Below are 56,701 nucleotides of genomic sequence, written 5' to 3' on the forward strand. Positions count from 1 at the left end.
CTCGAGCTCGATGATATCGACTGGGACGCAGGTCAACTGAGCGTACGCACCAAGGGTGGACAACGCATCGAGCTACCCTTACCTGCGGACGTCGGCAAAGCCCTCGCCGCCTACTTGCAACACGGTCGGCCGAAGAGCGCCAGTCGCCGCGTATTTTTACGTGCACGCGCGCACATCACCGGCTTGCGTGGGCCAAGTAGCCTCGGCTCCGTCGTTCGGCGTGCACTGCAGCGTGCCGGCATCGACGCGCCGACAACGGGTGCCCATCAGTTCCGCCACGGACTGGCTACCCAGATGCTGAACCATGGAGCTTCGCTCAGCGAGATTAGCGAGGTGTTGGGTCATCGTCACCCACAGACCACGATGATCTACACGCGGGTCGACATCAAGGCATTACGCGCACTCGCGTTGCCCTGGCCCGGAGGCGCGCGATGAACACGCTTCGGCAGGCTGTTCAGGATTACCTCGACCTGAGGCACAGCCTGGGATTCAAATTGAGGGAGGAGAGCACGGCGCTACCAGATTTCGTCGCGTTCATGGAACAGCATCGTGCGTCTTACGTTACGCAGGCGTTGGCGCTCGCTTGGGCCCGGCAACCCGCAAATGTTCAGCCCGACCGATGGGCGCAACGACTGCGCTGGTTGCGCGGGTTCACGCGATATCGCATTGCTACCGATCCCCGCACGGAGATACCAGCACCGGGTTTATTGTCATTTCAACCGAAGCGGGCTCGACCGTACCTATATTCGGCCGACGAGATCCGGTGTCTGCTACAGGCGGCGCTGCAGATGCCATACCACTATGAACGGGGTGCACTGCTGCCATGGACCTATCATTGCCTGTTCGGGCTGTTGAGCGTGACGGGTATGCGCTTGGGTGAAGCGCGCAATCTCGAACTTCAGGACGTGGATCTGACGGAGGCGATATTGACGATCCGCGGCGCGAAGCTCGGAAAGACCAGACTTATTCCTTTGGATGCCTCGACATGCAAGGTGCTCGCAGACTACATCACGCGGCGGAAGCATCACTGGGCGGGTCGACCGGTATCTTCCTATCTCTTTGTTTCCAGCCGCGGTAACAGGATGGATGCCGGCGCGATTCATCGCACTTTCTATTCGTTGTCGCGACAGATTGGCTTGCGCGGGGCATCCGACAGTCGCGGGCCGCGTCTGCACGACATGAGGCACGTTTTCGCGACGAACACACTTGTTCGCTGGTACAAGTCCGGAGATGACCCGGAGCGCTGTCTGCCAATCCTGTCAGCCTACCTCGGCCATGCTCACGTCGAGGATACGCAGTGGTATCTGAACGGCTCGCCTGAATTGATGCGCGAGGCGATGCGCCGGCTCGAACAACTCTGGGAGAACCGGTCATGAATAATGCCACCACCGTTGCTCCGTTACTGGAGCGTTTCTTCACGCAGCGCCTGATGCAGCAGCGCCATGCGAGTCCACACACGATCAGTTCCTATCGCGATACCTTTCGTCAATTTCTTAAGTTCGTGCAGCAGCGCCTGCATAAGCCACCGTCGCGACTGAACTTCGAAGACATCGATGCTCCTCTGATCGTCGCGTTCCTGGACGAGCTTGAGAAGAACCAGGGCGTTAGCGTTCGCACCCGAAATCTGCGCCTCGCGGCGATACATTCCTTCTTTCGCTACGCCGCTTACGAAGCACCGGCCCATTCCGCACAGATCCAACGGGTGCTTTCCATCCCCTGCAAGCGCTTTACCCGTACGCTGATCCACTTCCTGACGCCTCCAGAAGTCGACGCCTTGCTTGCCGCGCCTGATCAAGGCACGTGGTCTGGCCGGCGCGATCACGCCTTTCTGTTGGTTGCAGTACAGACCGGCCTTCGCCTGTCCGAGATGACCGGGCTCAATCGTGAGGACCTGATCCTTGGCGCCGGCGCTCACGTGCGCGTGATCGGGAAAGGTCGAAAAGAGTGCTGTACACCTATCGCCAGATCCACACGCGCCGTACTGAAAGCGTGGTTGCGAGAACCACAACGCGGCGATGGCACGGTCCTGTTTCCCAGCGAGCGGGGTGAACGCCTCAGCGTCCACGGTGTGCAATACCTGCTAAACAAGCACCGCAAGACCGCGTGTGAAGTTTGTCCGTCATTGAAGCAGAAGCGGGTCACTGTCCACTGTTTAAGACACACCATGGCCATGGACCTTCTTCAATCAGGCGTTCGCCGCTCGGTCATCGCGTTGTGGCTCGGGCATGAATCGGTGGAAACCACGGAGATCTATGTCGAAGCGACCCTTGCGATAAAGGAACAGGCCCTTGAGAAGGCAACTCCGCGACGCGGCAAGCCAGGACGCTTCAAGCCGACAGACGAGCTACTCGACTTCCTGAACAGTCTTTAGACCCTCCAAATTATGTCGGGTGATCGCTTCAGTTCATCTGCTTTACGACCCGTAATCAGCAGCCGATCGTCGGAGCTCGATCGTGTCACCCGACATAATCGGGAAGGGTAGATAGTGTCGCTTATATCGCTGGGTAGATAAGCGGCATAGTTTTGCGTCCCACCTGCTCGAACAGAAGGTGGACATCCGCGCGATCCAGGTGCTGCTCGGCCATGCGAAGCTCGAGAACACCGCGCTCTACGTGCAGGTGGCCACCGACCTGCTGCACGAAGTCACCAGCCCGCTGGACCGACTGCCTCCCGAGTAAGCCCACGCGCTGAAGCACCTCATCCTGGAGGTTGCGGACATCTTCCGGAGCCACGGGCCAGCGTGGCGAGCCACGACACACCTGAGCCTGGGGCAGTTGAAGGTCATGTCGGCCATCGAACAGTGCCGCACGGCGGCGCTGGGCGGGCATGTGCTGCGCTGCTCAGGTTGCGAGCGTATCGAGGTCGCCTTCAACTCCTGCCGCAACCGCCATTGCACGAAGTGCCAGACCAGTGCCGCCCACCGTTGGCTCGCGGCACGCCAGGCCGACCTGCTGCCAGTCGAGTACTACCACGTTGTGTTCACGCTGCCTGCACCAGTCGGCGCAATCGCCTGGTACAACAAGACGGTGATCTACGGGCTGCTGTTCGACATCGCCGCCGAAACACTCCGTACCATCGCCGCGGATCCAAGGCACTTGGGTGCCCGGATTGGCGCCACGCTCGTGCTGCACACCTGGGGCTCGGCGCTTACGCATCATCCGCACGTGCACGGCATCATCCCAGGCGGGGGCCTGTCGCCCGATGGTGAGCGGTGGATCGCATGCCGGACCGGCTTCTTCCTGCCTGTGCGCGTCCTGTCGCGTCTGTTCCGGCGCCGCTTCCTCGAAGCGCTCGAAGCCGCTCACCAGCGTTGCCAGTTGCAGTTCTTCGGCGAATACACGGAGCTTGCCAATGCGGCGACCTTTGCACGGTGGCTTGCGCCGCTGCGCTCCTGCGAGTGGGTCGTCTACGCCAAGCGTCCCTTTGCTGGACCAGACACCGTACTCGAATACCTCTCACGCTACACGCACCGGGTGGCGATCTCCAACCAGCGCCTGGTCGCCTTCGATGAGCGCGGTGTCACCTTCCGCTGGAAGGACTACCGCGCAAAGGGACGGACCCGCCAGAAGATCATGACGCTCGAAGCCGGCGAGTTCATACGTCGCTTCCTGCTCCATGTGCTGCCTGCCGGCTTCCATCGCATCCGTCACTACGGCCTGCTCGCCAACCCGGTACGCCGCGCCAATCTCGCGAAGGCCCGTGAACTGCTAGACGTCATGCCTGAGGCCGAGACCCCGCCCGACGATCCCGGGCTTGCTATCCGTGCGGTCTTCGTCTGCCGGCACTGCGGTGCGCCGATGCTCGTCATCGAGATCCTGGAACGCACTGCGCCCATTCGCGCACCACCCAAGCGGCGAGGCCAGATATGAGCACCACGCTTTCTGGACGCGCAACTCCACCGCCGGCTTTGCGGCAACGCGGCCTACGAGCGGACGTTTGCGCTTGCCGCTTCGCGCAGCCCCTCGCACGTCCGCTTCATCCTCGCGATTGCGCAACCGGACCGCCTCATCACCGCACCAGCCTCTACCCAGCAACCCGTTTAACCGCGCAACCTCCAACCCTGTTGGGCATCGCGGGCTATCAATCCCCATAGCCTCCAACACTCCAACCGCTTCGGAGCACTCCGCGGTTTCCTCCATCGAGGCTTGTTCGACGCCTGCCAGCAGCGCGCGGCGGCACACTCACGTTCCTGCGGGTGACGGCAGGCATCGAACAACCCTAAACGGCCTCTGCCGGTGGCGGGTCCGCGGCAGCGGCATGTTTAGCGTAGCGCGGCTCGACTCGGCGCCAGCGAGTGGCACATTTATCTCGCATACTTCCTACCCTTGTCCAGCAAGGCTCTGCGGTAGTCGGTTAGCTGCGGGGCCGTAAGTTGAAAAATTCAGTGAGTGTTGCAACGGCGACAGATTTACTGCATCTATGTTCCGTCTAAATGCAAAACATCTCCAATTTCATCAAACGCCAGATAGTCTGATCCGACGATCGTAATTCATCTGGGTCAGCACCTTTCGCATGGCCTTGACCTCTCGCTCGTCGACCTTTCGAAGATCCAACTCATAGCTCCGCAGGCTGGTAATCAAGCGCACTACGGCCGATTTTCTGTCAAGGTGGACTTCCTCAAGCAATTCCTCGTCGTCTTCTTCCACGTATCGGTCAAAGGAAACGCTCACTCCCCGCTCCCATTCTCCCAGAAGGTGTTCGTATTTCGGCGTGCGCATAAGGATGAGACTGTTGATCTCAGTCGGATCCGCTGGCTCGATGACGGCAAAGGACACTATCAAGTCGTCCCCATTCTCAGTCGAGATAAACGCGACGGCATCCATGTTATTCGGTCTAGGATTCTATGATTTCCGCAGCCACAAAGCACAATGATCGCGCCGCGACGTTCCCTGCCGGACGAGGAGGAGGCCAGGCACGAGCACGATCTCGGTCGATCCTCCTGCCCTTAGTTTCCACCGATTGTCCAATGCCCACCGGGCCATGTCCAGCCGTTGGCCCGTGAATCGACAGCGTGATTCGTCGTCAACTCCGCCGAGACAAGGGGCAGTCGCTCACCGATCACGTCAGTCGGGTCGACGGCCTTCTGCAAAGTTTTTCATCGGTCAACCTACGGCCAATCGAGCACGGTCGGCGATTGGCGCGAGTTCGGTGCCTTTCCCGTCATTCGAACCACCCCACGGTTTGGCACGTTTGAGTGACCGGTCTGGGAAAAATCGAATGCGTGCTATCGACCCCAAGGCGTCATTCGAATTCGCGAGTTCCCAAGTCAGCTTCCGAAGTACAGCGGTCACTCGTCATATGCGATAACTAGCGAGTTCCATCGGCCTCAGCGGCCTGTTACCCTGTCCATCCTGGACGTCTGCCCAGGGCCATACCGGCCATTTCTCTGTTACCGGGACCGAATCTGCGCTTTTTGTCTGTGGCAACGCGGAATCTTGACCTTCATGGGATATTCGCGATTTCGGAAAGCGACCATGCGAGCCGGTCGAACGATAATGCAATCAGGACGCGGCTTATTATTTCCTGCTGCATGCCGCGGATTGCGATTGCCGGTAGCGCCCCGGACTTTGTCCAACGATCCGTTTGAACGCGGAAGATGGCGCCCCGCCGGTCGAGTTGAGGGCGGGCGATTTCTATCTGTTGACTCAAGGGCGGGCGTATTTCACCGGAAGCGACCCTTCACTTACTCCTGTCGATGGCCGTGAAGTGCTTGCCACGAGCCTTTGCGCAGACGGGATCGTGCGTTATGGCCGCAGCGGGGAGAAGGTCAGTGCAGCCGGAGGCCGCTTCGTCTTCGACGCCGATACCAGCGAACTCTTCCTGAAGTCCTTGCCGCCGCTTATCCATATTCCGGCTGCTTCTGGAACGGCTCCGGCGCTGCGGGCCGTGCTCGATCTGCTGCGACTTGAAACGGAGACGCCCCGCCCGGGCGCGTCGGTTGCCGCAGCGAGCCTCGCGAACATGGTACTTGTGCAAGTCCTGCGCGAATATTTGGCGTCGGGAGCGCATACGCCGGGTTGGCTTGGCGCGCTGGCCGATCCAAAGATCGGGACCGCCCTTGCCCAGCTCTTCGCATCGCGCCGAACATGGCGGTCTACGCCGCGACCAAGAGTGCGGTGCGCGCGATCTCGGAGGGGCTAAGGCAAGAGGCGGGAGACAAACTGCGTGTAACGGTCATTTTACCCGGCTTCACGCGGACGAACTTTGCAGAATCGGTGACCAACTCGGAAGCCAAGGCGCAAATCTCCGCCTCGATGGATAAATTCGCCATGCCGCCGGACGCCATTGCCCGGGCGATGGCGTTTGCAATCGAGCAACCGGCCGATGTTGACGTGGGCGAGATTATCGGAAATGTCAGCTACCAGTCAGAAGCGATAATGCCGGCTGCGGCGGCAGCAATCTATCCCTGCGCCGTGGGGCGGACGTTTCCGGCCGTTCGCAGGCCGCCGACGCCCGTCGCATCGGCCACGAACGACCCGAGCAACTTGTTGCTGAACGGAGCCGACACCTGAATGTCAGGTCCACGACACTAGCGGACGGCTCTTCATGGCCGAGAGCTGCCTGTGGTCCTTCGGGGTCCCGTGAGCCTGGATGGGGTAGGGCGGTGCCGGTCGTCGGGCGCAGGCCCCGGGCTGTCGTGATATTCCCCACCTTATTGCAATGGCGATATCAGCAAGCATGTGCGGGCGAACCGCGACGTCTTCGCGGAATTCGGGGTAGGGCGTCTGGGCTAGGCTAAACACGAAAACAGTGAAAACCGATCTTGCCGAGCAGTTCAACCTCGCCCTCGCCGAGCGCATAGGCGACCGTGATCGATTCCTTGTGAACGTCGAGCCCTACATAAAGCGTGCTATCGTGGTCCATGCTGGCCTCCGTGCCGGAGATCGCCGGGTGCGGCCCTGTCCGCACCGTGCGGCTCTGGCAGCAATGCTAACCCGCGTTTGATTCCTCGCGGCAGGCCAGCCTCTGCCTCACGGAAGTCATACTGTCTATGGAAGGGCTGGACAGGTAAGCCCCCTGGAGTAAAACGAGGATTCGCAGTCTCGTTTCTCCAAAGGAGCACGTAAATGAACACGCCTGACACAGCCCTTCAAAGGCAGAATACGACGATCACCGGCTGGCTGTACATGGCCTTCGAACTGGGCGGGAAGGGATGGAAGCTGTCGCTAGGCGACGGCGTGCGTGGCCCGAGCCGACATACGCTGGCGGCTGGTGACAATGATGGGGTCTTGCGAGTGATCGCCAAGGCCAAAGCACGCTGCGGCCTGGCGCCGCAAGCCCCGGTGCGCAGTTGCTATGAAGCCGGCCGCGATGGCTTTTGGCTGCACCGATGGCTCATCGAGCAAGGTATCCAAAACCTGGTGGTCGACTCGTCCAGTATTGAAGTCGACCGCCGCGCGCGACGCGCCAAGACCGATCGGCTCGACGGCGACAAGCTGCTCTCGATGTCGATGCGTTACCACGCCGGCGAGCGGCGCGTGTGGGCAGTCGCGCGGGTGCCAACACCAGAGCAGGAAGATGAGCGGCGTTTGCACCGAGAGCTCCGGCGACTCAGGCTCGAACGCACGGCTCACAGCAACCGGATTCGCTCGCTCTTGGTATTGCACAACCTGCGGGTCGCCCACATTGGGGACCGATCCTGGAAGCGCTCGTGGAACGATTATGGCTCGCAACCCCGTCCCGGCGTGCGTGCCGAGATCGAGCGTGAAGTCACGCGACTGGCGCTGGTGGTAATGCAGATCAAGACGATCGAAACCCAGCAGCGCGAGGCGCTGCAAGCCGGCACGCAACCAGCCATCGCACTGCTCGCGCGGCTCAGCGGGATCGGCGCGGGCAGTGCTTGGCTCTTGATCAAGGAACTGTTTGGCTGGCGGCGCTTTCACAACCGGCGCGAAGTCGCAGGTTGCCTGGGACTGGCACCGACGCCCTACAGCAGTGGCGAAAGTCAGGTCGAGCAAGGCATCAGCAAGGCGGGCAACAAACGATCCCGCTGGCTGATGATCGAACTGGCCTGGAGCTGGCTACGCTACCAGCCAACGAGTCAGCTCACGCAATGGTTCAATGAGCGCTTCGCGCCAGGTAGCAGGCGCATGCGGCGCGTCGGCATTGTCGCACTTGCCCGCCGATTGGCAATTGCCCTGTGGCGCTATCTCGAGTACGGCGAGATTCCCCCCGGGGCAAGCCTCAAACCAGTAGTGACGTGTTCAAACCAGTAGTGACGTGATGCCGATCTAAGCGTGGAGAGCGACGCGGTAACGATAGCAGGTCAGCGTGCCCGTAACAGAGCCGGGCTACCTCCGCGGGTAGCCGTTCTTCTAGATGGGCCGCGCAGGTAACAGGGGAAGTCCCAGCGCTTTGCGCATGTGGTATGTGGTGCCCGGCCCTGCGCCGGCACGGATAGAAGATAGTCCGGGCCAATAGCCCGAAATTGAGTACCCCGACCTCGATTTCGCGCCGCGTCAGTCCGCGAACGAAGTAACTCGCTTGCAAGGAGAAAATATCGCGCCAGACATACTTATGCTGAAATCCAATACTGAAGGGGGTTGACACCCTCGCCCTCATAGAAGGCTGTGTTCACAATTGCACCAATGATCCAAAGGCACAGGCAAGCAACGCGAAGACGAGATAGCTGTCGGCCGGGCTGGGCCGAGGCCAAGGTGTTGATCAGAAGTAAGGCCGCGATCGTCAATGGAAGGTTGGCCACAGCAATGCCGCTCCGCATTTCGGCCTTCCTTAGGGTAAAGACGACTCCGCGGAAAATGCCGGATGTGCGGCCGCCGGGAGGCGGCGTTCAGTCGTACATGTGATAGCCGCTTACGACCTTCAGGCGATAGCCCTCCTTGGTAAATTTATCGAACTCTTCTTGATATCCGTCAGCGAGCATTTGATGCCGCGCCAGCCACGGTGGCCCATCGACCTTCTCCCAGATCGCAGCGAAACGCGGCTCGTTGGTCGATCGCCAACCACTCACCGTGACGACGCGATAGCCTTGCTGCCCAAGCCGGTTGAACTCCTGTTGATACTGCGCGGAGGTCATTCCATGTCGTGCGACCCAAGGAACGGAGCTGCGCTTCTCCCATATCGCTGCGTAGCGGTCCTGGCCGTTCACGTTGTAGCCGCTGACCACGACTGGCCGATATCCATCCCTCGTAAGCCGGTCGAATTCCCTCTGGTAAGAGGCGGAATCCAGGTTATGCCGAGCGACCCACGGTGACGCTGGAGCTTTTTCGAAGATGGCGTTGTAACGGTCCGCGTTTCCGACGGCGAACCCATCCACAAAGACGGGATGGTATCCAGACTGCGTTAGGCGATCGAATTCGCGCTGGTAGGCGTCGCCGGTAATACCATGAAAAGCAGCGAACTCGGGGCCGGCGCGCTTTTCAAAGATGGCGGCATAGGTAGGCTGACCCCCAACGCTATAGCCGCTGACATCGACCGGCCTATATCCTTGGCGAACCAGTTCATCAAACGTCTGCTGGTACTGCTGACTAGTGAGCCCGTGGCGAGCCTGCCAGGCAGGACCGGGCGACTTTTCCCAGATGGTGGCGTACTCCGTCAACTTGGGGTTGGATGTGAGCGCCTGTCGCGAGCTGCCGACCGACGCTCGGCAGCAGAACTTCTTCTGCCCAGTGACACATGCGGCGCCGCTTGTTGATCCTGCCGGCGGCGCCGCGGCGACTTCACCGGGTCCGCATTCGCCATCGCAAAACGGGGCGGTGCCATCCCATCGACATTGACTGCCAGCCGACGCCTTACAGCAGAGGGCTTTGGAGCCGAAAACGCATGCTGCGCCGAAGTTGGTGTTCTGGGCTATGGGAAACGCTTGCTTCCAGTGCTCGGGCAAATCGGATACGCGAGCCATTTCCGTTTCGCCGCTGCCGCAAGAGCCGCTACACCATGGGGCCGTGCCATCCCACCGACAAGTTTGTGCAAGGCCGATGCCAGGAAGCAGCGAGAGTGACAGGGTCACGAGAATACGGTTCATGAGGCGCATATGAACCTCTCTGCGTCAAACTTATAGGACCGAAAGCCGGGAAATCGTGCCTTGCGCCCCGACGTCGCCACTGCGTGTACTCCACGCAAACTGAAATATATTCAAACCGATTCGCAAGGCAAGTAGGCGGGACTAACTTGAGATCTTCTTAGCTTTTATAACGAAGCGCCGTTGTTTCTCTTTTGGAACGAAAAGGTGCGAAAGTGATGAGGATCGTTGGCATCGGTAAGAAAGCTCGCGTGTTCGTTCGAGATATGCAGAATAGAGTCCTCGCCAGAAACCTAGCCGCAATGGAGTACGCGGCGTCGCTTCCACGTTTATCTCTCCCGGAGTTGTAGGCGCCCGGGTAGATTTGACTCAGCACGCCCGGTCCTTGAGGAAGGTAAGCGGAGGACGAGGCTTAGCGCCGATCGTTGTGAATCATAAACTCGATGTGCGAACGTACTGGCCAGGCAAGCTCTGATCTCACCAGATCGATGACCTTAGTCTCGCCCGGATCGGTGTTGTTAGCAAGAGCGGGTTCGACACGGCACCGAAGGAGCGCGCGCAGGCAGAAGCAGGTGAGGGGGATGCGCCGGACGAGCCCGCCGGCGAAGTGACAGCCAACGCGCTGGCCGCGTGACGTAGCAGCATGGCCCCGGCGCGTTGCGCCGGAGCATCCGCTCAAACCGGGCGCGGCAGATCTGCCGCGCCCGGCCTCAACGTCCACAAAAAAAATCGCCACGTCGCCGCCTTCAGCCAGGCGAAAGACCATGCAACTCGCATCCCGCTTCGCTTCCCGCTCCCCGGTGCTGGGCTCGGAACTCCCCTTGTCGGATGACCAGATCCGGGCGGTGGCGCGTCCATCTTCGCGGAAGCCCCGCACGAAAGCCGCTCGGAACGGTACAGCTACATCCCGACCGCAACGGTCTTGCAGGAACTGCGCGGTGAAGGGTTCCAGCCCTTCATGGTTTTCCAGACCCGTGTGCGACAAGAAAGCCGCCGCCACTACACCAAGCACAATGATCCGGCTGCGCCATGCCAGCCAGATCAACGGCAGCGAGGCCAACGAAATCATCCTCTTGAACTCGCACGACGGCATGAGCAGCTACCAGATGCTCGCCGGCATGTTCCGCTTCGTGTGCCAGAACGGCCTTGTCTGCGGCGACGCCATCGCGGACGTGCGTGTACCAACGGTTGACTCTCTGAGGATTCGAAGCCGGCAACCGCCGGCGGTTTTGCAGCGCTAACCTGCGTTCATGTCACCGAGTTTCTTGGCGGACGCCTGAAGGCCTTCCAAGATGCTGTCCGAGACATGAGCAGGGAAATTTGGTGGCAGTCGATTGGCCACGTTCGAAACGGCCGTTGGGACCTTGGCAATCAACTCCTCCATGATTGGTTCCGCAGTTGAGTCTGCATAGCACTTAGGTGCCATGGCATTGAAATGGCGGCGCCGAATATCCTTCAACAGATAGTGGCGGTTCTTGCCTGCAACTGCCATGGCGAGCTTAGCCTTGTGGTACGAGACGTGGTTGGGCCCATCCCCGATAATCGGCCAAGCGGACAGTATGTCATAGAGCGGTGTGAGGTTGTAACGTCCCCCTGACAACATATGGATGCTGAAGTTCTTGGCGTGGCCGTCTGTAGCAGCCAGCATCCAGAACAGGACTTGTGTTGCCAAGAATGTTTTCAGATCCCGCTCTGGAGCTTGTGACTGCCGGAGGACTGCCGCAATGTCGACCATTGCAGGTCCGCCTTCTGCTTCGTACTTCAGATGGGGAGGCACGCCGAGGACCTGGCAGAAATCCTCTTGCGGCAAACGCATTATCCATTTGCCGCTGTGATGAAGTTGTCGGTCGAATCGCGTGACGACGAGCACCTTCTGCTTGCCCAAGGTCAATATCTCACAGTCGGCCACCGGCAGTCCGAACTCCTTGAAGAGCTGCATGCAAAGCCATTCGTTCTCTACCGAGGTCGACAAGTCAGCTTTCCGGTTGCCAACCAAGCCGAGCGGTAGCTTCAAGATATGTGTAGTCGGCGTTGCCCCATGCGGAAGCAGCCATTTCCCTTCGTGACGGAGCAGGGCGGTCTTTTCTTGGGCGCCTGCAATGGAGATGCGGAAATCTTCATCTTCCATTATTGTTCCAGGCCCCGTTGTGGTAACCGTGTTCTCGAGGAGCGTCTCAATGTCGGTGTCAGATAGCGGGGTGCCTTCAATACTGTTGACGTTCTGGGGGGCTTCGTCTTCCTTGAGAAGCTGGACGGCGCCAACGCAGTCTCGTCCTATTGCTTCCAACAGGTCGAAGGGGTCGGTGGAAGCGGTCTGATATTTGGTAGCGAGCCGCCGGCGGATGTTGTCGTTATCCGGCAGAAGGTTGTCGAAGTAGTTGCGGACCCGCTCGCCCTTCAAAGGAGAGGTGTCGATGCCGAACGGCAGTGAAAGGGACAAGGGGCGTCCTGCGGCAGAAGCCATCCAGTCTTTGTCATACTGGAGCTCCATAGGGCTATGCGGCGGGATGCGCCAGGTGCCAACACGTTGGCCATTGGCCCAGACTGACAACGCCCGAGTGTGTGACTTTCTTCCCATTGATTACCACTCCGTTTCTTGCGATGGAGAGGCGTGGTTCTTCGACTGGAGAACGAGCTCTAAGTCATAAAGGCTGACCAAGGCCAGTAACTGTTCCGAAGAGATGGCTTTGGGCTCAATCTCCAAGGCAGACAGCCGGCTTTGGCTTAGTCCCAGCCTGGTGGCGGCTTGGCCCTGCGTGAGCCGTTTGGCTCGGCGAGCTGACCGCAATATTTCGCCTAGCTGAGATGGCGTTGAGAGCACTTGCTTCATTTTTGATACCTGCATTGCGCGTAAATCAATTTTACCTGCTTTGCTTGTAAAAGAAAATTACTTGCTATGCAGGTAGGCACGACTTACCACCATAACGAGTAAAGCTGAAATAACTGTAAAGCAAGTAAATGTGTGTAGCAGGTACTTCAAGCCCGCGGTCTTTGAAGTGTGCGCTGGAGTACATCTGGCAAAAAAAGCTTCCTACGGCTTTTCGAATGAACTGTCAGGGTCGCAAGCGTTGTGCCCCGCTGCAGGGGGCGGTGCCGCGGGGCTACGCCTCGGCTTGCTGCAACAGGTTGTGCGAAAGCCTTCTGTCCTCGACGCTAGCGATTCGTCGCCCACAACGTCATGAAGGGCGGTTCACGGATACGCCGCTCGGCCTCTATGGAGCATCCACGCCATGCCTCGAAGGAGTCGCCGCGGGCTACGGCAGGGGCGTTCTCGCTTGTCGTTGAGGGACGGGTCCTTGCCCGCGTCAGGGCGTAAGCCGATGCAGGCAGTCATGCGAGGATGCCGAGTCGGCCACGGCTCCTTTCGGAGAGGGTCGGCCCATGCGTCCTTTGGCTGTTGTGCATCCTGGCAGGGGCGCGGCTGCGCCTCGGTCTTTATGGCCGCAACCTTCCAGCCCAAACAATTTCCCCGCCGCTGCGCGGCTTCCTCGCGCAGCAAATTGTTCGCGCCTGCAGGTCCTCCACTGCGTCTCGGCCGCAAGCGGTGCAGCCAGCCCGGCCCCCGCGGATCGGATCACAACAAGGACGCGATGGGCGCGACCTTGGGTAACCCGAAAGGAGAATGCATCATGGCCAACATCGGCATCTTCACCGCTCAGAACGACGGCTTCATCGGCACGGTTCGCACCCTGACGCTCAACGTCAAGGTCCGGTTCATCCCCAACGACAAGGCGAGCGAGAACGCCCCCGACTTCCGCGTCCAGGCGGCCGGCGGCTATGACCTCGGCGCGGCGTGGAAGAAAGTCCGCCAGTCCGAGCGGCCCTACCTGTCCGTGACCCTCGATGATCCTTCGTTTCCGGCGACGATCTACGCCCGGCTGATCGAGGAAGATGATGGTACGCACAACCTGATCTGGTCGCGCAGCAAGCCGACGGCCTGACGGATGCCCAAACGCCCCGCCCATTGCGGCGGGGCAGCAGTTGCTGCTAGCCGCAGCATCGCGCGCACGCCTACGGCGCGTCGCGCTCTTTCAAGATTGCCTCCAGCTTCTGGCGCATTGGCGCCAGAAGCTGGTCGCCCTTCCGGTTGATTGAGCTGCTTACGGCTTCTGTTGGAATCCGTATTTGCGGATCCCAACAGATCAGGGTGACCGCATCCGTGCCTTGGCCTGGCTACTGAAATTCCGCTTCCGTGCCTGTGGCTGCACGATTCCGAGGGTTTTTGGAACCGTGCTTGTGTACTGGGAGCGCACCAGATTCGTCGGGTCACACGGCAGGCGCGGCTCAAAGTATTCCTGGCCGCCGCTGAAGAACTGGTAATAGACGTCCTGCGCCCACCGCTCGCACACCGACTCATCGCTCTCGTTGTACGCATGCTTGAGGTACAGCAGTACGACCATCAGGCGGATCGGCAAACGCCGGCGTCCGGCCGCACTGATCTCCGCGAAACGTACTGAGGCGCCTGTCTGTCTCGCATCAACCTGCGAATATCCTCAATGGCTGCGTGTGCCACTACCGACGACCGCTGCCTCGCTTGCGCCGGCTGGGCTACGGCAGGGGCCTGTCCGCCCGACACTTTGTCCAACTCGATAAGCCAGGCGCGCGCCCGGTCATGCGCCAAAGAGCTTCGGCGGCCGTTAGCGTCGGTGATCACGATGGACGCTGAATCGACTTCATAGGTCGATCCGTCGGGTGCTGAAACCCGTTCGCCTCGGTACATCTCTACGAGTTCGGCAACCTGCTGCCGCTCTTGCATGGCCCGAGCCTCGGCAGCGCGCTCACCGTCATCACGGAGCTTCCGCGTCCGGACTACATGTCCATAGTCAACAGGCTTTTCGAGGAGCGACTTGAGGTACGCGAACAGTTCTCGCCCCCGGAGCGGCCTGAGCGCATTGCCAGCCGCCGAGACGACGTCTGACAATCGGTGGCCCGCCGTTCGCGCGAGCCTCATTAGTAGGAACAGCGCGGACATCTTTAGCGATTGGTCGCGTACCAGGGGCGCAAGGTCCATCGGCACCGCGCGACCGTCAATCCGCAAAGAGGATCCCGACCCGGGATGTTTCTTCGTAGAAGACTGCATGGTCTTGTTTACGCCACTCACCGATGCGAGACAAGCAGAGGTCCGCGATTCATCGGAACGCGCCGGAACGTGGACAGTGGATTGAAGCTGCGGACTGGCGATCCCAATGCATCGGAGCAACTTTGCGGAGAACCCGATCCGCCCAACGACCTCGAGCTGCGCCCTGGTGCGCCGCTGCCGTTCACGCTCAATAAGCCCGGCATCTTCAAGCGCGCCAAGCGCTCGATAGACAGTGGCCTCACTGATCCCGAGGTGTTGCGCAATCGTTGCCTTCTTGATGAAGGCGAGCGCAGAGGGATCTTTCTGGTTCAAAGCGAAGCGGACGAGCGTGGCCAGTACCTGACGATTCGTGATGTGCAAAGTCCGAAGTCCATCGGACTCGTAGACCAGCGCGATTGCCCTAAGAATCCGCTCAGGCAGCCGGCCGGCATCGAGCCTGGCTGCCTTGGGTTGCCGGCCGTCGGTAGCGACAGGGTTAGGAGCATGCGACGTACCGCCGCACATTGTTGATCTTCGGGCAATAGGAAGCCCGTCGAAGCCACATTTCATCTTCGATCAGCGCAAACTTGGAAAGGAAGCATTGACAGCGAAGGCGCGAGCTTCGTACACTCGATCTGTCTTGTAGGTCGAGTCAAAGGGGTTTCGAAGCTTGTGACCTCTTTTGCCTATGCAGATGAAAAACCTGGAGCTGCAACTCCAGGTTTTTTTTCGCCTATGGAGACGCCTACAGGCTCATCCATTCCTCCTTGGAAATCCGCGTGGCCACGTCGCACTTATGCCGCGGCGGACAGGCAGAGGATTGTTGATTAGCGGATGCACGGTCATTGGCAGCTTTCTCTCTCGGGATTTCTGCGCGCAAGTCGGACGTCATCCCTTCTTGCACGTGTTCCCGTTTGCAGGCAGCGACCACCGGGTCACAGTGCCATCTCTCTTGGCGCATCATGTGGCGATTGCCACATCAATACCTGCCTCCAACACAAATCGAGAGGTCGGATTCTTCTTCGCCATCGATAGACGCAGATCCTCCCGCGCTCTGGTCACCGCCACATAGAACAGCCGCCGCTCTTCCGATTCGGTGCTTTTTTCATCGGGCACAACGGTCTCCTCAGCACGAATGATCCATACCCGATCCCACTCAAGCCCCTTGGAGCTGTGCATGGTTGTAAGGATCAGCGCGTCCGGCGCCGGCTCATTGTTATCGCGGCGCAGGAACTCCAGCCGTTCGGAGAATGGACCGTTGAGTCGGGATAGCACGTCATAGGCCGTGGTAATGGCACGACGGGCAGGATCCGCGGCGGTATGCTGCATCATCCACTCACGCGCGCCCTCGAGCACCAGGGAGTAGAACTGCCTGTCGCAGAGGGATCGCCACTCCACAAGCCGCTTCATGAGTTCCCGATAGCGATCGCTGGACGCTTCCGAGAGGCCCAGTTCCAGAAGCTCCTTTCTCTGGCGTTGTTCTGTATTCGCACGACCCTTGCTGTGCAGTAGCCGGAGTTCTTGAGTTCCAATCCCGACAAAGGGCAGCAGCGCATCAACACCGGTACTTTTCGTCTTCTGGACCAGCTCCAGAAGATTGCACATCAGGGCAGCCTCCGGCCGGCTCAGGATCGACTTGCCGGACGCCCGATAATATTTGACGCCATGCGAACGGCATACGGCCTCGACCGGGTCAAGGATGCGGTTCGTTCGCGCCAGGATTGCCGCCGACTGGCCATTCCTTAGCGCCACCGCCAGGTGCTCCATGGCGGCCACTGCCTCGGCATACTCGTCAGGGAAGCGCTGGAACCGAACCTGCCCACCGGGGCCCTTGTGCGCAACCAGCTCCTTCGGAATCCTGTCACGGTTGTTCCGGATGATCCTGTCGGCCGCGCCAAGGATCTCTGCGTGGCAGCGGTAGTTGTTGCCGAGCACCACCGGCTGCGCATCGAACTGGCGAATGAACGACTCCATTCCGCGGAAGCCCAATGCCGAGCGGAAGCCATAGATGCTCTGGTCGTCGTCGCCAACGACGGTCACGATCGAGCCGGCCCGAGCATGCAACGCAATCCACTGGTACTGCAGGGGGTCGGTGTCCTGAAACTCGTCGACCAGTAGGTACGTGAACGGATAGGGCTCGATGGTGCCGTTCTGCATGCCTTCCACCGCGAGTCGCAGCATGTCCTGGAAATCAATCTTGCCATTTCGTTCCAGTGAATCCTGGTAACCGCGGTAAAGGAGTTCTTCCGCGCTGCCGCTTTGTACCTGGCCGAAGTTGGTCTTGATCGCTTCGATTGCTGCAATGGCGTCCTCCACCTTCCAGTCCATCCCGACGTCGGAGAGGACCTGGATGAGCAGGCCGGTACGATCGCCCTCGGTTGCGATGTCTGGCGCACCACCGCCGCGCCGTCCAAGCTGCTTATAGGCGAGAGAGTGGAATGTACCGGCAAGCAGCCGCTTCTTCGTCGCCGGTCCGGCAAGCGCCAGGATGCGCTCTCGAAGCTCGAGCGCTGCGTCTTTGCTGAACGTCACGGCGCCCACGGTAGCTTTGGGGTCCGCCAGAAGCATCGCAGCCTTGGTGGCAATGGTCTTAGTCTTACCTGCACCGGGACAGGCCACGGCGACGCAATGTCGCCGAAGCTCCACGACCTCTCGTTGCGCGGGATTCAGCTCAGCCAGCATGCGTGTCCAGCTCTGAAGGTTGAACGATGATTTCGATGTGGTCTTCGGCGCCTCGCCAGTGCATGCCATCGTCGTCACGGATGACCAGGTCGCCGGTGCGCTCGTTATGTGCGATCACACGGCCTTCACCGTACGAGTCCAGGTCGGTCTGAAACTCGACCCAAGCGCCTCTTATGTTCATATCCCGTCAATCGGTTGATGTTGCAGGGGAGTGGCCGGCCAGAAGCTGACCGGCCAACCAGTTCAGACGGCTCGAACGGTGGTCATGAGCTTCAGGTGAGTCATATAGCTGCGCAGGCCGAGCGGGTGGAACTTGCGCAGGAAGCTCGTGACCTCGTCGTTGATATCGCTCTGATCGCGGATGCCATTCCAGACCATGAAGTCGAACTGATCCATGGTGCGATCGAACTTGGCCAGGACGCCCAGCACGCGCATGGAGAAGCGCGAGTAGGCCTCGACCGTCAGGTTCAGAGAGGGGAGTGTGACTGTCGGCTCAAACACGATGTCGTTCCTGGCCCGCATCTCCGATTCGCGCTGGTCACGGTATGCTTCCGCCACGCGCAACTGCTCATCGACGTAGTCCTCCATGCGGGTCAGTTCGCGCTCGAAGTAGGTTTCGACGGTGGATAGCTCGCCCTTGCCGAAGGTGGCACCGCCGAAGCGCTGCAGGTTGATGCTCATGCGGTTCATGAACGGCCACCATTGCTCGAACAGCGGGCGCAGGCGGGTGTGGTTGAGCTTGATGGCGACTGGCACGACTGCGGCGCCTGCCAGTTGGCGGGTGAGAATCTGCGCGCCGATCTCGCGACGGCGGCGGATGATCGCGGCGCGATCCTCTGGCTTCAGCTCGCGGAAGCGCTTGCGGGTGTTGGCGACCTCCGCCTTCTTTTCTTCCGCCTCGTCGGCCGAGATCAGGCCTTCCTTGCGCAGCGACTCGGCCGCCGTTTCCATGTCAGCCAGTTCACGCTCGATCGAGCCGTCGTCGGCGCCATCGGTGACGCCAGGGTTGGTGCCCCGCGCAGCGTCGGCCGGTCCCTCGATTGCGGTGTTCGGAGCCAGGGCATCCATGGTGGCCGCGAGCGGTGCATCGTCCTGGGTAACAACGGCGGTGTCGGTATTGGTGGTCATGCGGTTTTCTCCTGAATGGACCCCCATAGGTGGGCGATCCGCGTTGAATACTGTGGGTAGTGGTGAATGCGAGGACGGCTACCGATTCACATGGAACGAGGCAGCCAGACGCCAGGCCAGCACGCCCACGCAAGCGGTGGCGACCGTCCAGACGGAGGCGGGCAGCGAGAATGGCAATAGCAGAGCCGACGCGCTCACGCCGAGCGTAATGAGCAGGCCGTGCGCTGCGAGGTGAAAGCCAACGGGACTTGCGACCCCTGCGGCGGCCGCGCGGATGCGCCGCTGCACGGCGCCGTCGTTGAGCATGGCAACTGCAAAGAAGAGCGCACCCCATGCCCAGTTGCCGGCGACCGTGGCGCGGTAGATGCTGCGGTACATCTCCATCCAGAGATGCCGCATCCAGCTTGCGGCAACCCCGGCCGCGCCGCCGTCGCTGATCAAGCTTTGGTTGGCTGAGCCAGAATAGGAGCGGCGGATTGCACCCGAGTCAACGAACCAGGCGCCGAAGCGCGCATTGGCACGGCTGGAAATGTCTTCGGCCCGATCCTCCCCGAACAGGGACTCGACAGAGGCCTGTTCGGCGCCGTCGACTTCGAAATGCCCGTCGTCACGCAGCATGGGCGCGAGCGTCGCCAACAGGACAGGCGTGACAATCAGCCACATACGCAGGTGCGATACGAAACGACTGTTGCTCATGTCAGCGCACCAGGGCGTGCAGGGCCAGGATCGGAATCGCGACGAAGGCGAGCAGCCCGCCCCAGAATTGGGCGGGACGGGTCTGCTCGAGCTTCACCATCGCCATGGCGAACGCGTGTCGGCCTTGGGCGAACTGGCCCGGTACCGAAGCCTCCGCATCGTTCGCGCGCACCCATGCCCGCATGGCAGCGACCTCCGCGGGGGCGAGGCCGGAAAGGTTAGCAATGAGCGAGTTGGCCACAGACATCGTATTCCTCGAAATAGCGGCGGAAGGCCGGTCCCTTGAGGACGCGGGCGGCGAGTTGGAAGGCCGCGCTACGCGGCGTGATGGGCTCGGGGCAGGGCTCGTCAACCATGCGGCACACATACCCCGGCGCCTGCCGGCCTTCGAACAGCGGGATCGGTTCCAGAAAGGGTGCCCAGACGGTGTACTTCTCGCCCTTGAAGGCGGCATAGCGCTTGGCGTACAGCTCGTGCGCCCGGCCAAAGAGGCCCCGCATGAAGGCGACGTTGCCATAGCCGTCCTTGCGTTCGGCCTTGTAGCCAGCGAGGGCGTCCATCAGCATCTCCTTTACCAGTGGGTCGTCGCGCACGATGAAGTTCAGGCCGATAAAGTCCACGAGGCGGGTGCAGACGTCATCCAGCTCCGGGAAGCAGATGAAGACGGGCGACAGTTTGGCCGAGAGCTTGTGCTCTTTGACGATCTGGCGAAACAGACTGGTCATGTGCGAACTTATCCTTCGATGATGGGGATGCGGCCCTGGTAGACAGCGCCACCGGAAACCCGCAGGAAATATTGCAAATTGGGGAGCTGGGTAATCAGGCGCACCGGGATCAGGGGCACTTTCTCCAGCTGCCGGGAACGGGACACCGACCCGCTGAATTCGCCCACGTGGGCCTCACTGCCGGTGCTGGTGGTGCTCGACTGGACGATGTTGGTGATGCCGGTTTCGCCCACCTTGTCGGAGAACCACTGCGCCGTGTCGGTGTCTTCCAATCGTAAGATGATCTGGTTGTTGAGGTTCGCCAAAACCTGCAGCATTTTTGCTGCGTTACCGAGTTTGGCCTCTAAATCGGAACGGCTTTGGAAGGCAACAAAGGCCTTGAAGCCCGCCCCGCGCCCCTTATTTAGGATCTGGATCACCTGCTCGTTGATGGCCTCGGCCACCTCGTCGATGATGAGGACGACACCGGGCGGCTTGTCATAGAAGTTGTAGATCGTGCCGGCGACCGATGCGATATCGGACAGGATCATCGAGGCGATGGCCTTGGCGACGATGCTGTTGGACATGGAATCGAGCCCGACGCACAGCACGGCCTTCTGCTTGATGATCTTGTCGATGTCCCAGATCTCGCGGTCATCCTCGAAGTCATCGGCCTTGGGCGCGAGCATCAGGCCGGTCTCGCCGGTGGCCAGCATCTGCAATAGCGGCAGTGCGGAGGCAATGATCCGCATGTAGTGATCACGGTCATGCGTGAACGTCGAGACAAGGCCGTCGATCGATTCGTGACCGCGCCCGACGTTGGCGAAGCGCTGCAGGTAGAGCTGCACCATGCCGTCGAGGAGCGTCGCGCCGCTCTTCTGGCCGAGCTTCTGCATGAAGCCGTTGACTTCGTCCTCCCAGTCCGCCATGCCGGATTCGGGGAAGAAACGCTTGAGGCAGCGCTCCAGCAGGCTGTTGATGCCGGACTGCGCATAGTTCAGGATCGAGCGCAGGTTGGGCTTGTCGCCGACATACAGTTCGCCCTTGACCGCCCGGTCAATGAAGAGGAAGGCGAAGTCGCGGAATGGCCCTTCTTCCATCAGTTGGGCGATGCGGCTCGGAATTTCCGAAGGCTGCGACCAGTTCTCCAGCGGGTTCAGGCGGATCGACTCGGAGGGCGCGGCTTGCTTCCAGTACAGAAATTTGCGCCCCGTACGCTCGCATTCCTTCTTGACCCGATCTTTGAGGTCGCGATCATTCTTGGGGTCAATGATGATCAGCACGTCTTCGGCGTTGTGAATCACCTGCGTCGCGATGATCTCGTAGGTACGGGTTTTGCCCGCGCCGGTGGTACCGCCCACGGCCGTATGGCCGCCCAGCGCCTTGTAGTGCAAGGGCACCGGTGCCTTCTTCGGCTCCATGCCGTGGATCCACGACTGGCCTTGTGGGGTGTGGTCGCGAATGCTCTCGGGAGGCGCAAACCGCGCTTCGACGGCCCGTGCAATCTTCGTCGGCAGCCAGCGCGGCAGGCCGGGGATCTCGGAGGCCGGCATCCGCAGAATGTCGTGCGCGATCTGGCAGTGCTTCTGCGTCCATTCGAAGCCGGTGCCGAGGTACATGGCATCGTCGCTTTCGCGCAGCGTGGCGCTCGCGGTGAGCAACCGGTCGATGCGGATCTTGGCGAGCCACTTGGTCGAGATCGCTATGCGAAAGGCCAGCGCCCGCCATACCTGTGTGCCACGTAGCAGAAGCATGCCAACGCAGAGAGCGGCGAAGTAGCCGGCGTGCGGCATCCCTGAGGTGGCGATCAGCATCAGGGCCAGCGCCCAGCCGGCGGCGGCGCGGGCCTCGAACATCGGGCGAAAGTGATTGATGTACTTGACCATAGGTTCAGGCCGGGGTGTTCGGGCGGGGCAGAATCAGCGTGCCAATACGCTCCGCCAGGATCAGGTCAGTGCCCTGCATGGCGTACAGGAGCGAGAGCTTGCGCAGGTTCTCGATCAGCGTGTCGCTTGCGATGCCATAGTTGCCAAGCATCTTCTTGGGCAGTGCGAGCCCCTTCTCGGCCCACACCACCTTGATCTTGCCGGCGGTTACGTCCTGGGCGAGCGCGCGGAAGAACTCGCTCATCACGCGCGAGCCGCCCAGCAGCGCCATGAATGGATCCGCCGCGTCGCGGCGCCCCCGGCCAATGGCGGCGGCATCGATGGCCGCGGGTGCGGGGGTAGCCGGCGCCAGTGGCGTCGCAGTCTCCGCATGAGTGGCGAGAGCCGTGGCCACAACAGGTTCGGCCGGGGCGACGGGGGCCTGGAAAAGCGCCGCTGCACCTGCGGCCGCGCTGGGTGTCGGTGCAACCGGTTCAGGCACCGGTGCGGCCGGTCTGCGCGTGCCGCTGGCCGCCGGTACGCCTGGGGTCGCCGCCGCGGCAAGCTGTTCGGCCGAGGGCGGCACGATGGTATCCGGGGCGAACACCGCGCGCCGCGCCTTCTGTTCGTAGTCGCGGGCTGCGGCAACCGCCTGACGCACGTTCTTGTGCAGTTGTGCTTCGAAGCCGGTGGGCATTGGGGCAGGATTGATCGCGCCAAACAGCTCCGACAACACCGGGCCGTCCAGCCACGACAGCGATTCGGCGCCAAGGATCGAGCGCGCCAGCAGGGCGCTGCGCATGCGCTCCACTGGCAGCGGCGCCTCCAGCCGGATCACGCGGTAGGCATTACCCGCGAGCCAGGTGTGAAAGGCGCCGTGCGCGGCCGGCAGCCACTGCTCGCCCGTATCCTCCCGCACGAAGTGGAAATGCCGGCAGGGCTCGTCGAGCCACGAACAGCACGCGGCCAGAAACAGCGCATACAGATACTGGGGCTCCAAGCGCCGGCGGCGCTCCGACGGCTGGTCTGCGGCGAATTTCTGGCCGCCAGAGAGGCGCATTGCAAAATAGGCCACCTCGACTGTTGCGCGGAACGCGCCACCCGGCTCAGAGTGCTGGTCCGGCTGTAGCGGCATGGTGGAGAACCAGCTTGCACAGGCGCGCAACACGACTAGCCATTTCGCATCAAAGTCAGCAGGGTTGGCCTCGTTGGCATACTGGCGAATCAGAGCAATGCGCTGCTCGTGGGACGCCAGCAGAGTGGACGCATCTTGCGGAAGGTGCTGATTCATCTTCACTTCCCTCACTTTCCGAACTTCCACGCACCCTTTGCCAGTCCCATTGCTGCGCCGCCAGAGACGCCGCCACCAGTACCGAAGAGCGAGCCGGCAAGCTTTGGAATCTCAAACGAGATCAACAGCACCAGGACGGACAGCGAGGCCGCTTTCCATCCCGCGGCAGCCGTGCTGGTACCAATGTCGGCGACCTTCTGGATGGTTTCGCCTGTTGAGGCCGCGACCAGATTCGCGATGATCGCAGCGGTAACCACATACATGGAGGCTGTGGCCATGAAGTCGAACCACGCCCAGAAGTATTTTCGCGTGTACTCCGAGAATCCAAGAGAGACAGCGATCAGGCCGATCGCAAGCCCAACAGCGGCCTGAAGCTGACCGATCATCACGAAGTATGTGTAAACGATGGACGCGGCGGCGGTCAGGGCAAAGGCGATGAGCAGCCCGAGGCAGGAGAAGATTACGTCGAGCTTGTCATACCAGGCGGCTACCCGAAACGCCTTGAAGAAGGAATCGAGGAACTTGCCGGCGGTGTACGCCAACAGCGAGCCGGTGTCGTAGGTCCCTCCACTCATGCTGCGCGCAAGCTGATCGAACCATTTGAAGATTCCAGTGCCGAAGCTATCGAAGCTGAGGTACATCGCGGCGAAGATGCCAAGAACCGTGAGCGATTCAATGAACTCCACCCACGCGCCAACGGGATTGCGATGCGCTGTGAATCGAAAGCCGGCGATCACCAGGGTGAGGACGGTGAGGGCCCACGCGAACTTACCGGCTTCAGGAGCCGTGGTTCGGCTAATGGCGATCCCGCCGTCGAGGAGCCCATCACGCATTGAAAGCAACTCCCTGACCGTCGAAGACAGAGCCTCTCCCGTTGAACCGGCAGCCGGCGTCAGGGTTGAAGCGATATTCGGAGTCTCGTCGCTCGGTTGTGCCGTCGCTGGCCCAGAAACCAGGGAAAGTGCGGCAAGAATGGCGCACAGCAGAAGCCGCAGGGGCGCGAGGTATGTCATCTCACTTCCCCGACAGGGTGCCGCGGTTGAAGACCTGTTGGCGCAGCTTCTGAAGCTCGTCTGCCTGCTGTCGAGCCAGTTGCTCGGCCGCAGCCGTTTTCTCGGCAGTATCCGCGTTCACCTTCTGGTCTTTCACCGCATCCGCCTGGGTCTTCGCACCGATCAGTTGCAAGAGGTCGGCGTTCTGCCCGGCCATCACGTCCAGCATCTGGTTGGTGAGCTGGGCGGTGGCCTGCGCGGTTTGGTTCATGTTCAGATCCTGCTGCAGATCGCGGCGGCGCTGGGCGAGCTTCTCATTGTTCTTGGTCACGTCCTGACCAAGCCCAAAAAGGCGCTTGGCGGTCTTGTCGCCGGTTTCGAGCAAGGTACGCTGGTCGCGGAACCACTGGTCGGGTGTCTTGCCCGATGACGCCACCAGGCCCTGTACGTTTGAGAGAAAGTCGGCGTTATTGGCGAGGCTACCGTACAGCTCCTGCATCGCCTGCCCGTAGCGCTGGTGCTTCTGAATGTCTTCCTGGATGCCCATAGCCTGCGTGGCCATGGCGACGGAATCCAGCCCCACCGCCTGCTGGAGCTGATTGAGCATCATCTTGTTCTGGTAGACGATGTTCGTGTTCTCGTAGATCTCGGTCTTGAGCGCCTGGGCGGCGGTCATGGTGTTCTTGATGAAGTTGGCCGCATCGAACACCGGCCAGCCGCTGGCATGGGCCAGGGACGAAGCGGTCAATGCTGCCGAAGCCAGCGCGCCTGCGAGGACGTTTTTCATGGGAAGGTTCCTGAGTGTGTGATGGGGAACTCGGGGCGCTATCTACTAGCCGCGCGTCAGCACTTCGCGCACGTACCGGTCTTGCCAGTCCGGTAGCCCGGACGCGTGGTGGCGGTCGAGCACTTCCTGCGCATAGCCGTCGGAGCGCAGCATCGCCACCATTTCCTTGCTGAACGCTGTCTGCAGCATTCGGCTCTGGGTCTTGGTGGTCCAGTAGTAGTAGCGGTTGGGCACCGCCTCGGTAATCATCTTCACTTGATCGAGCGTGAGGCCGAACACATCGCAGTACAGCTCCTTGCTCGTAATGGCTTGGCTGTTGGGCAGGTAGATGATGTTGGCGATGTTGTCCTTGAGGATCTCGAAGTCCGCCACCCGGGCAACCTGCTGGAGTGACTGCGTCGCCATCCAGATCGCGCCGTTGAGCTTTCGGATAGTCACAATCCACGTTTCCAGTCGGGCGTAGAACCGCGGGTTGGTGAAGAAGAAGCCAGCTTCCTCCACCTCGATGATGGTGTAGCGGGTTCCCATGGACTGGCTAATGCGGTAGAACGCATAGTCCATGAAGAGGGCCGCAGCGCGCGGGAAATTGGTGAACAGGTCGCCCATCTCGATCGACAGGTCGTCGCTCACCTCGAAGGCATCCTCGACGTAGTCGAAGAAGTGGCCATATTGCCCGCCCTTCACCCAGATCTGCAGGCGCTCACGCAGCGTGGCGTGCAGTTGCGTGCAGAGGTTGGACAGCGTCCACCGCTCGCGCGGAAAGCGCGCGAGGATCTGCACGGCCTGAAAGAGGTCGGTGCGCTGCTGCGGCGTGCAACGGAAGTTATCGTCCTCGATCGCTAGCACCAACCAGTCCGTGACGTACGCGAAGTTGGCGGCATCCGTGAGCAAGGACAGCGGATTGGTCTGCGTGGCCGCCTGGAAGCGCCCGGTCACATCGACAAACTTGCCACCGGCGAGCAGCGTAGGGATTCGGGTCGAGCGGTCTTTGTCGAAGCGGATGCGGCGCGCGCGCTGGCGGCCCGCCTGCGCGACAAGGAAGTTGAGCATGACCGACTTGCCGGCCCCGATGGGGCCGAGCACCAGCAGGTGGCCATTGCCGCCCGGCTGGTGCATGTCCACGCGTTGCGCGGTACGGTGGCGGGTTGGCAGGTAAGTGAGCGGCGGGGTCTCCACGCCAGACAGGTTGGTGAGCCAGTTGTTGCGGGTCGGCCCGGGGCGCACCGAACGCAGCGGGGCAATGTCGGACACCGCCGGCGTTTCGACGAATTGGAGGCGGCGCTGCTTGTCCCAACGGCCAGGCAGGGTGCTGTTCCAGGCCGGCAGCAGGTTGGCCTTCTCCCGGATCGGGCCGAAACCCGCGTTGGTGATGGCACCCACCACCTCGCTCACGGCATCCTCGCATTCGGCCTCGGTGTCGCCGTAGACGATCACCGAAATATTGACGAAGCCGTGCTGCTGCCCCTCGGCGGTCAGGCGGCGCAGCGCGTCGCCTGCTTCGGCTGCCAGTTGCTCGCGGCCTTCGTCGTTCTGCGTTTCCTCCTTGGCCGCCATCTGCTTGACGATCGACCAGAGGTTGAAGCTCGCCATCTTGTAGAAACGGCGGATCTTCTCGATGTAGTGGGTGGCCTTGTGGGTGTCGAGGAATCGATAGAGGATGCAGATGTCCAGTTCCGCGTCGATCTGCGTGAGCACGTCGAGCGCGGCTTCCTGAAAGCCCATCCATTCCTTGATGGCCACCACGGCGGCGAAGCGTTTGCCGTGGGCCGATTCGAAGAACAGCTTGTCGGCGCCGCTGGTCACTTCCGACTCGGTGAGATGCGTATCCAGCAGCGTGACGGGAAAGCGGACGCGGCGCGGCGGCACGGTCGGATTGGCCGTCTGATGCAGCGCAGCCAGGCTGTCCTGCATCGACAGGCGGGTGAGGCCGAGCTTGCTCACACCACCCGTGAAGGCGTCCAGCATCGACTCGAAGCGCTTGGCGTCGGCCTCGGTGCGTTGCAAGTCGAAGGCGAAGGCATTGCGGGCCAGCAGCACGTCCTTGGCGGTTTCGAAGGCGGCGATGGCGAAGTTCTTGCCACCGACCGTCATGTGATAGGCCATGCGCTCGAACACCTTGTCGATGCCGTTCTCCGGCGTGTAGGCAAGCGCGAGCGAATGCGAGTTGCGGAAGTACTTGCCGCTGGTCATGTGCTGCCGATTGAGCGTATCGAGCCGGGCGTCGGACGCGGCGGGGAAGGTGCCGCCGATGTAGTCGCGGGTGCGCCGGTGGCGTAGCCGCCACCATGCGGTCACACGGCTGTCGAAGCTGCGGCAGGCCTGATCGAGCTGGTCGCGGGCGGCCGACACGTCCAGCGTGTTGGGGCTGTCTGCGTCGATGCCATCGAAGTCAAAGGTCGCCAGCAGCGAGCCATCCTTGTTTAGCACCAGGTCGGGGGTAACCAGCGTCATCCACGGTGCAATTTCCTGCATGGGGCGGCGTTTCAGCATGGCAGATCGCTATCAAAGCCGTAGGGGCGGCGAAAGCGGGGGCTGAATTTGCCGTGCCACGGGGCCGACTCGTAGACGTCGCCGTAGTGGTTGTAGACGTTCAGCACGAGGTTCCACCATGGGTCGCTGGTGGTGAGCCAGCGCAGGAACAAGTGGACACACAGGCCAAGCAGGAAGAACCCGGCCACCGTCCAGAAGCCGCCCGTGTAGGTGGCATAGCACAGCAGGGCGGTGATGGTTCCGTTGGCGATGGCGAGCCCGCGCACAGCGCCGCCGAGCATGCGCGGCAGAGAGAGCGAGCGGCTGACGGCGTGCTGGCGCATGATCAGCAGTACTGAGTCAGGCCAAGGTTTTTGGCGATCGGAATGGCGGCAGCCGCGAGCCCGATCCCGACGATGGCCGTCATGACGACCTTTACGATGGTCGACTCGGAGTTGGCGATACCAATTGCGCCCAGAATGATGACCACCACGCCGATCACGAAAATGATGGGGCCGCTCACCAGTGCCTGGATCGAGCAGATCATATTGGTCAGGCCGCTGAAGATCCCGAGGTCGGCTGCCATGGCGCTCTGCGCGCACAGCATCAGTGCCGCGCCCATTACCAAGGCTGTGTGTTGGGAACGGGTCACGGTAGTGTTGGACGGCATCCCCGGTTGCGGGTTGGATCGAAGCATGGTGTGGCGAACTCCCAGTTAGAAAACGCGATTGACGACGTAGTCGTTGTTCTTGAAGCCCTGGATCTCCAGGATTTCCGACACGTGCCGCATCTCGCCGGTACGACGCAGGTGCAGCACGTAGTGGAAGCATTCGGCGATGAGCTTGCGCATGTCATCCAGCTCCCAACGGGAGCCGGCGGGGATGCCGAGCATCGCCAGACTTTCGAGCCGCGACAGGGCGGAGCGGGCGTTGTTGGCGTGTAGCGACGCCATGCCGCCATCGTGGCCGGTGTTGAGCGCCTGCAGCAGGTCGTACGCCTCGCCGCCACGCACTTCGCCAACGAGAATCCGGTCGGGGCGAAAGCGCAGGGACAGGGCGACCAGTTGTTGCGTGGTCACGCGGGTGTCAGCGTTGGACAACAGGCGGACCTTGTTGGGCACCGTCATCTTCAGTTCCATCGTGTCTTCGATGGACAGCACGCGCTCGCTGTGGGGGATCTCGGCCACCAGCGCGTTTAGGAGGGTGGTCTTGCCCGAGGACGTGCCCCCGGCGACGAGGATGTTCTTGCGCTGCACGACCAGTTTGGTGAGCGCTGCCTTTAGCGGTTCATCCTCCACCGGGCCGTCAAAGATCGGTTTGTCGTCGGCGGTGTTGCGGGCCACTCGGGCAGAGAACGCGCCCATCTCGACGTAGTCGGAAAGGGAGAGGTTCTGCTCGCGGTGTCGGCGGATACTGAGCGCGTTTCCGTCGATGGCGGTGGGCTGCATCACGGCGGCAATCCGCATGCCCTGGTAGCCGGCGTTGATGATGCCTTGGTCGGTGCCGCGCACCGCGGACTTCTGCACCGAGGCGGCGAGTGCCCGCACTGCACCTTCGAGCATGGCCGGATCGAGCCGGATATCGAGTTTGAGCAACTCGCCGTGGCGCTCAATCCAGACGCTATCAGCGTGGTTGATCATGACCTCGGCAACGTCCGGCACTTCGACATAGGGCTTGATCGGGCCAAGAGCCTCGAAGAACATTGCGACCGCGCTCGCTTCGAGCTGGTCGAATTGCAGGGGGGAGGAGGCGGCAGGTGCAGACATGCCGCTATTGTTCTCGTTCAGCGTCTGCGTGTGCGGCCGAAAGCTATGCGATTTTCGTGAGCTTTCTACGGGGTGGCAAAGTGACGTTGCGCCTATTCGTGAACTGGAAGTTCTCGGCCAGACAGTCTGACCCGATGCGAAATGGCGAGATGAAACGGAGTATCCGGGCGCAGTCCAACCGGTTGGACTGGGATTCTGGGAAAGACGATACAAATGTGTGAGCTTTCTCAGGATTGGCCGGCGGCTAGTTCGGAAGCTTCTCGACCCACGGCGCTGTGTCACTGCGAAAGCTCCCGAGCATCCACGTGCAGGGCTGCGGTCGAAGAACCTGCTTCGTGGGTTGCTATGGTTGAGCGGCACACCAGACTCGCGAGCCGTGGCGCAGATGGAAGGTGCGTTGCGGCACTGTTGCACTCACAGTAGCGTGGGATTCGCGGAAAGCTGTCAATAATCGTATAGCTTTCACATCTCAACCTGGCCTGATTCACTGGTTCAATTAGCGGCATCCAAACGGGTGCCGTATGCCACTGTTCTCACGCCGCAACGATTCCAAGAAGGTCCTCTCGCCAGCGCCCGGCATGTATGCGGGTGAGGACGTCACGCTGTTCCTGTTCGACCGCACGGCGCGCGTGCTGGTCGAGCGCAATCACTGGAAGCTGGCAACGCTCGTCGCCGCGCTGGTGGCCGTAGCGGCTGTGATGACGCGCCAGCCGCCCGAACCAGTCGTGCGCGTGGTGGGGGTGTCGGCCGACGCCAACGGCAAGCCGGTGGCGCGAGAGCTGGAGGCCTACCAGCCAAAGGCGTTGGAAATCCAGGTTGCCTTCAAGGACGTGGTGATGCGCATGTTCACCATCGAGCCGGTGCTCACCGCCGAGATCGAAGACTCGCGCATCTTCCAGAACATCAACAGCGTCAAGAAGCAGATGGTGGGCGCCGCGCGCAAGCAGTTCGAAGACTGGCTGTCCGAAGATGCGCCGTTTCGCGCCATCGCGCAGAGCCCGTCGCTGGTGCGCGAAGTGCAGGTCACCAACATCGCCCTGCTGCCGGACAACACGGTTGCGGTGGAGTTTGTCACCGCAACCCGCGATGAAGGGGCGAAGCCGCGCAAGCAGCGCTACGCCATGACCTTCCGCTACCAGATCGATCCCCCGAAGAGCGACGCGGCACTGACCGCCAACCCATTTGGCATCTACCCCGTGTTCTTCAGCATCCAGAAGTCTGCCGCCTGAGTCGGCCACCTACGCCATGTCCCAATCCCTGCGTTCCCGTTTTTCCGTCGTTGGCCTGACTGCGGCCATGTGCCTGATGCTGTCGGCGGGCCCCGGCTTTTCGGCCGACAAGCCATCGCGCAAGGCGCCGCTGCCCGCACTGGGGATCGGCGACATGGCCGACGCCATGAATCCGATGAACCCGTTCAACGGCGGGGTCGAGCCGGTAGCCTTGCCCAGCGACTCACGCCTGGTGGTGTTCCCCTACAGCGCCGATCAGATTTTCCGCGTGCTGACCGCACCGTTGAAGGTGACCACCATTGAGTTCGCACCCGACGAACAGATTGTGGGCGATCCCGCGTGGGGCGAGAACATCCGCTGGAGCTTCGAGACGGACGGCGCAAACCACCTTTATGTGAAGCCGAGTGGACCCGGGCTGGTCAATACGCTGTCGGTCAATACCAACAAGCGCAGCTACGAATTCACGTTGGTGTCTTCGCCGCTGGGCGGGATCTTCTACCAGAAGGCGCGCTTTCGCGTGCAAGAGCCGTTCGGCGCGAAGGCAAAGGCGCGGGCGGAGCATGGCGCAGGCGCGGCCGAGCGGGAGCCGACAACGTCGGCGCCGGATGCCGTCGCAGTCTCACCGGACAAGCTGAACTTTGACTACCGCGTGGACGGTAGCGCCGCGTTCAAGCCGGAGACGGTGTTCGATGACGGCACCGCCATCTGGATGCGCATCCCCCGCGGCGCGGACTGGCCGGTGGCACTGTACAAGGACGGCAGCGACTTCGTGGTGGCGAACTTCATTCGCCGCGGCGAGTTTCTCGTGATGCAGCGGCTGGCCGACGAGATCGCGCTGCGCTCGGGCGACACGGAAGTCAAAGTGCTACGTGGCAAGCGTCGCTTCCTCGGCCTGTTCTGAGTGAGGCGCACATCGTGAAGCAGCCCGTGACCGACGTATCCAACGCCAAAGAGCATCTGACCAGCGGCAAGGTGCCGCGCAATATCGTCACCACGCTTGGCGTGGTGGCGGCCGTGCTGGTGGGCACGCTTGGGTATTTGTACCAGAGCAACATGGAGTCGGACCTGGCCAAGCAGGCCGAGGAGAAAAAAGCCAAGAAGCTACAAGAGCGCACCAGCACGCCCGACAACGGCGGATTGGATCAGCTCATTCGCCAGCAGCAGGAGGAAGCGCGCAAACAGGCAGCGTTGCAGGCAGACCAGGCGACCAAGCCGGAGCCGGCCAAGGCACCAGTGATGACCGCAAAGGATTTCGTGCAACCCGCGACAGCCGCTGGCGCGTCTGCCGGCGAACTGAAGCAGGCGAACGATCTGGATACCGTCATGACCTCGCCGATCTTCAAATCGGACGGCAAGGCCATGCGGCGCGACGTTAAGCGCCAGCCGGACCTCTCCGGCGTGGTCGATCCCGCGCAGATGCGCGCCCAGCAGCAGGCCGCAGTGGCCGGCATAAATGGGGCGGGTGGCGTGGGTGGCGCTGGCGGCACGCCTGGCATGGGTGAGGGCGGTGACGCATCGAGCGACACGCAATTCCTGCGCGGCGCGGCGGGCACGAGCTTTACCCGTACCGGGTTCGCCGGCAAGCTCGCGCCGTGCACGGTGAGCCAGGGCTTCGTGATTCCCGCCACATTCGTCGGTGGCCTCAATTCGGACAAGCCGGGCGAGTTCCGCGCGACCGTTACCAACGATGTGTACGACACGGTGAATGGCACGTGCAAGGCGATCCCGGCCGGCGCCACCCTGGTTGGCACGTACAGCAGCGACATTGCCATAGGGCAGGAGCGCATCCTCGCCGCGTTCGTGCGCATGCAGTTGCCCAATGGCAAGTGGGTACCGCTGTTAGGCATGGGCGGCGCCGACCCCAATGGCCACGCGGGTATCAGTGGCGACGTCAACAACCATTTCTTCAAGATCTTTGCCGGCGCATTGATCATTGGCGTGCTCGAGCATCGCTTTAACGATACCGCCACCGCCACAACGGTCGGCCCAAATGGCCTGACCACCTACGGCAATACGGCGGGGCAGGTCGCTGCGCAGACCGCGCAGACAATCCTGAACCGCAACCAGAACATTCGCCCGACCATCACCACCAAGCCCGGCCAGAAGCTGCTGGTGCAGGTGAAACACGACATCGTGCTGGAGCCCTATCGTGACTAAGCGGGGGACTAAGTATGCTGTCGCAATCCTGCTGGCACTCGCCGTGGGTGTCGCGGGCGCGCAGACCATCGAAGCGATGGTGAGCCCCACGGCGCTGGTCGTGCGTGACGCGGCGGGTGCGCGCGTGGTGACGATGCCGGGCAAGCCGGTGCTCTACTGCGGGCTGGACTCATTTCTGGGCTGGTCGGCGCGATGGATTGGCGCGACGCTGCGCACGGAAGCCGGCCAGGCCCCTGCCGTGCTGATGCAAGGGAAAGCTGTGCCGCTCGCCGCGCTCTTGGCACGCGACGGCTGGCTGCGCCCGGAACGCCTGGACGATGGCGCACAGGTGGCGCTGGTCGAGCGACGCGGTGGCTGGGCCTGCGCGGCCAAGACCGAGGCCTTCACGCAGATGAGCCAGAAGGTCGAACCCCGCATTCTGGCGGGCATCGCCATGAACGAATCGGCCTATCGCGGCCGTCCATGGCCGTGGACGCTCAACGTTGCCGGCCGCGGCATGTTCTTCGCCACCCGCGAGGATGCGCACGCGACGATTGAACAGCTCCTGGCCGCCAAGCGCTGCGACTTCGACGTCGGAATCATGCAGATCAACTGGTGCTACCACGGCAAGCGCTTCGCGTCGGCGTGGGATGCGCTGAGCCCCGCGACCAATATCCGCGCAGCCGAAGCGATTCTCACGGAAAACCTGCAGCGCAGCGGCTCCCCAATGAAGGCGGTGGCCTGGTACCACAGCGCCGATCCGGCGCGCGGCGGGCCGTATTTCGCCCGATTCATGACTCACTTTCAGCAACTGAAGGCCCCTCAACCATGAAGAAGCCGCTTCTGACCTCCGTGCTGGCCCTGGCGGTGAGCGGCGCTGCCGTCGCGGCGGATACCGACCCGCTCGATTTTGACTATCAGGTGGTGGCGCGCGCCAGCGAGCGCCCGGCGCTGATCTTCAACGATGGTCAGTCCACCTATATCCAGCCGCGAGCCGGGCAGCCCGTGACGGCCGATGGCGCGCAGCAAAACGGCCCGTATTGGGTCATCGACGGCGTGCCGGACGTGGTGCGCTACAGCGTGAACGGCCAAAGCGTCGTAGCTCGCTGGAAGCGCGCCAACGGGTTCACCGGCGAACCGGCCAATCCGGTGGGCGACCTGCCGGGGAGCCTCGCCGGCTTCTCGGGACGCATCGCCTTGATTGGTCAGCATCGCGACCTCGCGCTGGTGCGCGCCGGGCGGTCGGTGATGCCACTGGCCGCGATGGTGAAGTCGCTCGCACCGGCCGGTTGGTCGGGCTCGGCGCAGAAGGACATTGCGCTCACCGAAGACGTATCGCTGCAAAGCGCCGCCGGGGAGAACTGGCTGCAGGCGCTTGGGCGGGTACTCGAGCAACGCAACCTGTACGCCGAAGTGGAATTCGAGCGCCGGCACGTCGCCCTGCGCGCCACCGCGCCCAAGGCATTTGCGGTGGATAGCCGCCGCGGCGCCGATGCTCCGGCCGCCTCGTTGTTGGCCGTGACCGCACCGGTGGCCGCCGAATTGGCACCGACGTCCGTCCGGCCATCGGCTACGGCTGCGTCCGCCACAGTCCCTGCCGCGGCGCCAGCACCGGCCGCTGGCGCTGCCGCCGAGCCGCTGACGCTCGCCAATGCCTTCGACGCCAATGCGATCCGCGATACCAAGGCGGGCCGCATCGAGATTCGCTTCTTCCAGAAGCCGGGGGACCTGCTGTTCCAGGATGCGGCGGGGAAGCGGCTCTCCACCGAGTGGCGCGATGAGGACAAGACGCTATCGCTGGCCACCGTGGACCGCTTCACCGTGCGTGGCGGCGGCAAGGCCGTGGAAGTGGCCCGCGTGCCGGGCATTCACTACCTCTTTGCGCAACAGAACGAGGCGGGTCTCTCGCGCGTGTTCGAGAAGGATGGCGCGACTTATCTGAGCTTTGACAAGTCGATGGGCAGCATTTCAGTCTTCGACGAGAGCCGGCGCGGCACTGGCGAGCACAAGGATCGCTACTACAAGTTCAACGGCATATCGGCGCATCTGACGGTCATGACCGATGGCAATGTAGTGCAGGTTGATCGTGTGCCGGAAGTGCGCTTCTACGAACGGGCGGTGACCCAATGATCCAGCGCTTTGCGACCGGTGTCGTCGCCCTCACGCTGTGCGCAGCCACCTCGGCGCTCGTCAGCGGTAACGCCCATGCCGATTGCATGGACGACGCCGCGGCCTATCACCAGCTCAGCGCCTTGCTGCTGCGGACTATCGCCCGACATGAGTCGGGCATGCGCGCCAATGCGGTCAACCGCAACACTAATGGCACCGAGGATATTGGCCTCATGCAGATCAATTCGGTGCATCTGCCGCGCTTGGCCCGCTACGGCATCACGCGCGCCAAGCTCTTCGAGCCGTGTGTGAGCGCCTATGTGGGCGCATGGATCCTGCGCGACTGCCTAGACCGCGTCGGCGCGACCTGGGCGGGTGTGGGTTGCTACAACGCCGGCGCCCACGACAAGCGGATGCGCTACGCGAACCGCATCTACCAGACCCTGCTCAGCACGCAGCCAAAGTAACGACAAGCATCCCGATTCCAGATACGACACATGTTCCAGCCTCTTTCTCCTGCCCGGTTGAGCCGGACCCTCTTCGCGGCGAGCGCTCTGTCCCTGTGTGCCGTGGCGCATGCCGCTGTCCCTGCCAGCACTTCGGCCAGCACCTCGCCGTTTGGCGTTGATGCGGGGGGCCATTTCGAGCCGACCGCGCCGCTGGCAGGTGCCGGCTGGCAGCTGCTTGCCGCCAATACCAGGCGTGCCGCTGACAAGCCCGCCTCGACACCGCCATCCATGGTGACTGCGAAGCCGGCCACCGAGCTTGCGGCCGCGCCTGTCCCGGCCACCCAGGTTGCCACCGTCGCCGCCACGATCCCGGCCGCCACCCCCGCGCTGCCCGCCGCGTCGAACACGTGGGCGGTGTCGCCGGTCGACGGAAATTTCCGCCAGTTGATCGAAGCCTGGGCGTCGCGCGCCGGCTGGAGCGCTGCGCCGTGGGAGCTGGAAAAGGACGTACCGATCGTTGGCAGCGAGGTGTTCGATGGCAACTTCAAGGCCGCCGTGCGCCGCGTGCTGTCTTCCACCGAGATGACGGACTACATCATCAAGCCGTGCTTCTACTCCAACAACGTCGTCCGGGTCGTGAAGCTGACCACGAAGTGCGACCTCAGCCAGTGAGCCGATATCCCATGAAATTGACCCGACTCTTTTGCCCGACCGCTGGTGCTGTGCTGGTGTGCTCGACCCTGGCCGGTTGCGTGTCGCCACAGCTGCAGCGGGACACACGCCAGGCCGCCGACGACGCACGCGCCGAACAGATGGCCCGCACCGAGAGCCTGTACGCACAGATGCGCCGCGATCGCACTGCTGTCGAAGCTGAACAGGAAGTCTTGAAGCCGTACCTCGTTGGGAAGCCCGTGCCAACTGCGCGCAACGTAACCCTGCCGGTCGCGCTGCGCAACAGTGTCGATACCTGGATCATGTTCCCCGAGCGCGTGATGCCGCTGGCCGTCGCTGCGCAGCGCATCACGATGGCGACCGGTATCCCAGTCAAGATCGAGTCCGACGTGTATCTGCCTGCCAATCTGCTGATGCCGCGCAGCCTGATGACGCAGGCGGGCGGCCAGTTGCGCAGTCAGAGCCAGAACGGCGCCGCAGGCGCCAATCCGCTTACTGCGATGGGCCTGGGCCCAGCGCCGGCCACGAACGGCCCGCTGCCCGGGGCGCTGCTTGCCGGCGGCGCGAGCCCGGCTGCCGCCAATCAGGCCACTCCGCTGATTGAGACGGCGCTCAACGTCGAGTTCAAGAACAGCGAGAAGATGCCGCTGGCGAATATGCTCGACCTGATTGCGACGCGCCTGGGGATCAATTGGGAGTACAACGCCGCCAAGGGCGTGATTCGCTTCTACCGGCTCACCACCAAGATGTGGCAGCTGCCGATGAAGGCGGGTACCAGTTCGTTCACCACCGAGTTCAAGCAGAGCGCACAGGGCAGCAGCAACGCCAACGTGGGCGGCGGCGGGCAGGCCACGCAGATAGATGCAGCCGTGAAGTCCGAGGCCAAGGAGCTGGACGACATGGACGGCATCCGCAAGAGCATCGAGCCTGCACTGACCATGGTCGGCCGCGCCGAGCTGAACCCGGCCACCGGTATCCTGACCCTCAAGGACACCAAGGAAGCGGTCGAGGCGGCCGACGAGATCGTACGCAAGCAGATTGCCATCTACTCGCGCATGGTGTACGTGAAGTTCCAGACCATCGACTTTACGGTGACTGACAATGGTGAAGCCGGCGCGGACTGGAACGCGGTGCTCACCAAGGCATTGGAGCACATTCCGAGCTTCACGTTCACGGCGCTCTCGCCCGCGTCGCTCGTGTCGTCCAACGCCGGCAGTTTCGGCCTGGGGATCACGTCGGGCGGATGGAATGGCACACAGGCGATTGTCAACGCGCTCAAGCAGTACGGCACGGTCACGACCTCCGTAACGATCCCCATGGCGCTGCGCAATCGCCACGGCGCTCAATACAACAACCGCAGGCAATTCACATATGTGTCGTCGACGACGCCAGCCTCGACGACGGTCGGGGGCACCGGCGGCATTCCCGGCATCACCACGTCGACCGGCACGGTCGGGTTCAAGCTGACCCTGTTTCCAGACGCGACCACCCGCGACGACGTGAACCTCACGCTCGCCTTTGACCAGTCGGCGCTGGATGGTCCGATCGAGACCTTCACCTCTGGCTCGGGCAACAACCAGCAGTCGGTGCAGGTGCCGAAGATTGTGGCGAAGGGGATCCCTGCACAGGATCTGATCGTACGCAACGGCCAGACCGTGATTGTGACGGCATTTGATCAGACCGATTCGCAGTTCTCGCACCGCACGCTCGGCGAATACTTGCCGACCATCCTTGGCGGGTCGCTAACGGCCAGTAAGTCGCGCACGTTCACGCTGGTGCTGGCGACCGTGATGGTGCAAGACCAGGGCGAAGCGCAATGATTCTCGACATCCACGGCAAGAAGCTCGTCTTCGGCATGCAGTGGCGCACGCTGACGGGCAGCGATGCCCCGTCGGCGCTGGCGGCGAACATTGCCGGCGAGGTGCGGGCCGCACGCATCTGGCACGACGACCAGGCGCTGCACATGGGCTATCTGGATGCGGCCGACGCGCAGGCGAAGATCAAGGAAAAACTGTACTCCGGCGCGGCGGCCATCGCCCGCCTGCCGGAGTTGGTGCCCAATGCGTTCTTCGTGTTCCGGCTGGAAGCACCGGGCCAGGCACCGGTGTACCTGGTCTGCGGAATTGTGAAGGGCCGCCCGCGGGTGGGCTTTGACCAGGTCGTGCGCGACGAGAAGACGCTCGCCCAACTGGCGGCGGACTTCCCTGCCAAGTGCGACGGCGAGTTCAAGTTGGTGGGCAACGCGCCCGAGCTGTTGCCGTTGCTGCCGCCGGAACGCCTTGTCACGCACGTGCCTTACACGCTGGACATGCTCGTGGCACATGCCGGGCCGGCCGCGCTCCTTAAGAAGCCCCGCGCCACGAGCCGACGCAAGTGGGTCCTTACACTGGGCCTGCTGGCGGCCGCAGCGGCAGTGGGTTGGCCGTATGGCAAGGCTGAGTACGATGCCTACCAACGCCGTCTGCATCCGCCGCCGCCACAGAAGACACCGGCAGAGCGCTATGCGGACGATCTGGCCGCGCGAGCCGCCGGGCCGGTGGCGCTGGCTGGCGTCGCGCTGCCCGCCTGGGCGCAGTGGTTCGCCAACGATGTGCCGCTGCAGGTCGGGGGCTGGTCGCTCGCTAGCATCCTGTGCGCGGACGTAGTGACGCCCAAGGCCAACTGCACCCTGACCTATGAAATTCGGCAGGGCGCGAAACGCCTCACCAACCAGACCTTCGTGGCCGCGCTGCCGGATGCATTCGGGGCGCCGGTGTTCCAGGCCAACGACACCAAGGCGGTCGTGAGTGCGCAGGTGCCGGTGGGTGAGGCGCGCAATCTCGGTGCGGTGCTGGAACAGCCGCCGAAGGCGATGGCGCTGCGGGTGGGCTTCGGCTCCCAGTTGCAGACGCTGCGCCCGGTAGCCACCAAGGTGGAGCTGAAGGACCAGTCGATCTTTGGCACTGTGCCGCCCGAAGGGCCGGCCTCGCTCCTTCACCCGGTGCTGTCGGCCCCGTGGGAAATCTCCGGTCCGCTGCGCAACGTGACCGAGTTCGCGGCTTTCCCGCCGAACGTCACCGTTAAGGCGATTGACCTCATGGTGAATCTGGACGCTGCGCCGGATCTCAAGCAATCGAAATTCATGTTGACGGTCAAAGGCGATGCGTTCGCCCGCGACTGACAAGGACTCTCCCATGCGTGCAACCCCGTTCCCGATCCGCCGCGCTGCTGTCGCCGTACTCGCCTTGCTGGTGGCTGGCCCGGCACTCGCCGACGATGACAAGTCGCTTACCCAAAAACTGATCGATGCCGACGCCAAAGTGGCGCTGCAAAAGCTCCAGCAGGAACTGGACAAGAATGCGCCGCCCGCCGCGGTGTCGGCCGCGCCAGCTGGTGTGACAGTCAAGTCCGCGGTCGAGCGCGCCCCGCAAACCATCGCCCTCTATGGCGTGGACGGGCGTGGAGCGGGCGGTGCGATGACCCTGCGCAGCTACGTGCGCTGGGGCGACCAGGTCTACCCGGCCAAGGTGGGCGCCAAGTGGCGTGGCTATACCGTGTCGGCCATCACCGAAAACGGTACCACGCTCACGCGCGGCAAGGCCCGTGTATTTGCGCCGGTGGTACAGGAAGATGCGGCGGTGCTGGTGGATATGCCGCAGCCGGGCAGCGCCGGGACTGCCCGCTCCGGCCCGCTTCCGACCCAGAGCGCAATGTCGGCGCAAAACACGCCGCCGTTCTTCCCGTTGCCGTCGATGGGCCCGGTGCCGCGCGGCGCTTCCGAGCCCACGCCGCTGCCCATGCCGCCTACCCCGGTTTCGCCAACGGGTGCGCCGACGGCTTCTGTGCCGCTTTCGGCCACGGTGGCGCAACGCTGAGCGCGGCCATGGGACTCTTCAGCAAACGCGAGAAAGCCGACGGTTTCACGGGCGGCGGCACCGGCGTCACGGTCGTGACAGGCGGCGCGGCAGCGTTCGTGCCCGCGGCGCCCAGCGCACCGGGTGGTCCGGCGGCGGCAACGCCGGTGCCACGGGCTGGCGAAGGCCGCGCCGACGAGATCGCGACGGTCGACGACCTACCGGAGTTTGTGCGGACGCTCTATGACGAACTCGACATGGCGCCGTCGCTGCGCCACGTCATCTGCCCGGTGCTGGTCGAGGCTGCGGCCAGCGCCGACGGCCGGGGCCGGTTCGCCCTGATCCTCACGCGGGACATGGCCAATTCGGACGTCACCGAAGAAATCTTGCGCCAGTTGCGCCTGCGCTTCGACCCGGCTGCGCCCGCTATGTATCTGGCTGCGGCACAGGTGATGGTCGCGCTCTCGCGCGGCAGTGTCGAGCCGACTGGTGGCGGAGACAGGCTGGCCGTTGGCGCCGGTCGCCGCCCGGCCAGCGCGCTGTGGCAGAACTTTGATGCGGTCGGCCGCTTCGCGCTGCGCGAGGGGGCTTCTGATTTGCACTGGGAGGTCGAAGACCAGGGCGGCTATTCGCAGGTGCGCCTGGCCATTGACGGCTATCTGGTGGCGCCGCCCGAATTCCGCATGGAGACGGGGGTGGTCCTGGATACGCTTTCCCACGTCTGGCAGAAGGGCAAAGGCGGCTCGCAGGGCGTCTTCAGCCGTGTGCTGCCGCAGCAAACCAGCATCCGGGCCAAAATCGACGGCCAGCCGGTGGTGTTCCGCTGGGCTTCGATGCAGAGCGCGACAGGTCATGTGACGGTCATGCGGATGCACCGCGAGGAAGTTACATCGAAGCGCGTCGACTTTGTAGACGATCTGGGCTACTTCGAGCAACAGGCGCAGTTGCTGGATCGCAACACGATGCAACTGGGAGGCGGCACCGTGTTGGTTGGCGTCGTCGGCTCGGGCAAGACCACCACCGCGCACGCGATCATGCAGCGCCTGCCGGCATGGATGAACAAGATGGCGATTGAGGATCCGGTGGAGCTGCTGGCCGAAGGCACGCACCACTTCTCGGTGTCGCGCACGCTGGACGGCACCAACCGCGACGAGGATCCGTTCATTGCCGCCAAGCGCCAAATCAAGCGGATGAACCCGCATTTCGTGATGGTCGGTGAGTTGCGCGACCACGAATCGGCGGGGCTTTTTCGCGACGTGGCCGGCGCCGGCCTGCGGGCGCTGACCACGGTTCACGCGCCCAGCGCGCTCACGGCGCCTGACCGGCTCTCGGACGGCGAATTGCGCATCCCGCGAAGCGTGCTCGCCACGCCCGGCTTCGTGAACCTCTACGTCTACCAGGCGCTGCTGCCCAAGACTTGCACCTGCGGCCTGTGCGGCGCGGACATGAAGCGCATGCTTGGCGCCGACAGGCTCAGCCAAATCGAGCGGCTCTTCCAGTTCGATGTGGAAGGCATCCGGTTGCGCAACCCGCAAGGGTGCGACCTGTGCCGCCGGCCCAACCTGCCGGATCTGAACGGGGCACGCGGGCGCACGGTAGTGGCCGAGATGTTTGAACCTGACGAGCTGGACCTGAGCTTCATTCGCGACGCCAAGAACATCGAGCTGGCCGCCTACCAACGCAGCAAACGCAGGTTGGGCTTCGACGTGCCCGACAGCACTGGCAAGACCGTGTTCGAGGTCACCATGTACAAGGTGTTCGCCGGCATCGTCGATCCGCGCGAAGCGGAGAAGCTCACGTCGCTGGACGCCTATGAGGCGCGGCGTCAGCGCGAACTGGCGCGTGCTACCAACGCGATGGGGATTCACGCATGATGCAGAACCTGATCAAACGCTTCTTCGGCGTGTTCTCGCGCAAGGTGGGCACGCCCGCCCTGCGCGCGGGCGACCGCGTGTTTGCCGACAAGCTCTTTTGGGCCAAGTACCGGTTCCGCGGGACGCGGGCCACGTATTACTACGACCTCGCCAAGCGCATCCAGCACATGCCTGGCGAGCCAATCGCGAATCATTTAGCCAAGGACGCGGCACGCCGCGCCGGCGAGCCATTGGGAATTCTGGCCGCGCACTGGCTTTCGCGCTCCGAGGGCATCGACGGTCAGATGCAGCGTTCGCGCCTGACCGAAATCTTCCGGGGCACCGTGCCCGACGAGGACATCCCGATCCTGGCCGTGGCCGAAGACGGCGGCGACATTCGTGAAGGCCTGGAAACGCTGGCACGCAACCTGACCGCACTCGGCGAGGCGCGGGCGGGCATCGCACTGACCCTCGCGGGCGTAGTGATGACATTGGTCATCCTGCACGCGTATCTGGCGGCCATGGCCTTCCTCGTTGGACCCAAGGTCGATGAGTCGTTCCGCAGCATGCTGGACGTGAGCCAATACGGGCCGATCGGCAAGACCTTCCACAACACCACGACCTTCCTGCGGCGCTGGGGCTGGCTGGTCGTCCTCCTCGAAGTCGGAGCCTGCGTGTGGGTGTTGCGGGCGCTCAGGAGCTATGTTGGCCGCCATCGCGCTTGGCTGGATCGGAAAGTGTTGGTGTTCGACTTCTTCCGTCGCTTCCAAAGTGCCCAGTTCCTGGCGGGGCTGTCGGCCGTCACGAAGCGCTTCGGGGGTGACCTGCGCAGCCTGTCGGACGGCCTTACGTTGATGCGAGCCAATGCCTACCCGTACCTGTCGCACCACATCGAGCGCATGGAGTTGAACCTCGAATACAACCCCAACGAGGGTGGCAAGGTCTTCGACACAGGACTCTTTGACCGCGACACGAGCTACCGGATTCAGGACATCGCGGAGTACGAGAGCGACCTCTCCAAGATGCTGCATACGGTCGCCGATGACCTGCTGGTGACGACGCCCAAGCTGATGCTACAGCGCGCCGCGCAGTTCAATCGTCGCGCGACGATCGTGCTCATCATCTTGATCACCGGCCTGGCCTTCATGCCCGCCTTCATGGCGCAGGAAATGAAGGTGCGCACGCAACTGGCTGGCATGGCCGGCAAGCGGCCGGCGCAGGTGGCACCGTCTACGCAACCCTGACGTCCATTCCACCCAACCCTGACAACCCCTTATTACTACGATACCTCCTGGAGAACCTGCAATGACCGAAGCAACCAAGACTCTGACCGCCGATCAAGCAGCCCTGCACGCCGCGCCCGCCACCGCTGGCCAGCCAGCCCTGATGAATCCCAAGACCGCGCCGGCCGGCAAGCGCAACCGCCGCACACGCAAGCAGTGGGGCGGGGGCGTGCTGGACGAATACGGCTTCTACCTGCTGCTGGCCGGTATCGCGCTGGTGGCGATTCTGGTGCTGTTCTCGCGCAACCAGACTGACTCGCAAGTGCAGCAACTGACAACGGAGCTAAACGGCGTGGTTGGTAAGGTGAAGACAAGCTATCGCGGCCAGTACAACAAGGTGAGCATTGGGGCGCTCATTAGTAATGGCGTGTTCAAAGATCTGACGACCATGACGGTGTCCGGCACGACGGTGCTTCTGCAGCCGGGCGGTGGCACGTTGACGGTGGCGCCAGGCCAGTTGCTAAGCGCCAACGACTCGATTCAATGGACGGTTCCGCAGCAGCCTGACGCCGCCTGCATCTCTATCGTTGCCTCGTACCAGGGAAGCGCCGGCAAGATCGTCGTGAACGGCACCACTATTAAGGCCGTTGGCGGCTCGGTCGATCCGACCAAGGTTTCCTGCTCGGGCGGCAGCAACACGATTGACCTGTACATCGCCTGATGCTGGCCCCCCGCCGGGCGCCGATGACCTCATAGTGCCCGCTGCCTTCAAAAGAGATAGCAAATTAGTGAGCTTTTGCGATCGGTAGCAGCCTGAATTGAGACAAAGTTCCAGTACAACCCTCGCCTGGCCTCTGGCTGGGCGTTCCCCTATACGGAGGTCACCATGTTCCTGACGGAAGCTGCATTCCAGCTCACAATTGCCGCCGCCGGGATGGCGGTGATGATCCACAACACCAACAGCCTGGTTGATGATGCTCTGGCGATGGGCACGGGCCAGTACATGGCCAACGTAGCCAGCGCGGTCAACACCTATGTGTTCGACAACATGACGGTACTCGCGGGCAGCCCTGCCGGCCCGACGGCGATCACGGCGGGCAGTGCGACGGCGACCGTAGCCAGCCCACTGCATCCGACCATCCAGGACCTGATTAACCTGCAGTTGCTGCCGATCGGTTTCAGCGATGTGAGCCCGCTCGGGTTGTCATTCAAGGTGGATCTGACGCCGATCAATTGCAGCGCAGGGCTGACCAACTGCACGATACCTGGGGTCATGTACTCCACGACGGCCTACCGGGATTCGTCGGGCAGCGTGCGTACCGACCAGCTGAGCGGCGCGATTGCCACCGCCGGCGTCGATTCTGGGATGTCCTATGCCGAAAGCCCGGGCGTGATTACCGGCATGGCAGCGAGCTGGTCTGCGCCGAATCCGCTTCCTGGCAACCAGGCCGGCGTGCTGATGATGCGCGTTGGCAATACCTCGTTGCTCGCGCAAAGCATGAATCAGTTCTACAAGCGTGATGGCTCGCTGAACCTGACCGGCCCGATGGATGCCAACAACCAGGGCATGAATCGGGTGGGGAACTTCCAGTCGAATGGCTCGGTGTCGGCGGCGGGGGATGTGGCTGCAGGCTCAAACGTGAGCGGAAATGGTGTCTATGGCAACTACGTGCAGTCGAATGGGGACCTTCGGGCGAACGCCAACGTATCAGGGAATGGAGTTTACGGCAACTACGTGCAGTCGAGCGGAAATGTGGCGGCGGCGGGTCGGTTGTCCGGTAACCAAGTTTCGGCTACTGGTAACGTGACCTCTGGCGGCTCAGTCGTTTCTTCGGGCTACTTATATGCAGCGGGCGCAGTTGTTCCATCCACCGGTGGCGGGCAGCAGGCCTGGGAAGGCTGGGGCTGTGGCGACCCTCAAGGCGCCATGCGCAGTGACCCAAATGGCAAGATCCTCTCCTGCCAGAATGGCGTTTGGCGAAATTCGTCAGGAGGCGCAGGGGTCGTTGATATCCAGTTTGTGAGCAACTGCTATAACAACGACTTTGGCTTGTGGTGGCGTGTGGTCTACGCAAACGGATCAACGAAGGATATGTTCTCCCCGTCTGGCGGCTCGTGCTCGAACGGTGGTGGCTAATCTTCTGTGTAACGGTAGAGCGAGACGGCGAGTATCCTCGCCATCGTTTCTAAGCAGCTCTTCGCCCTATTGGCACTTCAATACGACAACGCCAGTCACGTCGCCGCTGGACGGTGTTGGCATTGCATAGCCAAAAGCTAGCAGAGGCGCGGATTGGCTCGATCCCATGGTTTGTACATGATGAAGTACACCAGACGACTGCGATACCCCATTCAGGGTCGTGCCGCTGACAGTTGTGGTTGCGTGGCTGTCTGATCCAATTGCCACGTCAAGCGAAATAGTAGTGAGACCTGGGCCGTTCAGATCAATCACGGCAGAGGCGCTGTTCACCTTTCCGGGTGCGAAATTTCCAGGCACCGCGGTCGGGCTGGTGTTGGCAAGCAACGTGCAGGATAGCGTTTGATTCGGACCCAGGACGCGCTGGATAACCAAGGGCTTGCCAACAGCATAGTGAGCGCCCTGATTCGCGGAAATGCTACCAATGCTGCTCGAACCATCAGTCCAGCGGCCGATTGCAAAGTCCCCATTGCCGGCGACGTCGGCTACCTTGCCTCCATTCAGAGTGATCAGGCTGTTCGCGTCGATGCCAAGCTGGGTGTACGCCCCGGCATTCGGTGCCTTCTGGTACTGCGCGGGGAAGGCATTGGACGCGATCGATTGCAAGACAGATCGGGTGGACGTTTCCGTTTGGGGAACGAACACCACTGCCAGCGGGTCGGCGGCCACAGTTAGCGCAGAGCCTTGCACCGAAATAGTCGGCGTTGGCGGCGGCGTCGTGGCCGGCGTACCAGCCGGCGTTTCGTCGCCACCGCCGCCACCACCGCAGGCGGCAAGCGCGAGCAGCGAGGCGAGAGAGACCGCGGACAGACCAAGGTTCAGATTTTTTTTCATTGTTGTGTGTGTGTTTGCTTCGAGGAATTAGGTTGGCGCGCTCACATCGGAGCGAGTTATTTCATCCTACCGGCCCTCCACCAAAGTCAAGGGCGCGGCGCGGACAGGTAGCCAGCTGTTCGCCCAGCCGAAAGCGCGACAATCAAGGCAGACTGAAATAACGGCGGCGCGGCCACCGAACTTGAGGCTATGGTGCCCAGGCCGGTCACTCTGCCTCGTTGGCTGTAGCGCCGCAGGCGCTAGCTGTCATACAGATATGAGCCGCAGTGGTTGCAAAGATGCTGGTCTCGATTGGACAGCAGACCGCCGCGGCGCCAGAGCCGGATACTGCTGGAATTGCAGAAGGCACAAGCCGTGCCGCGCCCGGTGCGGCAATGGGGGTAGTGGGCCAGGTACTGTTGCAGCGAACGCGCCTTCTGACGCGTGACAAAGAGCAGGACCAGCGGCGCGAACAGAAGCAGCGGGTACGCCATCGCGCCCCATAGCCAGGGATTCTTGCCGCGCTTGTGGGCGAGATAGGCCGTAAAGCCCATGCACAGTGCACGGAAACACCAAAATCCGTAGTCCAAGGTACCTCCCCTTTTTCTTGTTTTTGCGTTGGGACAGATCTCGAAGGGCCGCAAGTATGCCGTGCCACTTCGAGGGGGGAGGGTAGCTCTATCGCCTAACTCGATTCGCCGCCACGGTTGCGGCGGCGCCAAGGCGCGCTGCTCAACGTGCCGGAACAGGCGGGGCAGGAGTACGATCGACTCAACTCAATACGCGGTGCGCTGTTGGCAATAAGGTAGTCCGTACCGCAACTCCGGCATGCTGCGAGAGACAACTCGGACTCCTCGGCCATCGTTCGCGCCAGATAACTAGCACGGTCCGCAGTGAGCTTAAGGTCCACGTCGAAGGTTTGCTCCGTGACGTTATAGGCCGCGATGAGTGCCTCTGGGACATTAGCCCCCTCGCTCACGCAGATCCGGTAGAGCCAAAGGAAGAGCGTGGACTGGACCCGCGCGGTTGACGACTCAAAATGCCACGCGACGGAGCTTGGCATTTGGCCACACGGCGAGGACGCCCCATGATGTTCCAGATAGATCTTTCTTGCCTTTGCCGGATTGATCGATAGGAGCGAGGCGACACTGGAGGCTCGGCAGCCCATCGCCGTGAGCATTCGGCAGTAGACGTCAGATTGCAAGCGCTCCAACCGAAGTCGTGTCCAGTCTTGTTTGGCCTCAGGTTTCCCGGCACGCGCTTGGGAGAACTGCATGAAATAGTGACCGAGCAGGTCGTAGGACGTCCGGTCCGCGCCGTGCTCGATGAAGAAGACCGGCTCTGCGATGCGCCACCGGAAAATTGGGAACTGAATGCGGCTGACGGCCAGGTCAAGATGATGCTGCGGAAGTTCGCGCAGGTACTGCGCGAGTTCGAGGCTGATCCCAAGAAGAGGGGCCGCCAGGATGCTGGCGTGCAGCAGTTCGACCATGAGCCAGACGTAGGCGCGGTTGTTGTGGTAAAGCAGGATCTTGTCGACACTGTCAAGGACCGGGGTCTGATGCTTGATTTTGTCGACGGCAATCGTCGTAGTGCGACCAGAGACGAGCGACTTCCAGTCTGCTACGGCTCCGATTGTTGGTACAACCGTCATGAACGGCATGCCCATCACCTTGCGGAAGGCGGGCTCATTCCTGCGCAGAGCCTCGATCTCTTCCTTCCTGATTCCGAAGATCTGCGCAAATGCAGCGTGTCGGATCAGCGCCTCCTCCATGTAGTCGGTGAGGTGATAGTTCGTTGAGCGAATACGTTCGGCCGACAACCTGGCTAGTCCCAGCTTGTCAAAGTCGCCACGCAGAATGTCAAGCTTCATGACAGGGCTTTCCTCTTAGTATTTTGTTGTTGTGTTTCTTGCTTCCTACACGCCGCTCCGTGGTTAAGCAGCGTCACGGCTTCCCGACTATCGTGAAACCGCGATAGCGGCGACCAGATCCGCGTGGTATCGGCCAACGACAGATGCCATCGTTTCCAGAAGCGGACGGACCTTCGCGCTGTTGTTCTCCATAAGGACTCGCAGTTGTGCAAGGGAGAATTTGGTGACCATGGTCTCAAAGTGCGCGTGGAAGTCGGTGAGGACCGCGTGGGTGTTCGCTTCCCTTGTTGCCGCATCGTGCGCGGCTTCCATCTCAGTCAGGGTGTCCTTTAATTCCCGTTGTGCGGCCGCCAATCGTTGATTGACGTCCTCGATGGCGGCTTCAATGCTGACGTAGCCGGCGGGGGGCACCTCGCGCAGGACCTCTTTGGTCTCGACCCTGGCCTTGGCGGTGGCCAGCTGTTCGAGGAGACGATCCCGCTCGTGGGTCAGGTCATCAATCGCCATTTGGAACTTGCTGACAGAACTGTTGCTTCGAGCAAGGTCCACTTGGGCATCGGACAGCGCGGCGCGGTGAGTATCGCGTTCGGCAGCCGTCTGCTGTGCCTGCGCCCGGAGCTGTTTGATTTCGTACTCCATATCGCGCTGCGTGGACACCGCTTGCGCAAGTTCGTCTCTTGCGCCTTCAAGCTTGGCTTCGGCCTCCAGCAATTGCTCATCAGTCTCACGCGTCTTACGCAGCAGTTGGCGAATTTCCTGCCGGCCGATCTTGTTGTTCTTCTCCTTCTCCTCCATCACCATCAGCAAGTCGTCGTCGGAAACGGATGCCCGCACGAGGACCGATAGCTCACTGATACTGAACAGGTTGAGCGCCTTATTGTTGTCGAGGAAGCGCCGATAGATCTGCATGTGCAGAAAGATGTACGACCGACTCATGTGCAGAACACGCTGGCAATAGGTACTGAGAAGGCCCGTCGCCTGGCGCCTGGCAAGTTGACGGTTGCCGCATGCTGCCTCGAACTTGCTGAATAGGATGGTGTCGATCTGCGCCAGACGTGAACCAATGGCAAGCGATTCAGTTTGAATGCGGTCGAGGCTCAGGAATATCTCCTGAGTCGCTTGTACGATGCGCCCGATTGCTGCTGCATCGAGATGCTCGGAGAGGACAGCCCTGGCGAGTAGCATTAACTGACGAGCCCGATCATCGAGCGGGCTGTCTGAGGGGAGCGAAGGCAGATTGTCGTCTTGGTCGGATTGGCTCATATGTTGAATTCGTCTGTTGAGTAGTGAGTTGCGAAGCGGCAAGTTCATCGCACCGGCGAGATTCTTTTGTGAAGGCGAGGATAGCGTCGTCATTCGCCGGCTGCGGTCCGGAAATAGGACGAAATAGATATAGCTTTCACGAGGTGGCCTTGCCAAGTCGCGTACTTCATTTACGACTCGACCTTCGGTATGTGTAGATATTTACCCCTATGGTAGGTGTCATCGGCGCGATAATCGCTCGCCGGGGGATAAGCGGTGCGTTGGGGAAAATGCAGTAGCAGAGAGCCCAGTCCAACCGGTTGGACGGGCAGCCGCGAAAAACCGTATGTTTTTGGTGAGCTTTCCGGAGATTCGTGGACGGGAAACTGATTTAAGGTCTCACTCACACGCGCGTCTCTGACGCATCGATCTCGACAAGCAGACCGTCAACCTGGGGTTGCTTTGTCCTCGCCCCTTCCCGTCATAGTCTCCCTCGCCCAGCGCCTTTGCTCGATGCATGTGCATTCGGCAAGCGCGTTGGCGCTTCAAGGATTCCTTGCTCTTCTGAGCATCGAATAATCGCCCGGCCTTTCTGCCGGGAAATCCCATTTACTGTTTTCAAGAGAGAAAACCATGGAATCCTTGGCCAATCTGATGCGTGCGCCTATCCGTCTGTTCTTCACGCTGATGGCGATCTATGTGGCATCGCAATCCACTGTCTGTGGCTTCTTCCTCGGCATCGTCGCGCTGTCGTGGGGGTATCACAAGCTCATCGGTCGTTCGCACATTGTGCCGACGCCCCGTGACGTGTCGATGCCCAAGCCGCGAACTGCCTATGCAGAACCTGAGCAGCCGCAAGCGCCCCAAGCGCCTGTGTATGCCAAGTCCCCTGTCGTTGTGCCGTTGAAACGTCAGGAAGCTGCCCGTCGCAGCGCCTGACCTGTACCGTCCTCACTTCGAGGGCGGCCCTATCCACCTGTCGTCGGAACCTCGTTCTCACCGGCAGGTGGCAATGGGGTTCCCGGTCGGAGCACCCTATGAAAATGCAACTCGCCGCCTGGCAACTCGATTTCTTCGGGGACGCGGCACCCCTCACAGTCGAATCTCCCAAACGCGACCCGCTGCCCGATCCGAAGTACTGGAGCGAGGCCGTGCACGATCAAATGATTGACGCACTGATCAGCCTCGCCTGCGACAGCCGTCGCGGCGACAACCTTCCCGAATCGCTGGCCGACTGTGCTGATCTCCTGCGTTCGCGCATGCATGGGAAAGCCGTCGAGAAATACGACTTCGACATGACGCTTGGCTGGATCTTCGGCTACTGGGATGGGGCGCTGCCCTATACCTATGTCTGCGCTGTGACCGGCGTCGACCCCGAGGTTCTGCAAGACGTCATCCTCAACCACCCCCGCCTCAGGCGCGATCTGGACGAAATCCGCCGGATGCGCTGCGGCACGCTGCTTTAGGGAGTCGTCCGTGAGTTTCATTCAGCGACTCTTCGACACGCTCCAGGACGCCCTACAGGCGCGTCCCGCGGCACCGGCTGCGTGCAATGCACCGGCCGTCGGTACCGGCTTGCGCAACGAAGTGCAGATCGAGATCGGCGGCGTGCCGAATCTCTTTCGCGACGACGGCGAGCGCATTGTTCACTTCGTGGCCGGCTTCGATGCCCGCCCGACGGCAACGCACTTTGGCCAGAAGCTGTTGCCCGATCCGGTTCCGTACTGGAACGTGGCAGGCGAACATCCGGGGGCGACGCTCTCCGCGGTGATTGCCGCAGCGATCCGCGCCCACCCGGCGCCGGCAGCGCACGCTGCCATGCCAGGGGACGACCCCGGCGCGAGCCAGTCGGCACGCCAATCTGCTCGCGAGCGGGCCCGCGATAGCCAGCACCCTGGCGCAGGGGCCGGCAGCGCGCAGACCCGCCGTGAGCCCGGCGCTGCAGTGTACCGCGGCACCATCATTTTCTGGGGCGAAGCAGAGTTCGCCGATCGCAAGCGCATCGGTCGAACCTACACGTCGTTCGCACTGAAGCTGGAGACGGCAACTGGCGTTGACACCCTGCAAGGCGAAGGGTTAAAGGAAGCCATCGCCGAAGCCGGCTGCCAGCTCGGCGACCGTGTGGAAGTACGGCGTCTGCACAAGGTCAAGGTCCAGGCATTCCACCGCAAGTCTGGAACGCCAAAACTCGACGATGACGGCCAACCCATCATGTGGGACAAGTGGCTTTGGTCGATTACCCGTTCACATTGATTCAAAAAGGAAAACCTCTTCTATGGCATCCGTCAACAAAGTCATCCTCGTCGGCAACCTCGGCGCCGACCCGGAAACCCGCTACATGCCCAGCGGCGACGCAATCACCAATATCCGCATCGCCACCACCGATCGCTACAAGGACAAGCAGACCGGCGAGATGAAGGAGGCCACCGAGTGGCACCGCATCTCCTTCTTCGGCAAGCTCGCCGAGATCGCCGGCCAGTACCTGAAGAAAGGTTCGTCGGTCTACGTCGAGGGCCGCATCCGCACTCGCAAATGGCAGGACCAGTCCGGCCAGGACAAGTACAGCACCGAGATCGTTGCCGATCAGATGCAGATGATCGGCAGCCGTCAAGGTGGCGCCGCCGGTGACGACGAGGGCTACGGCCAGCAACCTTCTCGCCAGTTGCAAGGCGAGCAGGGCACGCGTCAGCGCCAGAGCGCGCCGCCGCGCCAACAGCCTGCATCTCAGACAGGATTCGACGAGGAAGACGATTCGATTCCGTTCTGATATATCGTAACGAACGATCGGACTCTTCGACGCCTCTCGCCTCATCTCCACGTTGTGTTGCTACCGCTGCCGGACTTCGCCGGCGGCAGTAGCCCCTTCCTCTGTGCGCCGGACACTGGCGCCGTTCATCCTCCATCCCGCAATGATGCGCCATGCTGAAAAAACCCTCTGGCTCGGTCCGGAGTGTCCTTTGAGCAAGCGAGTTCCCCCGCCTGTCTCAGGCATCGACCAACCATTCCGACCGGAGTGAAACCCAATGAAAATGAGTGACATCACGAAGAACTGGACGCCTGCTCAATGGGACGCTCTGGTATTGCAGTATCTGCCGGAGCGGTTCCTGACCGGCAAGCCTGGCCCATGCCCGATGTGCGGAGGCAATGACCGCTTTACTTACGATAACAAAAGCGGCCGTGGCGACTGGGTATGCCGCCAGTGTGCCAATGGCAACCCGATGGCGGGCGACGCCATCCTGCTCATTTGCCGGTACACCGGCATGTCCTTCCTCGAGCTTGCCCGCGTGGTGGAGGGTGAGCCGGCACCGGCGATTGCCCAGCCGGCGCATCCCCCTATGCGGCGTCGTGGCATGAGTGACGGGGCCAAGGCCCGTCGTATCGAGCGAGTCTGGTCCAGCGCCGCGCCGCTGGTGCCCGGTGACGCCGCGATGCGGTACTTTGCCGCTCGCGTGCCTGGTCTCGTTGCACCGCGCCCGAGTGCTCTGCGGTTGGCGATGATGGACTATCGCCACGAGCATGCAGTGCAGGGGCGCTATCCAACGATCGTGGCGCAGTTCACGCGGCCAGACGGCCGCATGGCCACGGTGCACCGGACTGCGCTTGATCCGGTCAAACCGGCCAAGGCGCTCATCGTGACGGCTGACGGGGAAATCCTGCCGGCCAAGCGCAATGACGTGACGGCGCTACCCCTCCCTGGCGGTGCGGTACGGCTCATGCCGCCGCGGGATGGCGTGCTGGGCGTGGCCGAAGGGCTGGAAACGGCCTATGCGGCGCACATGCTGTTCGGCGTGCCGACCTGGTGCTGCCTGAATCGTGTGCTGCTCAGCCGCTTCGTCGTGCCGCAAGGGCTTGGCATCCATACACTGCACGTCTTTGCCGACTTCGATGAGATCGATCCGAAGACACGCAAGTCGCCCGGCATGGCGGATGCGCTGGCTTTGGCCAAGCGCGTCCGCAGCGAAGGGCTGACCGTCCACGTGCATCGCCCTTTGGTGCGCGGCACGGACTTTTGCGACCAGTGGCTCACCGCGTACCGGTTGCAAGGCATTGCTGGCCAGCGAGCAGTCTGTGCCTAACCCTTCGTTGTGAATGCCGCCCTCCGGGGCGGTACCTCTTTCTCTTTCTGCCCTGCGGGTTCTGCCCGCGGGGGAGAACCCTTGCGGCAGATCACTACTTGGAGTTCTGATATGTCGTTCAAAGGATTCAAGGTGATCGTGGGTCGTCTGCAAATCCGTGCCATGCGGCAACTGCCCTCGGGTATCGTCCCGGCGTGCCAATCCGACGCAGAGACCTATCATGTCTATCGGCGCAATGCCGACGGATCCACGCAGCTTCAGCACACCGACGTGGATTTTGATTCCGCCTTCACGTATTGCGCCGGTCTGCAACGCCCGACGCGGCACTGAGCGCCCATCCCCATTAAACGAGAAGCCCGGCAATTTGCCGGGCTTTTTTGCTTTCGCGCCGCGTTCACCGGCGGTGGAAGGCCTGGATCAGCGTCAGTGCGCATTCCCAGAGCGCCCAGCCAATACCGAATGTCAGCAGGAATTTGAAGAAGCGGATGATTTCGTACTCGGTCATTGCCTTGGCCCCCGTTGGCACGTTGCAGTTGATTCTACTTTACCCGCCAACGCGCGAAGTCAAGCCCCGCGCACCTAGCCATTGAAGCGACTTGTCGCTGCCACCAGCGCATCCAGAGAGAGGGAGGAGAGTCCGCCAGCGGCCGCGGCCGACGCTGTGGCCCCAAGTACTGGCGCCTCGTTGAGTGGATCGTTGCGGGGGGCGGGCGGGACCGCTGGCGCGGGCACTTCACCGGTCAGCACGTCCAACGGCGGCACTGACACCGGCACGGCCCCCAGCTCAGCCGCTTTGTGATGCGGCGGGGTGGAAACAGTCAGTGCGGGCGCGGCAGTGTGGGAAGGCGTCACAGGCACGCCGATCACTTCGGACACATTGCACGCGCCATACTCGGCGAGCTGCTTCAGGAAGAACGCACGTTGCCGGAGGTCGCCCATGGCGGCGAGTCGCCGGTACAGAGCAGGGGTCGCCGCTGCCGAGATCGTGACTTTGATTTCTAGCTTTCCCACAACCACCCTCCGTTACCGCTTGCCGCCGCGTGCGTGGTGTGCCAAGCCGATCAGGTAGAATCCACGGACATTGGCATAGCAGGGCGATTCCATCATGTGCACCGTTGTGCGCGGGAAAGCGGTCTTGATGAACGGGGCGTAGATGGCTGCACCGCCGCCGGTCAGGACAATGGATCGAATGTCCTCGGCGCGGCCGACACGAGATTGCATCTCCTTGACTGTGGCATGGCAAAGCGATCGTGCTTCCTCGAAATAGGGGCGCAGGTCGAGATCCTTGCCATAGAAGAGCATCGACCGGTTCTCACGCAGGCATTCGTCAATGCGTTCGATCCCGGAGACCGCCACGCCTTCGGCCTTGGCGATCAGCGCTGCCATTTGCTGGTAGATCTTCGCAGCACCACCTGGGACGCCGCCGCTGCGGCTGTCATCCATGGTGAAGCCGCGCGCCACCACCCAGTCCGTCGTGAAGTAGCCGACATCCACGATCAAGTGGGAGTTGCCCGGGTCGAACTGATCCCCGCCGTACTGGGAAAACGAAACCAGCGCGCCGAGCGGTTGGGGCAGCGGCATGACGTTGCGCACCACGATGCGCGTGTCGCCGAAATCCAGCTCGCCGGTGTAGCGGTCGCGCAGGTATTCCGAGTACATCGGAGTGGTGTGAACCGGCAGGCCGAGCACCAGACGGTCCACCTCGGTGACGCCGGCATATTGCAGAGAGCCTGCCAGCAGCGCGGTGTAGTTGGGCGTCGTCACGAAGTCCTCAGAGAGCGTGCGGCCTGTGTCGCCGTAGGGGGTGGTGATCGTGACGTCCGGGCCGACCTCATAGCGGGACCCCTCAACCGTGACGGTGATGACATCGCGAGTCTTCAGGTATCCGCCGCCATGTTGGGATAGGGTCGAGTTGGTTGCAGGTGGGGCGAGGGATGGAAACATTTGCAGGCCGATCTCGGCGCCGCGTGCGAACGCACTTTTGGTGTTTCCATAGCCAACGTCGGTCGCAAAAACTAAGGCTTTCATATTTTGGGTCACTTCCTGAAGGGCTTGAGCAAGGGGAATCGTAGCTACGGAAGCGATCTGGACACCGCCAGTCTCTGACAGGGACTCTCTGAATCTGTCTGACACTGACAGACAGTGTCAGATACTGCCAGTGGGCGCTCCGTGGCACCTCTGTCAGACAGTGTCAGATACTCACCGTGAGTGTCAGTGACTCACCATAAGTGCCACTCTGTTTCTATCTGATCGTCCGCCCAGCTACTGTACGGCGGTTGAGGTGCCGCGTAACGATCGAAAGCTCGCCAATTTCACGCACGATTCGCAATGCATCGGGGTTGCACGGCTGGGCCGGGCTCGCTATCCTTGACCTACTTCTCGCGTCCCCGACGCATCGACCTCGCCGCCACGTTGGCGGCCATCCCAAGCATCGACACCGCCCGAAAAGGGGTTGTCGTTCGCCTCTATGTACGAGCCGGAAATTAATCCGGTTTTTTTTCAATCAAATCAAGTGGACAGTGTCGGATAGTGAGGACACCGGACACCGCGATACCAAGCCGATTGGCGGTCCGTTTGTGAAAGTGGACCGTAGTGAGGACGATTCCGAAGCCGGACACCGGACAGTGTTCGATGAATCGCCACACCAACAAGACACGTCTCTACAGCCACAGGCTGGGCACGGATCACGAAGCCCGACACACAGCGGCGGAGATGATCTGGCTTCGGGGCGGGGAGCTGATTGCGAGTCACGAACGTGGCCGACGCAGGCTTCTGAGAGCATGACGACCCGGGCGGCGCTACCGGTACCAGAACGGCGCAACAGGAATCACCCACCACGGCAGCGACCACGAACGCGAGGACAGCAAAAGTTCTGGCGAGCGAGGGTCGGCATCGAAATGATGCACCGGGTGGATGGCCGCGCAGCGGCACGCAAGGCAAAGGCCCGCGTGTTCGCATAGCGGACAGTCATGAAGCATCTGCTTCCATGCTCGGGGCTGATCGGTTGGCATCGCTAAAGGACAGGAAGAAGTGGACTCCGGCACGGTGGCCGGTTAGCTGGATGTGGTAGTCCGGTACACCAAGAGGTGAATGTCGTTCGGGGCGGCATCTCACCAAGCAGAGAAAGCTGCCCGCTGGGCGCGCGGCAGGGCATTCGCGATGGCGGATCGCTCCCGCGATTGGAGCAATGACAACGATGAGCAAGGGTATCAACCTGCGCGCGGTGCTGGCCGCGTACAACCTCCCCGAGAACTTCAAAGCCGCGTTCGCGGTGCTGGCGGCGCAGCATCTGCATTTGCCGCACAGCGGTACGCGCGTCAGTGGCCGGTCGCTCTCGCAACTAACGCAACGGCAACGCGCCCAGGCGCTGCTGAAGATGTTCGTGGACCTGCGCAAGGGTGGCTTCGCGCTGGTGTCGCCGTACAACCTCAAGCAGAAGCACATCCAATGGCTGGTGCAGTCCTGGGTCTTGGAGCAGCAGCTGGATGTCGGATCGGTGGAGCTGCGCCTGACGCACCTGCGGGCGTTGACCGCGTGGATGGGCAAGGCGAACATGGTCGGCTCGATCGATGACTACGT

54 protein-coding genes and 5 pseudogenes (2 of these 59 cut by a window edge) are annotated in these 56,701 nt (G+C 62.1%); 31 read left to right on the forward strand and 28 right to left on the reverse strand.

Translation table 11 applies throughout. From position 1 onward, the window contains the following. The 5 genes and pseudogenes from KB879_RS36130 to KB879_RS36150 form a co-directional block, all read left to right on the forward strand. Window positions 1-435: the end of a site-specific integrase gene (locus KB879_RS36130; protein WP_211982635.1), read on the forward strand. Its footprint begins 804 nt before the window's first position; only the last 435 of its 1,239 coding nucleotides appear in the window; its start codon lies beyond the left edge, outside the window; the stop codon is at window positions 433-435. Then, on the forward strand, window positions 432-1,376 hold the full coding sequence (locus KB879_RS36135) for a tyrosine-type recombinase/integrase (RefSeq protein WP_211982638.1): 945 nt from the start codon (window positions 432-434) through the stop codon (window positions 1,374-1,376). Before KB879_RS36130 ends, KB879_RS36135 begins: the two co-directional genes overlap by 4 nt. Continuing rightward, window positions 1,373-2,371 carry a site-specific integrase gene (locus tag KB879_RS36140; protein ID WP_211982640.1) on the forward strand — a complete coding sequence of 333 codons (999 nt, stop codon included), beginning with the start codon at window positions 1,373-1,375 and terminating at the stop codon, window positions 2,369-2,371. Before KB879_RS36135 ends, KB879_RS36140 begins: the two co-directional genes overlap by 4 nt. Before the next feature lie 142 nt (window positions 2,372-2,513). Continuing rightward, a pseudogene (locus tag KB879_RS36145) lies at window positions 2,514-2,678 on the forward strand (tyrosine-type recombinase/integrase); the annotation flags it as partial. Window positions 2,679-2,687: 9 nt separating this feature from the next. Beyond that, window positions 2,688-3,869, forward strand: a complete 1,182-nt coding sequence (locus KB879_RS36150) for an IS91 family transposase (protein WP_249221541.1) — start codon at window positions 2,688-2,690, stop codon at window positions 3,867-3,869. 585 nt (window positions 3,870-4,454) lie between these two features. On the opposite strand, the gene KB879_RS36155 is transcribed toward KB879_RS36150, so the two are convergent. Beyond that, window positions 4,455-4,823: a hypothetical protein gene (locus tag KB879_RS36155; RefSeq protein ID WP_211982643.1), complete on the reverse strand. Its 369-nt coding sequence runs from the start codon at window positions 4,821-4,823 to the stop codon at window positions 4,455-4,457. Between the two features lie 817 nt (window positions 4,824-5,640). On the opposite strand from KB879_RS36155, the gene KB879_RS40630 reads away from it, so the two are divergent. Together KB879_RS40630 and KB879_RS39865 are read left to right on the forward strand one after the other, a co-directional pair. Further along, window positions 5,641-6,141 carry a cupin domain-containing protein gene (locus KB879_RS40630; RefSeq protein WP_371827478.1) on the forward strand — a complete coding sequence of 167 codons (501 nt, stop codon included), beginning with the start codon at window positions 5,641-5,643 and terminating at the stop codon, window positions 6,139-6,141. Continuing rightward, window positions 6,072-6,347: pseudogene (locus KB879_RS39865) on the forward strand (SDR family oxidoreductase); the annotation flags it as partial. The gene KB879_RS40630 and the pseudogene KB879_RS39865, both read left to right, overlap by 70 nt. A 409-nt stretch (window positions 6,348-6,756) precedes the next feature. Here the strand turns inward: KB879_RS39865 and KB879_RS40295 are convergent. Then, window positions 6,757-6,864 (reverse strand): annotated as a pseudogene (locus KB879_RS40295) (IS110 family transposase); the annotation flags it as partial. Window positions 6,865-7,067: 203 nt separating this feature from the next. Between KB879_RS40295 and KB879_RS36170 the strand changes: the two are divergent. Beyond that, window positions 7,068-8,216 carry an IS110 family transposase gene (locus KB879_RS36170; protein WP_211982650.1) on the forward strand — a complete coding sequence of 383 codons (1,149 nt, stop codon included), beginning with the start codon at window positions 7,068-7,070 and terminating at the stop codon, window positions 8,214-8,216. Window positions 8,217-8,791: 575 nt separating this feature from the next. Here the strand turns inward: KB879_RS36170 and KB879_RS36175 are convergent. Together KB879_RS36175 and KB879_RS36180 are read right to left on the reverse strand one after the other, a co-directional pair. Further along, window positions 8,792-9,994, reverse strand: coding sequence for a hypothetical protein (locus KB879_RS36175; RefSeq protein ID WP_211982652.1), 1,203 nt, complete (start codon window positions 9,992-9,994; stop codon window positions 8,792-8,794). Window positions 9,995-10,394: 400 nt separating this feature from the next. Further along, window positions 10,395-10,748, reverse strand: a complete 354-nt coding sequence (locus KB879_RS36180; protein ID WP_211982654.1) for a hypothetical protein — start codon at window positions 10,746-10,748, stop codon at window positions 10,395-10,397. Here KB879_RS36180 and KB879_RS36185 point away from each other — a divergent pair. Next, a pseudogene (locus tag KB879_RS36185) lies at window positions 10,747-11,166 on the forward strand (DUF932 domain-containing protein); the annotation flags it as partial. The gene KB879_RS36180 and the pseudogene KB879_RS36185 overlap by 2 nt on opposite strands. A 53-nt stretch (window positions 11,167-11,219) precedes the next feature. Here KB879_RS36185 and KB879_RS36190 read toward each other — a convergent pair. Then, window positions 11,220-12,560, reverse strand: a complete 1,341-nt coding sequence (locus KB879_RS36190; protein ID WP_211982656.1) for a type II toxin-antitoxin system HipA family toxin — start codon at window positions 12,558-12,560, stop codon at window positions 11,220-11,222. A 3-nt stretch (window positions 12,561-12,563) separates the two neighbouring features. Further along, entirely contained in the window at window positions 12,564-12,827 is a 264-nt protein-coding gene (locus tag KB879_RS36195; protein WP_371827433.1) for a helix-turn-helix domain-containing protein, read from the reverse strand. 784 nt (window positions 12,828-13,611) lie between these two features. Between KB879_RS36195 and KB879_RS36200 the strand changes: the two genes are divergently transcribed. Continuing rightward, window positions 13,612-13,923 (forward strand): DUF736 domain-containing protein, encoded by a 312-nt coding sequence (locus tag KB879_RS36200; RefSeq protein ID WP_211982658.1) that lies wholly within the window; start codon window positions 13,612-13,614, stop codon window positions 13,921-13,923. Window positions 13,924-14,229: 306 nt separating this feature from the next. On the opposite strand, the pseudogene KB879_RS36205 reads toward KB879_RS36200, so the two are convergent. The 16 genes and pseudogenes from KB879_RS36205 to KB879_RS36280 form a co-directional block, all read right to left on the reverse strand. Beyond that, window positions 14,230-14,430, reverse strand: a pseudogene (locus KB879_RS36205) (transposase); the annotation flags it as partial. Continuing rightward, a complete protein-coding gene (locus KB879_RS36210; RefSeq protein WP_211982661.1) occupies window positions 14,382-15,611 on the reverse strand; it encodes a helix-turn-helix domain-containing protein in 1,230 nt (409 codons plus the stop codon). The gene KB879_RS36210 and the pseudogene KB879_RS36205, both read right to left, overlap by 49 nt. Window positions 15,612-16,001: 390 nt before the next feature. Further along, window positions 16,002-17,723 carry an ATP-dependent helicase gene (locus KB879_RS36215; protein WP_211982663.1) on the reverse strand — a complete coding sequence of 574 codons (1,722 nt, stop codon included), beginning with the start codon at window positions 17,721-17,723 and terminating at the stop codon, window positions 16,002-16,004. Then, window positions 17,713-17,904: a hypothetical protein gene (locus KB879_RS36220; RefSeq protein WP_211982665.1), complete on the reverse strand. Its 192-nt coding sequence runs from the start codon at window positions 17,902-17,904 to the stop codon at window positions 17,713-17,715. Before KB879_RS36220 ends, KB879_RS36215 begins: the two co-directional genes overlap by 11 nt. Window positions 17,905-17,966: 62 nt before the next feature. Beyond that, a complete protein-coding gene (locus KB879_RS36225) occupies window positions 17,967-18,851 on the reverse strand; it encodes an ATPase (RefSeq protein WP_211982667.1) in 885 nt (294 codons plus the stop codon). 78 nt (window positions 18,852-18,929) lie between these two features. Then, window positions 18,930-19,547: a DUF4400 domain-containing protein gene (locus KB879_RS36230; RefSeq protein ID WP_211982669.1), complete on the reverse strand. Its 618-nt coding sequence runs from the start codon at window positions 19,545-19,547 to the stop codon at window positions 18,930-18,932. A gap of 1 nt (window position 19,548) precedes the next feature. After that, window positions 19,549-19,794, reverse strand: a complete 246-nt coding sequence (locus KB879_RS36235; RefSeq protein WP_249221384.1) for a hypothetical protein — start codon at window positions 19,792-19,794, stop codon at window positions 19,549-19,551. Further along, window positions 19,766-20,272: a hypothetical protein gene (locus tag KB879_RS36240; RefSeq protein ID WP_211982671.1), complete on the reverse strand. Its 507-nt coding sequence runs from the start codon at window positions 20,270-20,272 to the stop codon at window positions 19,766-19,768. The genes KB879_RS36235 and KB879_RS36240 overlap by 29 nt, the downstream gene beginning before the upstream one ends. An 8-nt stretch (window positions 20,273-20,280) precedes the next feature. Next, window positions 20,281-22,137: a conjugative transfer system coupling protein TraD gene (gene traD, locus KB879_RS36245; protein WP_211982673.1), complete on the reverse strand. Its 1,857-nt coding sequence runs from the start codon at window positions 22,135-22,137 to the stop codon at window positions 20,281-20,283. 4 nt (window positions 22,138-22,141) lie between these two features. Beyond that, on the reverse strand, window positions 22,142-23,407 hold the full coding sequence (locus tag KB879_RS36250) for a TraI domain-containing protein (RefSeq protein ID WP_211982674.1): 1,266 nt from the start codon (window positions 23,405-23,407) through the stop codon (window positions 22,142-22,144). 11 nt (window positions 23,408-23,418) lie between these two features. Further along, window positions 23,419-24,420 (reverse strand): type IV secretion system protein, encoded by a 1,002-nt coding sequence (locus tag KB879_RS36255; protein ID WP_211982675.1) that lies wholly within the window; start codon window positions 24,418-24,420, stop codon window positions 23,419-23,421. 1 nt (window position 24,421) lies between these two features. Further along, window positions 24,422-25,186, reverse strand: coding sequence for a conjugal transfer protein TrbJ (locus KB879_RS36260; RefSeq protein WP_211982676.1), 765 nt, complete (start codon window positions 25,184-25,186; stop codon window positions 24,422-24,424). A 45-nt stretch (window positions 25,187-25,231) separates the two neighbouring features. Continuing rightward, complete coding sequence (locus KB879_RS36265; RefSeq protein WP_211982677.1) at window positions 25,232-27,676, reverse strand: VirB4 family type IV secretion system protein; 2,445 nt, start codon at window positions 27,674-27,676, stop codon at window positions 25,232-25,234. After that, window positions 27,670-27,999, reverse strand: coding sequence for a protein TrbD (locus KB879_RS36270; RefSeq protein WP_013954473.1), 330 nt, complete (start codon window positions 27,997-27,999; stop codon window positions 27,670-27,672). The genes KB879_RS36265 and KB879_RS36270 overlap by 7 nt, the downstream gene beginning before the upstream one ends. Window positions 28,000-28,001: 2 nt before the next feature. Next, window positions 28,002-28,325, reverse strand: a complete 324-nt coding sequence (locus KB879_RS36275) for a TrbC/VirB2 family protein (protein ID WP_276522664.1) — start codon at window positions 28,323-28,325, stop codon at window positions 28,002-28,004. 45 nt (window positions 28,326-28,370) lie between these two features. Next, complete coding sequence (locus tag KB879_RS36280) at window positions 28,371-29,420, reverse strand: CpaF family protein (protein ID WP_211982678.1); 1,050 nt, start codon at window positions 29,418-29,420, stop codon at window positions 28,371-28,373. A 521-nt stretch (window positions 29,421-29,941) separates the two neighbouring features. Between KB879_RS36280 and KB879_RS36285 the strand changes: the two genes are divergently transcribed. From KB879_RS36285 to KB879_RS36350, 14 genes are all read left to right on the forward strand, one after another. Continuing rightward, window positions 29,942-30,649 (forward strand): type IV secretion system protein, encoded by a 708-nt coding sequence (locus KB879_RS36285; RefSeq protein WP_211982679.1) that lies wholly within the window; start codon window positions 29,942-29,944, stop codon window positions 30,647-30,649. A gap of 16 nt (window positions 30,650-30,665) precedes the next feature. Then, the gene (locus tag KB879_RS36290) at window positions 30,666-31,550 is read left to right on the forward strand and encodes a TrbG/VirB9 family P-type conjugative transfer protein (protein ID WP_153956134.1); all 885 of its coding nucleotides are present in this window, start codon (window positions 30,666-30,668) and stop codon (window positions 31,548-31,550) included. A gap of 14 nt (window positions 31,551-31,564) precedes the next feature. Beyond that, on the forward strand, window positions 31,565-32,806 hold the full coding sequence (locus tag KB879_RS36295) for a TrbI/VirB10 family protein (protein WP_211982681.1): 1,242 nt from the start codon (window positions 31,565-31,567) through the stop codon (window positions 32,804-32,806). Beyond that, window positions 32,799-33,617, forward strand: coding sequence for a lytic transglycosylase (locus KB879_RS36300; RefSeq protein WP_371827434.1), 819 nt, complete (start codon window positions 32,799-32,801; stop codon window positions 33,615-33,617). Before KB879_RS36295 ends, KB879_RS36300 begins: the two co-directional genes overlap by 8 nt. Continuing rightward, entirely contained in the window at window positions 33,614-34,915 is a 1,302-nt protein-coding gene (locus KB879_RS36305; protein ID WP_211982683.1) for a TrbG/VirB9 family P-type conjugative transfer protein, read from the forward strand. The genes KB879_RS36300 and KB879_RS36305 overlap by 4 nt, the downstream gene beginning before the upstream one ends. Further along, window positions 34,912-35,361: a lytic transglycosylase domain-containing protein gene (locus tag KB879_RS36310; RefSeq protein ID WP_153956131.1), complete on the forward strand. Its 450-nt coding sequence runs from the start codon at window positions 34,912-34,914 to the stop codon at window positions 35,359-35,361. Before KB879_RS36305 ends, KB879_RS36310 begins: the two co-directional genes overlap by 4 nt. Before the next feature lie 30 nt (window positions 35,362-35,391). After that, window positions 35,392-36,015, forward strand: coding sequence for a toxin co-regulated pilus biosynthesis Q family protein (locus tag KB879_RS36315; protein WP_211982685.1), 624 nt, complete (start codon window positions 35,392-35,394; stop codon window positions 36,013-36,015). 11 nt (window positions 36,016-36,026) lie between these two features. Next, on the forward strand, window positions 36,027-37,835 hold the full coding sequence (locus tag KB879_RS36320; RefSeq protein ID WP_211982687.1) for a protein PilN: 1,809 nt from the start codon (window positions 36,027-36,029) through the stop codon (window positions 37,833-37,835). Continuing rightward, window positions 37,832-39,175: an ATPase gene (locus KB879_RS36325; protein ID WP_211982689.1), complete on the forward strand. Its 1,344-nt coding sequence runs from the start codon at window positions 37,832-37,834 to the stop codon at window positions 39,173-39,175. The genes KB879_RS36320 and KB879_RS36325 overlap by 4 nt, the downstream gene beginning before the upstream one ends. Window positions 39,176-39,188: 13 nt before the next feature. Then, window positions 39,189-39,869: a hypothetical protein gene (locus tag KB879_RS36330; protein ID WP_211982691.1), complete on the forward strand. Its 681-nt coding sequence runs from the start codon at window positions 39,189-39,191 to the stop codon at window positions 39,867-39,869. 8 nt (window positions 39,870-39,877) lie between these two features. Then, entirely contained in the window at window positions 39,878-41,722 is a 1,845-nt protein-coding gene (locus tag KB879_RS36335) for an ATPase, T2SS/T4P/T4SS family (protein ID WP_211982693.1), read from the forward strand. Then, on the forward strand, window positions 41,719-42,945 hold the full coding sequence (locus KB879_RS36340) for a pilus assembly protein TadE (protein ID WP_211982695.1): 1,227 nt from the start codon (window positions 41,719-41,721) through the stop codon (window positions 42,943-42,945). Before KB879_RS36335 ends, KB879_RS36340 begins: the two co-directional genes overlap by 4 nt. Before the next feature lie 61 nt (window positions 42,946-43,006). Continuing rightward, entirely contained in the window at window positions 43,007-43,645 is a 639-nt protein-coding gene (locus tag KB879_RS36345; protein ID WP_211982697.1) for a type 4 pilus major pilin, read from the forward strand. Between the two features lie 165 nt (window positions 43,646-43,810). Next, window positions 43,811-45,061 carry an adhesin gene (locus KB879_RS36350; RefSeq protein WP_211982699.1) on the forward strand — a complete coding sequence of 417 codons (1,251 nt, stop codon included), beginning with the start codon at window positions 43,811-43,813 and terminating at the stop codon, window positions 45,059-45,061. 66 nt (window positions 45,062-45,127) lie between these two features. Here the strand turns inward: KB879_RS36350 and KB879_RS36355 are convergent, their stop codons facing one another. From KB879_RS36355 to KB879_RS36370, 4 genes are all read right to left on the reverse strand, one after another. Next, window positions 45,128-45,952, reverse strand: coding sequence for a hypothetical protein (locus tag KB879_RS36355; RefSeq protein WP_211982701.1), 825 nt, complete (start codon window positions 45,950-45,952; stop codon window positions 45,128-45,130). Window positions 45,953-46,191: 239 nt separating this feature from the next. After that, complete coding sequence (locus KB879_RS36360) at window positions 46,192-46,521, reverse strand: hypothetical protein (RefSeq protein WP_249221385.1); 330 nt, start codon at window positions 46,519-46,521, stop codon at window positions 46,192-46,194. Window positions 46,522-46,616: 95 nt separating this feature from the next. After that, window positions 46,617-47,804 carry a FlhC family transcriptional regulator gene (locus tag KB879_RS36365; protein ID WP_211982703.1) on the reverse strand — a complete coding sequence of 396 codons (1,188 nt, stop codon included), beginning with the start codon at window positions 47,802-47,804 and terminating at the stop codon, window positions 46,617-46,619. 87 nt (window positions 47,805-47,891) lie between these two features. After that, window positions 47,892-49,160: a hypothetical protein gene (locus tag KB879_RS36370; protein ID WP_211982705.1), complete on the reverse strand. Its 1,269-nt coding sequence runs from the start codon at window positions 49,158-49,160 to the stop codon at window positions 47,892-47,894. A gap of 519 nt (window positions 49,161-49,679) precedes the next feature. Here KB879_RS36370 and KB879_RS36375 point away from each other — a divergent pair. From KB879_RS36375 to KB879_RS36400, 6 genes are all read left to right on the forward strand, one after another. Further along, a complete protein-coding gene (locus KB879_RS36375; protein ID WP_211982707.1) occupies window positions 49,680-49,985 on the forward strand; it encodes a hypothetical protein in 306 nt (101 codons plus the stop codon). A 98-nt stretch (window positions 49,986-50,083) separates the two neighbouring features. Next, on the forward strand, window positions 50,084-50,512 hold the full coding sequence (locus KB879_RS36380) for a hypothetical protein (RefSeq protein ID WP_211982709.1): 429 nt from the start codon (window positions 50,084-50,086) through the stop codon (window positions 50,510-50,512). A gap of 10 nt (window positions 50,513-50,522) precedes the next feature. After that, window positions 50,523-51,299: a hypothetical protein gene (locus KB879_RS36385; RefSeq protein WP_211982710.1), complete on the forward strand. Its 777-nt coding sequence runs from the start codon at window positions 50,523-50,525 to the stop codon at window positions 51,297-51,299. A 22-nt stretch (window positions 51,300-51,321) separates the two neighbouring features. After that, a complete protein-coding gene (locus tag KB879_RS36390) occupies window positions 51,322-51,813 on the forward strand; it encodes a single-stranded DNA-binding protein (protein WP_211982711.1) in 492 nt (163 codons plus the stop codon). 256 nt (window positions 51,814-52,069) lie between these two features. Further along, window positions 52,070-53,122, forward strand: a complete 1,053-nt coding sequence (locus KB879_RS36395) for a primase-helicase zinc-binding domain-containing protein (protein ID WP_211982712.1) — start codon at window positions 52,070-52,072, stop codon at window positions 53,120-53,122. A gap of 111 nt (window positions 53,123-53,233) precedes the next feature. Further along, window positions 53,234-53,452: a hypothetical protein gene (locus KB879_RS36400; protein WP_211982713.1), complete on the forward strand. Its 219-nt coding sequence runs from the start codon at window positions 53,234-53,236 to the stop codon at window positions 53,450-53,452. A gap of 249 nt (window positions 53,453-53,701) precedes the next feature. Here the strand turns inward: KB879_RS36400 and KB879_RS36405 are convergent, their stop codons facing one another. Next, window positions 53,702-54,133 carry a hypothetical protein gene (locus KB879_RS36405; protein ID WP_211982714.1) on the reverse strand — a complete coding sequence of 144 codons (432 nt, stop codon included), beginning with the start codon at window positions 54,131-54,133 and terminating at the stop codon, window positions 53,702-53,704. 12 nt (window positions 54,134-54,145) lie between these two features. Then, window positions 54,146-55,150: a PRTRC system protein D gene (locus KB879_RS36410; RefSeq protein ID WP_211982715.1), complete on the reverse strand. Its 1,005-nt coding sequence runs from the start codon at window positions 55,148-55,150 to the stop codon at window positions 54,146-54,148. Window positions 55,151-56,318: 1,168 nt separating this feature from the next. Between KB879_RS36410 and KB879_RS36415 the strand changes: the two genes are divergently transcribed. Continuing rightward, a protein-coding gene (locus KB879_RS36415) for an integrase domain-containing protein (protein ID WP_211982717.1) crosses the window boundary here: on the forward strand, window positions 56,319-56,701 show its 5' end (the start). Its footprint extends 775 nt past the window's final position; the window shows 383 of its 1,158 coding nt (coding positions 1-383); it begins with the start codon at window positions 56,319-56,321; its stop codon lies beyond the right edge, outside the window.

The organism is Cupriavidus sp. KK10, assembly GCF_018223725.1.
Taxonomy (GTDB): Bacteria; Pseudomonadota; Gammaproteobacteria; order Burkholderiales; family Burkholderiaceae; genus Cupriavidus; species Cupriavidus necator.

Excerpts from the sequence above, each read along its gene's own strand:
- KB879_RS36135 (WP_211982638.1), top strand. The coding sequence starts at position 432 with ATGAACACGCTTCGGCAGGCTGTTCAGGATTACCTCGACCTGAGGCAC.
- KB879_RS36140 (WP_211982640.1), top strand. The coding sequence starts at position 1,373 with ATGAATAATGCCACCACCGTTGCTCCGTTACTGGAGCGTTTCTTCACG.
- KB879_RS36155 (WP_211982643.1), bottom strand. The coding sequence starts at position 4,823 with ATGGATGCCGTCGCGTTTATCTCGACTGAGAATGGGGACGACTTGATA.
- KB879_RS36170 (WP_211982650.1), top strand. The coding sequence starts at position 7,068 with ATGAACACGCCTGACACAGCCCTTCAAAGGCAGAATACGACGATCACC.
- KB879_RS36175 (WP_211982652.1), bottom strand. The coding sequence starts at position 9,994 with ATGCGCCTCATGAACCGTATTCTCGTGACCCTGTCACTCTCGCTGCTT.
- KB879_RS36180 (WP_211982654.1), bottom strand. The coding sequence starts at position 10,748 with ATGGTCTTTCGCCTGGCTGAAGGCGGCGACGTGGCGATTTTTTTTGTG.
- KB879_RS36190 (WP_211982656.1), bottom strand. The coding sequence starts at position 12,560 with ATGGGAAGAAAGTCACACACTCGGGCGTTGTCAGTCTGGGCCAATGGC.
- KB879_RS36195 (WP_371827433.1), bottom strand. The coding sequence starts at position 12,827 with ATGCAGGTATCAAAAATGAAGCAAGTGCTCTCAACGCCATCTCAGCTA.
- KB879_RS36200 (WP_211982658.1), top strand. The coding sequence starts at position 13,612 with ATGGCCAACATCGGCATCTTCACCGCTCAGAACGACGGCTTCATCGGC.
- KB879_RS36210 (WP_211982661.1), bottom strand. The coding sequence starts at position 15,611 with ATGAAATGTGGCTTCGACGGGCTTCCTATTGCCCGAAGATCAACAATG.
- KB879_RS36215 (WP_211982663.1), bottom strand. The coding sequence starts at position 17,723 with ATGCTGGCTGAGCTGAATCCCGCGCAACGAGAGGTCGTGGAGCTTCGG.
- KB879_RS36220 (WP_211982665.1), bottom strand. The coding sequence starts at position 17,904 with ATGAACATAAGAGGCGCTTGGGTCGAGTTTCAGACCGACCTGGACTCG.
- KB879_RS36225 (WP_211982667.1), bottom strand. The coding sequence starts at position 18,851 with ATGACCACCAATACCGACACCGCCGTTGTTACCCAGGACGATGCACCG.
- KB879_RS36230 (WP_211982669.1), bottom strand. The coding sequence starts at position 19,547 with ATGAGCAACAGTCGTTTCGTATCGCACCTGCGTATGTGGCTGATTGTC.
- KB879_RS36235 (WP_249221384.1), bottom strand. The coding sequence starts at position 19,794 with ATGTCTGTGGCCAACTCGCTCATTGCTAACCTTTCCGGCCTCGCCCCC.
- KB879_RS36240 (WP_211982671.1), bottom strand. The coding sequence starts at position 20,272 with ATGACCAGTCTGTTTCGCCAGATCGTCAAAGAGCACAAGCTCTCGGCC.
- traD (WP_211982673.1), bottom strand. The coding sequence starts at position 22,137 with ATGGTCAAGTACATCAATCACTTTCGCCCGATGTTCGAGGCCCGCGCC.
- KB879_RS36250 (WP_211982674.1), bottom strand. The coding sequence starts at position 23,407 with ATGAATCAGCACCTTCCGCAAGATGCGTCCACTCTGCTGGCGTCCCAC.
- KB879_RS36255 (WP_211982675.1), bottom strand. The coding sequence starts at position 24,420 with ATGACATACCTCGCGCCCCTGCGGCTTCTGCTGTGCGCCATTCTTGCC.
- KB879_RS36260 (WP_211982676.1), bottom strand. The coding sequence starts at position 25,186 with ATGAAAAACGTCCTCGCAGGCGCGCTGGCTTCGGCAGCATTGACCGCT.
- KB879_RS36265 (WP_211982677.1), bottom strand. The coding sequence starts at position 27,676 with ATGCTGAAACGCCGCCCCATGCAGGAAATTGCACCGTGGATGACGCTG.
- KB879_RS36270 (WP_013954473.1), bottom strand. The coding sequence starts at position 27,999 with ATGCGCCAGCACGCCGTCAGCCGCTCGCTCTCTCTGCCGCGCATGCTC.
- KB879_RS36275 (WP_276522664.1), bottom strand. The coding sequence starts at position 28,325 with ATGCCGTCCAACACTACCGTGACCCGTTCCCAACACACAGCCTTGGTA.
- KB879_RS36280 (WP_211982678.1), bottom strand. The coding sequence starts at position 29,420 with ATGTCTGCACCTGCCGCCTCCTCCCCCCTGCAATTCGACCAGCTCGAA.
- KB879_RS36285 (WP_211982679.1), top strand. The coding sequence starts at position 29,942 with ATGCCACTGTTCTCACGCCGCAACGATTCCAAGAAGGTCCTCTCGCCA.
- KB879_RS36290 (WP_153956134.1), top strand. The coding sequence starts at position 30,666 with ATGTCCCAATCCCTGCGTTCCCGTTTTTCCGTCGTTGGCCTGACTGCG.
- KB879_RS36305 (WP_211982683.1), top strand. The coding sequence starts at position 33,614 with ATGAAGAAGCCGCTTCTGACCTCCGTGCTGGCCCTGGCGGTGAGCGGC.
- KB879_RS36310 (WP_153956131.1), top strand. The coding sequence starts at position 34,912 with ATGATCCAGCGCTTTGCGACCGGTGTCGTCGCCCTCACGCTGTGCGCA.
- KB879_RS36315 (WP_211982685.1), top strand. The coding sequence starts at position 35,392 with ATGTTCCAGCCTCTTTCTCCTGCCCGGTTGAGCCGGACCCTCTTCGCG.
- KB879_RS36320 (WP_211982687.1), top strand. The coding sequence starts at position 36,027 with ATGAAATTGACCCGACTCTTTTGCCCGACCGCTGGTGCTGTGCTGGTG.
- KB879_RS36325 (WP_211982689.1), top strand. The coding sequence starts at position 37,832 with ATGATTCTCGACATCCACGGCAAGAAGCTCGTCTTCGGCATGCAGTGG.
- KB879_RS36330 (WP_211982691.1), top strand. The coding sequence starts at position 39,189 with ATGCGTGCAACCCCGTTCCCGATCCGCCGCGCTGCTGTCGCCGTACTC.
- KB879_RS36335 (WP_211982693.1), top strand. The coding sequence starts at position 39,878 with ATGGGACTCTTCAGCAAACGCGAGAAAGCCGACGGTTTCACGGGCGGC.
- KB879_RS36340 (WP_211982695.1), top strand. The coding sequence starts at position 41,719 with ATGATGCAGAACCTGATCAAACGCTTCTTCGGCGTGTTCTCGCGCAAG.
- KB879_RS36345 (WP_211982697.1), top strand. The coding sequence starts at position 43,007 with ATGACCGAAGCAACCAAGACTCTGACCGCCGATCAAGCAGCCCTGCAC.
- KB879_RS36350 (WP_211982699.1), top strand. The coding sequence starts at position 43,811 with ATGTTCCTGACGGAAGCTGCATTCCAGCTCACAATTGCCGCCGCCGGG.
- KB879_RS36355 (WP_211982701.1), bottom strand. The coding sequence starts at position 45,952 with ATGAAAAAAAATCTGAACCTTGGTCTGTCCGCGGTCTCTCTCGCCTCG.
- KB879_RS36365 (WP_211982703.1), bottom strand. The coding sequence starts at position 47,804 with ATGAAGCTTGACATTCTGCGTGGCGACTTTGACAAGCTGGGACTAGCC.
- KB879_RS36370 (WP_211982705.1), bottom strand. The coding sequence starts at position 49,160 with ATGACGACGCTATCCTCGCCTTCACAAAAGAATCTCGCCGGTGCGATG.
- KB879_RS36375 (WP_211982707.1), top strand. The coding sequence starts at position 49,680 with ATGGAATCCTTGGCCAATCTGATGCGTGCGCCTATCCGTCTGTTCTTC.
- KB879_RS36380 (WP_211982709.1), top strand. The coding sequence starts at position 50,084 with ATGAAAATGCAACTCGCCGCCTGGCAACTCGATTTCTTCGGGGACGCG.
- KB879_RS36390 (WP_211982711.1), top strand. The coding sequence starts at position 51,322 with ATGGCATCCGTCAACAAAGTCATCCTCGTCGGCAACCTCGGCGCCGAC.
- KB879_RS36395 (WP_211982712.1), top strand. The coding sequence starts at position 52,070 with ATGAAAATGAGTGACATCACGAAGAACTGGACGCCTGCTCAATGGGAC.
- KB879_RS36400 (WP_211982713.1), top strand. The coding sequence starts at position 53,234 with ATGTCGTTCAAAGGATTCAAGGTGATCGTGGGTCGTCTGCAAATCCGT.
- KB879_RS36410 (WP_211982715.1), bottom strand. The coding sequence starts at position 55,150 with ATGAAAGCCTTAGTTTTTGCGACCGACGTTGGCTATGGAAACACCAAA.